The sequence below is a fragment of the Sinorhizobium medicae genome (assembly GCF_007827695.1).
GTDB classification, from domain to species: Bacteria; Pseudomonadota; Alphaproteobacteria; order Rhizobiales; family Rhizobiaceae; genus Sinorhizobium; species Sinorhizobium medicae.
The window spans coordinates 114,677-171,279 of the sequence record NZ_VITA01000003.1; the positions used below are offsets into that span (position 1 = coordinate 114,677).

General features: G+C 61.1%; 55 protein-coding genes and 1 pseudogene (2 of these 56 running past the window's edge). 19 read left to right on the forward strand and 37 right to left on the reverse strand.

The features are described from left to right. A protein-coding gene (locus tag FB009_RS06075; RefSeq protein WP_024324414.1) for a hybrid sensor histidine kinase/response regulator crosses the window boundary here: on the forward strand, positions 1–452 show its 3' end. It extends 1,672 nt beyond the left edge of the window; 452 of the gene's 2,124 nt are visible here — the last part of the coding sequence; its start codon lies off the left edge, out of view; it ends in the stop codon at positions 450–452. A gap of 9 nt (positions 453–461) precedes the next feature. Then, the gene (locus tag FB009_RS06080; protein ID WP_024311388.1) at positions 462–1,493 is read left to right on the forward strand and encodes a chemotaxis protein CheB; all 1,032 of its coding nucleotides are present in this window, start codon (positions 462–464) and stop codon (positions 1,491–1,493) included. Positions 1,494–1,725: 232 nt separating this feature from the next. Here the strand turns inward: FB009_RS06080 and FB009_RS06085 are convergent, their stop codons facing one another. The 8 genes from FB009_RS06085 to FB009_RS06120 form a co-directional block, all read right to left on the reverse strand. Further along, positions 1,726–2,691, reverse strand: a complete 966-nt coding sequence (locus FB009_RS06085) for a type II secretion system F family protein (protein WP_024324415.1) — start codon at positions 2,689–2,691, stop codon at positions 1,726–1,728. Positions 2,692–2,699: 8 nt separating this feature from the next. Next, on the reverse strand, positions 2,700–3,698 hold the full coding sequence (locus FB009_RS06090; protein ID WP_018010005.1) for a type II secretion system F family protein: 999 nt from the start codon (positions 3,696–3,698) through the stop codon (positions 2,700–2,702). Positions 3,699–3,726: 28 nt separating this feature from the next. Beyond that, positions 3,727–5,157, reverse strand: coding sequence for a CpaF family protein (locus FB009_RS06095; RefSeq protein WP_024324416.1), 1,431 nt, complete (start codon positions 5,155–5,157; stop codon positions 3,727–3,729). A 103-nt stretch (positions 5,158–5,260) separates the two neighbouring features. Continuing rightward, positions 5,261–5,428 carry a Flp family type IVb pilin gene (locus FB009_RS06100; protein WP_011970010.1) on the reverse strand — a complete coding sequence of 56 codons (168 nt, stop codon included), beginning with the start codon at positions 5,426–5,428 and terminating at the stop codon, positions 5,261–5,263. A gap of 291 nt (positions 5,429–5,719) precedes the next feature. After that, entirely contained in the window at positions 5,720–6,145 is a 426-nt protein-coding gene (locus FB009_RS06105) for a TadE/TadG family type IV pilus assembly protein (RefSeq protein WP_011970011.1), read from the reverse strand. Then, entirely contained in the window at positions 6,142–7,887 is a 1,746-nt protein-coding gene (locus FB009_RS06110) for an AAA family ATPase (protein ID WP_029723095.1), read from the reverse strand. Before FB009_RS06110 ends, FB009_RS06105 begins: the two co-directional genes overlap by 4 nt. A gap of 22 nt (positions 7,888–7,909) precedes the next feature. Further along, positions 7,910–8,701 carry a Flp pilus assembly protein CpaB gene (gene cpaB, locus FB009_RS06115; RefSeq protein WP_011970013.1) on the reverse strand — a complete coding sequence of 264 codons (792 nt, stop codon included), beginning with the start codon at positions 8,699–8,701 and terminating at the stop codon, positions 7,910–7,912. A 44-nt stretch (positions 8,702–8,745) separates the two neighbouring features. Next, positions 8,746–9,258: an A24 family peptidase gene (locus tag FB009_RS06120; RefSeq protein WP_011970014.1), complete on the reverse strand. Its 513-nt coding sequence runs from the start codon at positions 9,256–9,258 to the stop codon at positions 8,746–8,748. A gap of 216 nt (positions 9,259–9,474) precedes the next feature. On the opposite strand from FB009_RS06120, the gene FB009_RS06125 reads away from it, so the two are divergent. Together FB009_RS06125 and FB009_RS06130 are read left to right on the forward strand one after the other, a co-directional pair. Then, positions 9,475–10,785 (forward strand): pilus assembly protein TadG-related protein, encoded by a 1,311-nt coding sequence (locus FB009_RS06125; protein ID WP_011970015.1) that lies wholly within the window; start codon positions 9,475–9,477, stop codon positions 10,783–10,785. An 84-nt stretch (positions 10,786–10,869) separates the two neighbouring features. Continuing rightward, positions 10,870–11,382, forward strand: a complete 513-nt coding sequence (locus FB009_RS06130) for a pilus assembly protein N-terminal domain-containing protein (RefSeq protein ID WP_011970016.1) — start codon at positions 10,870–10,872, stop codon at positions 11,380–11,382. A 44-nt stretch (positions 11,383–11,426) separates the two neighbouring features. Here FB009_RS06130 and FB009_RS06135 read toward each other — a convergent pair whose 3' ends face one another. The 4 genes from FB009_RS06135 to FB009_RS06150 all read right to left on the reverse strand — a co-directional run bounded on the left by FB009_RS06135 (position 11,427) and on the right by FB009_RS06150 (position 14,592). Beyond that, entirely contained in the window at positions 11,427–11,954 is a 528-nt protein-coding gene (locus tag FB009_RS06135) for a tetratricopeptide repeat protein (protein WP_011970017.1), read from the reverse strand. A 21-nt stretch (positions 11,955–11,975) separates the two neighbouring features. Then, the gene (locus tag FB009_RS33080) at positions 11,976–12,287 is read right to left on the reverse strand and encodes a hypothetical protein (RefSeq protein ID WP_011970018.1); all 312 of its coding nucleotides are present in this window, start codon (positions 12,285–12,287) and stop codon (positions 11,976–11,978) included. Beyond that, positions 12,284–13,684, reverse strand: a complete 1,401-nt coding sequence (locus FB009_RS06145) for a type II and III secretion system protein family protein (protein ID WP_011970019.1) — start codon at positions 13,682–13,684, stop codon at positions 12,284–12,286. Before FB009_RS06145 ends, FB009_RS33080 begins: the two co-directional genes overlap by 4 nt. Positions 13,685–13,917: 233 nt before the next feature. Continuing rightward, positions 13,918–14,592: a GntR family transcriptional regulator gene (locus tag FB009_RS06150; protein WP_011970020.1), complete on the reverse strand. Its 675-nt coding sequence runs from the start codon at positions 14,590–14,592 to the stop codon at positions 13,918–13,920. 126 nt (positions 14,593–14,718) lie between these two features. Between FB009_RS06150 and FB009_RS06155 the strand changes: the two genes are divergently transcribed. The 5 genes from FB009_RS06155 (at position 14,719) to FB009_RS06175 (ending at position 20,641) form a co-directional block, all read left to right on the forward strand. Further along, positions 14,719–15,723, forward strand: a complete 1,005-nt coding sequence (locus FB009_RS06155) for a TRAP transporter substrate-binding protein (RefSeq protein ID WP_011970021.1) — start codon at positions 14,719–14,721, stop codon at positions 15,721–15,723. A gap of 70 nt (positions 15,724–15,793) precedes the next feature. Continuing rightward, a complete protein-coding gene (locus FB009_RS06160; protein ID WP_011970022.1) occupies positions 15,794–16,363 on the forward strand; it encodes a TRAP transporter small permease subunit in 570 nt (189 codons plus the stop codon). Then, positions 16,360–17,676 carry a TRAP transporter large permease gene (locus FB009_RS06165; protein ID WP_011970023.1) on the forward strand — a complete coding sequence of 439 codons (1,317 nt, stop codon included), beginning with the start codon at positions 16,360–16,362 and terminating at the stop codon, positions 17,674–17,676. The genes FB009_RS06160 and FB009_RS06165 overlap by 4 nt, the downstream gene beginning before the upstream one ends. Then, entirely contained in the window at positions 17,673–19,112 is a 1,440-nt protein-coding gene (locus FB009_RS06170) for a malonyl-CoA decarboxylase (protein WP_011970024.1), read from the forward strand. Before FB009_RS06165 ends, FB009_RS06170 begins: the two co-directional genes overlap by 4 nt. Continuing rightward, a complete protein-coding gene (locus FB009_RS06175) occupies positions 19,109–20,641 on the forward strand; it encodes a malonate--CoA ligase (RefSeq protein WP_011970025.1) in 1,533 nt (510 codons plus the stop codon). Before FB009_RS06170 ends, FB009_RS06175 begins: the two co-directional genes overlap by 4 nt. A 21-nt stretch (positions 20,642–20,662) precedes the next feature. Here the strand turns inward: FB009_RS06175 and greA are convergent, their stop codons facing one another. Beyond that, positions 20,663–21,145: a transcription elongation factor GreA gene (gene greA / locus FB009_RS06180; protein ID WP_011970026.1), complete on the reverse strand. Its 483-nt coding sequence runs from the start codon at positions 21,143–21,145 to the stop codon at positions 20,663–20,665. Positions 21,146–21,362: 217 nt separating this feature from the next. On the opposite strand from greA, the gene FB009_RS06185 reads away from it, so the two are divergent. Both FB009_RS06185 and FB009_RS32645 read left to right on the forward strand, forming a co-directional pair. Beyond that, entirely contained in the window at positions 21,363–22,079 is a 717-nt protein-coding gene (locus FB009_RS06185) for a DUF6065 family protein (protein ID WP_127580561.1), read from the forward strand. 141 nt (positions 22,080–22,220) lie between these two features. Further along, positions 22,221–22,574 (forward strand): hypothetical protein, encoded by a 354-nt coding sequence (locus FB009_RS32645; protein WP_018210275.1) that lies wholly within the window; start codon positions 22,221–22,223, stop codon positions 22,572–22,574. Positions 22,575–22,619: 45 nt separating this feature from the next. Here the strand turns inward: FB009_RS32645 and FB009_RS06195 are convergent, their stop codons facing one another. Continuing rightward, a complete protein-coding gene (locus FB009_RS06195) occupies positions 22,620–23,402 on the reverse strand; it encodes an anti-sigma factor family protein (RefSeq protein WP_018010713.1) in 783 nt (260 codons plus the stop codon). Then, positions 23,399–23,941, reverse strand: a complete 543-nt coding sequence (locus FB009_RS06200) for an RNA polymerase sigma factor (protein WP_011970030.1) — start codon at positions 23,939–23,941, stop codon at positions 23,399–23,401. The genes FB009_RS06195 and FB009_RS06200 overlap by 4 nt, the downstream gene beginning before the upstream one ends. Before the next feature lie 192 nt (positions 23,942–24,133). Here FB009_RS06200 and FB009_RS06205 point away from each other — a divergent pair, with 192 nt between their 5' ends. Continuing rightward, positions 24,134–25,528 (forward strand): S8 family serine peptidase, encoded by a 1,395-nt coding sequence (locus FB009_RS06205; RefSeq protein WP_101793654.1) that lies wholly within the window; start codon positions 24,134–24,136, stop codon positions 25,526–25,528. Between the two features lie 146 nt (positions 25,529–25,674). Here the strand turns inward: FB009_RS06205 and FB009_RS06210 are convergent, their stop codons facing one another. The 5 genes from FB009_RS06210 to FB009_RS06225 form a co-directional block, all read right to left on the reverse strand. Beyond that, positions 25,675–26,013 carry a chaperone modulator CbpM gene (locus tag FB009_RS06210; protein ID WP_127580563.1) on the reverse strand — a complete coding sequence of 113 codons (339 nt, stop codon included), beginning with the start codon at positions 26,011–26,013 and terminating at the stop codon, positions 25,675–25,677. Further along, entirely contained in the window at positions 26,010–26,924 is a 915-nt protein-coding gene (locus tag FB009_RS06215) for a DnaJ C-terminal domain-containing protein (RefSeq protein ID WP_101778793.1), read from the reverse strand. Before FB009_RS06215 ends, FB009_RS06210 begins: the two co-directional genes overlap by 4 nt. 59 nt (positions 26,925–26,983) lie before the next feature. Next, entirely contained in the window at positions 26,984–27,151 is a 168-nt protein-coding gene (locus FB009_RS32650) for a hypothetical protein (protein ID WP_153423592.1), read from the reverse strand. Positions 27,152–27,229: 78 nt separating this feature from the next. Further along, a complete protein-coding gene (locus FB009_RS06220; RefSeq protein WP_127580565.1) occupies positions 27,230–28,036 on the reverse strand; it encodes an endonuclease/exonuclease/phosphatase family protein in 807 nt (268 codons plus the stop codon). Between the two features lie 76 nt (positions 28,037–28,112). Further along, entirely contained in the window at positions 28,113–29,657 is a 1,545-nt protein-coding gene (locus tag FB009_RS06225; RefSeq protein WP_024311372.1) for an MFS transporter, read from the reverse strand. A 203-nt stretch (positions 29,658–29,860) separates the two neighbouring features. On the opposite strand from FB009_RS06225, the gene FB009_RS06230 reads away from it, so the two are divergent. Further along, positions 29,861–30,211 carry a DUF2200 domain-containing protein gene (locus FB009_RS06230; RefSeq protein ID WP_011970036.1) on the forward strand — a complete coding sequence of 117 codons (351 nt, stop codon included), beginning with the start codon at positions 29,861–29,863 and terminating at the stop codon, positions 30,209–30,211. Positions 30,212–30,319: 108 nt separating this feature from the next. On the opposite strand, the gene FB009_RS06235 is transcribed toward FB009_RS06230, so the two are convergent. The 4 genes from FB009_RS06235 to FB009_RS06250 form a co-directional block, all read right to left on the reverse strand. Next, positions 30,320–30,763, reverse strand: a complete 444-nt coding sequence (locus FB009_RS06235; protein WP_011970037.1) for an SRPBCC family protein — start codon at positions 30,761–30,763, stop codon at positions 30,320–30,322. Between the two features lie 139 nt (positions 30,764–30,902). Beyond that, positions 30,903–31,571 carry a DUF2161 domain-containing phosphodiesterase gene (locus tag FB009_RS06240; protein ID WP_011970038.1) on the reverse strand — a complete coding sequence of 223 codons (669 nt, stop codon included), beginning with the start codon at positions 31,569–31,571 and terminating at the stop codon, positions 30,903–30,905. 67 nt (positions 31,572–31,638) lie between these two features. Next, positions 31,639–33,828, reverse strand: coding sequence for a putative bifunctional diguanylate cyclase/phosphodiesterase (locus tag FB009_RS06245; RefSeq protein ID WP_011970039.1), 2,190 nt, complete (start codon positions 33,826–33,828; stop codon positions 31,639–31,641). A 162-nt stretch (positions 33,829–33,990) separates the two neighbouring features. Continuing rightward, positions 33,991–35,982 carry an AI-2E family transporter gene (locus FB009_RS06250; protein WP_127580568.1) on the reverse strand — a complete coding sequence of 664 codons (1,992 nt, stop codon included), beginning with the start codon at positions 35,980–35,982 and terminating at the stop codon, positions 33,991–33,993. A gap of 284 nt (positions 35,983–36,266) precedes the next feature. On the opposite strand from FB009_RS06250, the gene FB009_RS06255 reads away from it, so the two are divergent. Both FB009_RS06255 and FB009_RS06260 read left to right on the forward strand, forming a co-directional pair. Then, positions 36,267–36,581 carry a PepSY domain-containing protein gene (locus FB009_RS06255; RefSeq protein ID WP_011970041.1) on the forward strand — a complete coding sequence of 105 codons (315 nt, stop codon included), beginning with the start codon at positions 36,267–36,269 and terminating at the stop codon, positions 36,579–36,581. A 146-nt stretch (positions 36,582–36,727) separates the two neighbouring features. Further along, entirely contained in the window at positions 36,728–37,333 is a 606-nt protein-coding gene (locus FB009_RS06260; RefSeq protein WP_011970042.1) for a general stress protein, read from the forward strand. A gap of 72 nt (positions 37,334–37,405) precedes the next feature. Here FB009_RS06260 and FB009_RS06265 read toward each other — a convergent pair whose 3' ends face one another. From FB009_RS06265 to FB009_RS06320, 11 genes are all read right to left on the reverse strand, one after another. Next, entirely contained in the window at positions 37,406–38,782 is a 1,377-nt protein-coding gene (locus tag FB009_RS06265) for an alanine/glycine:cation symporter family protein (RefSeq protein WP_011970043.1), read from the reverse strand. A gap of 356 nt (positions 38,783–39,138) precedes the next feature. After that, entirely contained in the window at positions 39,139–39,426 is a 288-nt protein-coding gene (locus FB009_RS06275) for a hypothetical protein (RefSeq protein ID WP_011970045.1), read from the reverse strand. 20 nt (positions 39,427–39,446) lie between these two features. After that, positions 39,447–40,493, reverse strand: a complete 1,047-nt coding sequence (locus FB009_RS06280; RefSeq protein WP_011970046.1) for a fatty acid desaturase — start codon at positions 40,491–40,493, stop codon at positions 39,447–39,449. Between the two features lie 85 nt (positions 40,494–40,578). After that, positions 40,579–40,959 (reverse strand): DUF6481 family protein, encoded by a 381-nt coding sequence (locus tag FB009_RS06285; RefSeq protein WP_024311368.1) that lies wholly within the window; start codon positions 40,957–40,959, stop codon positions 40,579–40,581. Positions 40,960–41,173: 214 nt separating this feature from the next. Beyond that, positions 41,174–41,383 (reverse strand): cold-shock protein, encoded by a 210-nt coding sequence (locus FB009_RS06290; protein WP_011970048.1) that lies wholly within the window; start codon positions 41,381–41,383, stop codon positions 41,174–41,176. Between the two features lie 267 nt (positions 41,384–41,650). Next, positions 41,651–42,616, reverse strand: a complete 966-nt coding sequence (locus FB009_RS06295; RefSeq protein WP_011970049.1) for an ATP-binding cassette domain-containing protein — start codon at positions 42,614–42,616, stop codon at positions 41,651–41,653. Beyond that, complete coding sequence (locus FB009_RS06300; protein ID WP_011970050.1) at positions 42,613–43,527, reverse strand: ABC transporter ATP-binding protein; 915 nt, start codon at positions 43,525–43,527, stop codon at positions 42,613–42,615. Before FB009_RS06300 ends, FB009_RS06295 begins: the two co-directional genes overlap by 4 nt. Next, positions 43,524–44,345 (reverse strand): ABC transporter permease, encoded by an 822-nt coding sequence (locus tag FB009_RS06305; protein WP_011970051.1) that lies wholly within the window; start codon positions 44,343–44,345, stop codon positions 43,524–43,526. Before FB009_RS06305 ends, FB009_RS06300 begins: the two co-directional genes overlap by 4 nt. Before the next feature lie 4 nt (positions 44,346–44,349). Continuing rightward, a complete protein-coding gene (locus tag FB009_RS06310; RefSeq protein ID WP_011970052.1) occupies positions 44,350–45,285 on the reverse strand; it encodes an ABC transporter permease in 936 nt (311 codons plus the stop codon). An 80-nt stretch (positions 45,286–45,365) separates the two neighbouring features. Beyond that, positions 45,366–46,958: an ABC transporter substrate-binding protein gene (locus FB009_RS06315; RefSeq protein WP_011970053.1), complete on the reverse strand. Its 1,593-nt coding sequence runs from the start codon at positions 46,956–46,958 to the stop codon at positions 45,366–45,368. 56 nt (positions 46,959–47,014) lie between these two features. Next, positions 47,015–48,640, reverse strand: a complete 1,626-nt coding sequence (locus FB009_RS06320) for an amidohydrolase (protein WP_011970054.1) — start codon at positions 48,638–48,640, stop codon at positions 47,015–47,017. 184 nt (positions 48,641–48,824) lie between these two features. Here FB009_RS06320 and FB009_RS06325 point away from each other — a divergent pair, with 184 nt between their 5' ends. After that, positions 48,825–49,766 (forward strand): LysR family transcriptional regulator, encoded by a 942-nt coding sequence (locus FB009_RS06325; RefSeq protein ID WP_011970055.1) that lies wholly within the window; start codon positions 48,825–48,827, stop codon positions 49,764–49,766. A gap of 7 nt (positions 49,767–49,773) precedes the next feature. Here the strand turns inward: FB009_RS06325 and FB009_RS06330 are convergent, their stop codons facing one another. Both FB009_RS06330 and FB009_RS06335 read right to left on the reverse strand, forming a co-directional pair. Next, positions 49,774–50,811, reverse strand: a complete 1,038-nt coding sequence (locus tag FB009_RS06330; RefSeq protein ID WP_024324422.1) for a DmpA family aminopeptidase — start codon at positions 50,809–50,811, stop codon at positions 49,774–49,776. Positions 50,812–50,876: 65 nt separating this feature from the next. Then, on the reverse strand, positions 50,877–51,728 hold the full coding sequence (locus FB009_RS06335; RefSeq protein ID WP_011970057.1) for a D-amino-acid transaminase: 852 nt from the start codon (positions 51,726–51,728) through the stop codon (positions 50,877–50,879). A gap of 245 nt (positions 51,729–51,973) precedes the next feature. On the opposite strand from FB009_RS06335, the pseudogene FB009_RS06340 reads away from it, so the two are divergent. The 3 genes and pseudogenes from FB009_RS06340 to repB all read left to right on the forward strand — a co-directional run. Beyond that, positions 51,974–53,523: pseudogene (locus FB009_RS06340) on the forward strand (calcium-binding protein). A 1,326-nt stretch (positions 53,524–54,849) separates the two neighbouring features. Beyond that, entirely contained in the window at positions 54,850–56,025 is a 1,176-nt protein-coding gene (gene repA / locus FB009_RS06345) for a plasmid partitioning protein RepA (RefSeq protein WP_011970059.1), read from the forward strand. Next, positions 56,022–56,603 carry the 5' portion of a plasmid partitioning protein RepB gene (gene repB, locus FB009_RS06350; protein ID WP_011970060.1) on the forward strand. 423 nt of this gene lie beyond the right edge of the window, so 582 of the gene's 1,005 nt are visible here — the first part of the coding sequence; its start codon is at positions 56,022–56,024; its stop codon lies off the right edge, out of view. Before repA ends, repB begins: the two co-directional genes overlap by 4 nt.

Genomic DNA, 56,603 nt, shown 5'->3' on the forward strand with positions numbered 1-56,603 from the left:
CCCTTCTTTTGAACGTCGCAGCGCTCGCCGAGGCTGCGGCCAAGCCCCAGCCTCGCGATGACATCGCCGGCCGAAGCGCCAAGGCTGCGCGGCGGAAGGTGCTCGTCGTCGATGATTCCAAATATGTACGAACGTTGGTGAAGCTCATATTGGAAGGAGCCGGTTACGAAGTGACGATGGCGAGCGACGGTACGGAGGCACTGGAGCAGCTTCGCGAATGCGGGGCCGACGTGGTCGTCGCCGACGTCGACATGCCGTCGATGGATGGGTTCGAGCTCACGCGGGCCATTCGCCAGTCGGACCACCTGACCCGCACGCCCGTCGTACTGGTAACCGGCCGGGAATCCGTTGAAGACAAGGTGAAAGGACTGCGTGCCGGGGCGAACGCATATCTGAGGAAGGATCAGTTCGATGCGCACCACTTCCTCGAAACGATGCGGCAGGTCGTTTGAGGGAAGAGCATGGTCCGTATTCTTCTCGTCGCATCCACACACGAAGTCGAAGAGCTCGTAAAGAAGGCGATCGAGAGCGACGCCTCCGCAGAGCTCTTGCTGACCGCGAGAAGCGGGAAAGACGCCGTGAGAATGACCGGCGAACTCTTGCCGGACATCGTCGCCGTGGAACTCTGCCCCTCCGGCGATGATAGCGCTAAAACGGTCAGGGAAATAATGATCTCCGCACCTACGCCAGTCGTGATGCTCGCCTCCCGGGACGGCTCGCAACTCGGAACCGCTTCGGCACAAGCGCTCGAAGCGGGCGCTCTCGCGGTCATACCCGCGCCGGGGGCCCACGGCACGGCTCTCGATGCCCCAGCGATCGAAAAGTTTCTCTCCACGGTCAAGGCCATGTCCCAGGTCAAAATCGTGCGGCAATGGCGCCGGAAGGATCACGGATCCAAAGACCGAACCGTGCCCGCGGCCAACGCGGCGATCGGAATCGTGGCAATCGCGGCCTCTACCGGCGGCCCGGCTGCGCTCCGTTCGATACTGAAGGAAATTTCAGCCGATTTCCCGGTTCCCATTCTCATCGTCCAGCACATGTCGAACGGCTTTATCGATGGCGTTGCCGCCTCTCTTGACGCGACCGTTCCACCTACAGTGAAGGTCGCCAGGAATGGAGAGCTTCTTAGACCTGGCACGGTCTACTTCGCGCCGGACAATTATCAGCTCGGCGTCTCCGGCAGATCGCGCCTACGCATCTCGGACGATGCTCCGGTCAACGGCTTCAAACCCTCTGGATCCTACCTCTTCGGCTCGATTGCACGTGTTTTCAAAGGAGAATCCCTTGCGGTCATCCTGACGGGAATGGGCGATGACGGAACCGAGGGGCTTCGGTCACTGCGTGTGGCGGGCGGCAAGGCGATCGCCCAGGACGAGAAGAGCTCGGTCGTCTTCGGCATGCCGAAGTCGGCGATCGGCGCCGGCCTCGTAGACCTTGTGCTGCCACTGGAAAGCATCGCCGAGAACATTACGGCCATCGCCCGGGGTCGCTAGATCCGATTTTTTCAGGTCGGGTGGACCTGAAAACATGACCATGATCGATTCCGATGACAGAGAGAGAGAGAGAGAGAGAGAGAGAGAGAGAGAGATGCGGGCGGAAAGCCGCGCACACTTTTTTCTCATCGCGCTTTAGCCGGAACGGAAACGGAAAAAAGGTGTGGCGCCCGCGCGCACTCGACGCGCGAGGCGCCACACCGCCCCGCCCATGCTGGACACTGTTCCCGCTCTACATATTCATGATCTGAATGACCGCCGGCGTAATGATGACCGCAAAGAGGACGGGCAGGAAGAACAGGATCATCGGGACGGTGAGCTTGGGCGGAAGGGCGGCGGCCTTTTTCTCGGCCTCGCTCATGCGCATGTCGCGGTTCTCCTGCGCCATCACGCGCAATGCCTGGCCGAGCGGCGTGCCGTATTTCTCCGCCTGGATGAGGCTCGTGACGACGGCGCGCACGCCCTCCACGCCCGTTCTCTGCCCCAGGTTCTCGAAGGCCTGTCGCCGATCCTGCAGGTAGGAAAGCTCCGCGGTCGTCAGCAGGATCTCCTCGGCAGTCTCCGGCGATTGCGTGCCGATCTCCTCGCCAACCTTCCGGAAAGCGCTTTCGATCCCCATTCCGGATTCGACGGTGATCAGCAGAAGGTCCAGTGCCTCGGGCCAGGAACGCCGGATCGACTGCTGCCGTTTGGTGATCCTGTTGCTGACGAAGATCCCCGGGGCAAAATATCCAAGCGCGCCCGTGGCGATAGCCATCGCCACCACCAGAAGCAGCGGTGCCTCCGGTCGTACCGCCAACAGGATGTAAAGCAAGCAGGCCATGAAGATGACGACCGGCGCTATCAGCCGGAAAGCGAGAAATGCCGTCACGGCGGCGTGGCCACGATAGCCCGCCATGCTCAGCTTGCGGACGATCTCGCCGTCATCCGCCTGCTTAGCAAGACGGAAGCGGTCGACGATCGCCTGAAAGAGGCGCTTCGGCTCTACGCGCAGGGACGTCTTGCTCTTTTGCTCCAGCCGGGCGCGTTCGCGACGGCGGATACGCTCGCGCTCGCCCTCCACCTTCCGCATGCGCTCCGACAGAGTGTCCCGAAAAACGTAAGGCCAGGAAATGACGACGACTGCCGAAAATGCGGAAAAGCCGGCCATTATCGCCGCCAATTGTTCCGCATCGGGGATATGGATGCCAATGTTCATCTGGACTCTCAGAAGTCGAAGTTGATCATTTTGCGCATGACGAGGATACCGATGCCCATCCACAGGCCGCAGCCGACAAGGACGATCTTGCCCGTCACGGTCGCGAACAGGAGTGCCATGTAGTCCGGGCTCGCGAAGTAAACGGCACCCGCGACGAGGAACGGCAAAGCACCGATGATGCCTGCGGAGGATTTCGCTTCCGAGCTCATCGCCTTGATCTTGGCTTTCATCTTCTTCCGCTCGCGCAGGACCTTGGAAAGGTTCCCTAGCGCTTCCGAAAGGCTGCCGCCGGTGCGGCTCTGAATGGCGATGACGATGGCAAAGAAATGCGCTTCGGCCAGCGGCATGCGTTCGCTCATGCGTTTCACGGCCTCGTCCACGGGGATACCCAGCGTCTGGTCCTGGACGATCGCGAGGAACTCGCCTTTGACCGGCTCCTGCGCTTCGGTGGCGATCACCCTCAGGCAGTCCGGCATCGGCAGACCTGCCTTGAGCCCCCTGACGATCACGTCGACGGCATTCGGGAATTCGGCAGTGAACTTGGCAAAGCGGGCATTGCGCTTGATGTTCACATAGACGTGCGGCAGAAGCAGCCCGCCTGAAATGGCGAATCCTGCCGACACCAGCGCGCCCGTATCCAGCAGCAGCATCGCGCACCAGCTGGCCAATGCGGCGCAGGCACAGACCACGAAATAGGTCTTGGGGGACCAATGGAGGCCGGACTGACGGAGTCTGGCCGTCAGCGTCGTCTTTCCTTTGCGCGCATTCGCCTGGCGCTTTTCCTCTATCTCGCGCAACGTCTTTTCAACCGAGCGACGGCGGTCGCGGCCATCAGCCTCCGTAGGCTCGCTTCGCTTATTTTCCGCCGGTGCCGACATGCGCGCGAGCCTCTGGCGATAGGCGCTTGCCTTGGAGACACGCGGATAGAACGCCGCCACCATCACGCCGCCGATGCTGGTGGAAGCCAGGAGAAATACGAAAACAGGAAAAAGCAAAGAGGTCGCCATCTGTTTTGGCCCTATTTCAGCTTCTGGTTCAAGCGGCCGCCTTCATCTCGGCCGCATCGAGGGCCGCGGCAAGGCGGCCCTCTTCGCCGTAATAACGGGCGCGGTCCCAGAATGCCGGGCGACCAATGCCGGTCGAACGATGTCTTCCAATGATGTTCCCCTTCTCGTCTTCGCCAAGGATGTCGTAGATGAAGAGGTCCTGTGTCGTGATCACGTCCCCCTCCATGCCGAGCACTTCGGTGATATGGGTGATCCGGCGCGAACCGTCGCGAAGACGGGCCGCCTGCACGATGACGTCGACCGATGAGACGAGCATCTCCCGGATCGTCCTGGCCGGCAGCGAACTGCCGCCCATGGTGATCATCGCCTCGACGCGAGCCATTGCTTCGCGCGGGGAGTTTGCGTGCAGCGTTCCCATCGAGCCGTCGTGGCCGGTGTTCATCGCCTGCAATAGATCGAAGGCCTCGGGTCCGCGCACCTCGCCGACGATGATCCGCTCGGGCCGCATACGCAGGCAGTTCTTCACCAGGCTGCGCATGGTGATCTCGCCCTGCCCCTCGATGTTCGGCGGCCGAGTTTCGAGACGAACCACATGCGGCTGCTGCAATTGAAGCTCCGCCGCGTCCTCGCAGGTGATGACGCGCTCTCCGTGATCGATATAGCCGGTCAGGCAGTTCAGAAGCGTGGTCTTGCCGGAGCCCGTACCGCCGGAAATAAGGACATTGCAGCGCACGCGACCAATGATCTTGAGAACCTCAGCGCCTTCCTGCGAAATCGAGCCGAATCGAACCAGCTGGTCGAGTGTCAGCTTTTCCTTCTTGAACTTGCGGATCGTCAGGGTGGGGCCATCGATTGCCAGGGGAGGCGCGATCACGTTCACACGGGATCCATCGGCAAGACGCGCGTCGCAGATCGGGCTTGATTCATCGACGCGGCGGCCAACCTGGCTAACGATGCGCTGGCAGATGTTGAGGAGCTGTTCGTTGTCGCGAAAACGAACCCCCGTCTCCTGCACTCGGCCATTGACCTCGATGAAGACCTGGTTTGCGCCATTGACCATGATGTCGGCTATGTCGTCGCGAGCAAGCAGCGGCTCGAGCGGCCCATAGCCCAGAATGTCGTTGCAGATGTCGCTGAGAAGGTTGTTCTGCTCCGCCATCGAAATGCCGGCCTTCTTGGCGGCAACGATGTCGTTGATAATTGCGCCGATCTCCCCGCGCGCCTGCTCCACGTCCATATTGGAGAGTGCAGCGACATCGATCGTAGCGATGAGGGCGCTGAAGATTTCCTTCTTCAGGCTGTAATACTGTTCGGCCTTGTCAAATCTCGCCGTTGCGGCAACCTGGGTTGGCTTTAGAACCTGGACAAGGGCAGGCGCGGCCTGCGGTTCATTTTCGATCACGGACTGGACCGCTGCCTCGGATATCTGTTTTTCCGAAATGGATTTCTTGCCGAACATCATTGTCGCTCCGTTGCCGAGAGTGAGATGTCTGAGGTCTTTGAATGCGAAAGCGGAAGGCTATGCCTCCCGCTTTGCTTTGGAACCCGCGCTGCCGGGAGCGTCAGCCGGTGAGAGCCGTTCCGATAGCCGTGAATCTGGTGGTCAGGCCGGTGCCGACGGTCGCCATCACGGCAATGATCACGACAGAAATCAGGCCGGCGATCAGGCCGTATTCAATGGCGGTGGCGCCGGATTCATTGCGAGCAAAACGGACGAGAAGATTTTTCATGGTTCGGTCCTTCATGAGTTGGAAAAAGTGCCGAAGCCAGGTTCGGCATCACAGGGCCGGGCCGGGTTCTGCCTCGTGTCCCGCTTGCTGTGTGGCCCTTATATAGACTTTGTTAACCCTCTTGATCCATTCAGCCTGATGGCCGACCCTGCGGCGCAAATGGCTCGTCCTGTTGGTCTAGTCCGATCGCCGCACACGCGATTTGCGGGTGCCTGGAGGTGCACACGCGGCGGCTCACGGCTACCGGATGCAATGCGCGCGCTCCCGCATCAGATTGAACGGTGAAATCGGTCACCCGATCGGGATGCGCCGAGACAGATTGAGGCTGATCCTGCTCTGGGCGAGACCGGGGAGGACAAAGGTGAACGGGTAACGGATCGACAGCACCCGGAAAGCTATTCCGTCCACCGTTTCCTTGCTGACGGCGATCGTGAGCAGCGTCGGATCGCCGCTGCGAAAGCTCTCGCGCACTGCGCTGTCCAGCTTGGCCTGTGCTTCGCTGTCGGAGGCGTTGTGTGCGATCTGGCCGATAAGCACGCGCCGGGCGGCGACGTCGGCGGCGTGCGACAGCTCATTGCGCACATAAAAGGCGCGGCCGAACTCGATGACGCCGATGACGAGCAGCAGCAAAGGCAGGCACACGAGCGCAAACTCCACCGCCGTTGCGCCGGATTGATTGCGCCGCAGGCTGCGAATTCTGCCGCCCGATGCCGTCATTGGACTTGCACCTGCATGGAGGACCCCAGGTCGAATGTCGGAAGCACCGCTGGTAAAGACATGGGGCGATAGGACTTTGACGCCTCCAGGCGATAGTAAACGAATTGCGGCTTCGCGTTCGCGCAGGGCACCGTCCCGCATTGCGGCGCCGCTTCCGGTGCGACATCGGCATTTTCCGGGCAGGCGCAGTACCGCTTTACCTCCGGCAGGGTGGTGCTCGCCAGCCCCGGGCTTTGCGCCAGGGTGGAAACAAGAACCTTTTGAACCTGCACCGCACCGGGATCGGCCATGGCGGCCTGTGCACCGGCGCGCAGAACGTGGTCGATCGTCATCCGCTCATGGATCGCAAGGCCGATATCGGCCGTTGCGACGAGACCGAGAGCGAGCACCGGAGCGATCAGTGCAAATTCGACCGCCGAAGCACCAGCCTCGGAAGTTTTCAATTCGCCCGCCTTCTTGCGCAGGACCGATGGAGCCTTCGGCTTGCCGCGCTTGAAAACCTGCTGCAGCAAGGCCTTCATTCCTTTTACCCGGGTTCGTCTCTCCCGCGTTCCGCCAACCCGCCAGGCAAGCGAAACAATGGCCTTCCCCGCCTTCGAATCCGGTGCCGACTCGATGACCAGCCGGCCGTTATTGGCCGCCGCGCCGAAGAGCGAGGGGTCAAAGGCAAAAGAGACGCTCTCCTCGAGTCCGACGGCCGCGAGGAAATCCTTCGGCTTGATTTCCTGAAGCTTCGGAGTCCCCACTTTGTTGAGCACGAGCCGCGGCGGCGGATCGTTCGGCCGCGCCTTCCTGAGGAAGTCGACCAAGCTCCTGGCGTTGCGCATCCCGGCCAGATCGGGCGTGGCCGTTATCACGATTTCGTCGGCCTCAAGCAGGATCTTTCGAGTCCACTGCGTCAAGGCGTAGGGCAAGTCGACGACCACATGCCACGAACTCGAGCGCGCGACGTCGAGGAGATGGTCGACGTCCTCCTCCCGCAGATTAATGAACTTGTCGAGGTCCGTTGTTGCCGGAAGCAGGTGCAGGCGATCCGTATAGCTCACAGCCAGACGCCGCAGCAGCACGTCGTCCAGGCGGTCGGGACTCTGAAGCACATCCACCATGCCGTGCTTTGCTTCGATATCGAAGTTCAGGCCGAGAGTCCCGGACTGAAGGTCGAGATCCGCCAGGAGGACATCGGCATCCACCCGCTTCGACATGGCATATGCAACGTTGTGTGCCAGCGTCGAGGATCCGGTTCCGCCCTTGGCACCGACAAATGCGACGATGCGCCCCAACTTTTCCTCGGTCGAGTGACGAAAGCAGCGGTGGACCGCCGCGACGAAATCCATCGGCTCGAGCGGGGTAACGAGATAATCGCTGACACCGGCGTCCAGCAGCTTCTTGTAGAGGCCCACATCGTTGGAGCGACCGATGACGATGACTTTGGTCCCCGTGACGCACTCCATTGCGAGCGTCTCCAGCGCGGCCATCAGCCGAGCTTCGCCTTCATCGCTCTCCACGACGACGAGATTAGGCGAGGTGACGCCGCCGTAAAGCGCAGCCGCCTCTTTGATGCCTCCAGCCTTCACCGCTACGGTAGCACGCGCCATGCGGCGGTCGATTGCCGCGGTGCCAATGGCCTCCCTCACCTCTTCCGACTGGCAGAAGACGGCGATGTCCACCTTCGGTATCGGCAGCAGTGGTGCAGCGGCCGCCGTCTGCGGAGCTTGACGGGCTTCTTCATCCAACTTTGTCATCATCGGGATTTCCGTCATTTGTTCAGCTGCCGTCGGCACGGGAGGGAACCTCCACCATCGACATGCGTCCGCCGTTGAAAAAGCGGACCACGCCGCGTCGGGTTCCCTCGGCTTCGACGACTGAAGCTTCGTGATTGTCGCTGATCGCACGGAGTGCGAGCGAAACCGTGCCGGAGGCTTCCGCCGCCGCGACGGCTGCGATCTGTTCGGGATTCACCTCGAGCGTCGCGGTCTTGCCGATGACCGATGTTCCATCGGCCGCCTGCGAAACGGTCTGATCCACTGCAAGCACCCGAATGTTGGACAGAATCGCGCGACTGACGACCTTGCCGGCGTCGCCCGCGGCGTCGGGCCGGACGGCTGTGTGAACGACATCGACATGATCGTTCGGCAGGATGAAGCCGCCGGCCGTGCTTTCCGCCGTGACGCGAACGGCAATCGCCCGCTTTCCCGAGGGCAACAAGCTCGAGAGGTAACCCGTACCACGTTGTGCGAGCTTGTCCTCGCGAATGGGTTCTCCCGCCACGAAATCACTCAGGGCAAGCGAACCCTTGAGCTCTGTGGTCGCATCCGCTCGGGAGCTGCGACTGATGAAGACGGGAGGAATTTCGCCTTCCCATGGTTGCCAGCGCAGGTGGTTTTCTTCGATCGCCGCGCCGCGCTTGAGCTCCGCAGCGGCGACGAGCACCTCCTGCGCCGGCGCTTCTTCAACCTCGGCCACCTCGACCGAAGGCTCGTCGCCCATGCCGAGCGCCAGCCAGGAGGCGGCTCCACCGGATGCCAGTGCGAGCAGGAGTATGACGATGCGGATCATGGATTAAACCTCGTCTTTTGCCAGTGGGAGCGTGGCGCGATCGTTCAAAGGAAGGCGGAGCACCAGTGGCTTTCGGGCAGCAGCAGAAGGGCAGCCGGCGCCATCGCCGCGCCATAGGGAATGCCGGTCTCGCGGTCGAGCAGACGCTTCGACCAGGCATTCTTCTTCAGGACGAGCGGCAGAGGGGCCCGCCGCAGCTGGAGAAGTCCAAGCGTCAGGGCCGCGCCGATAACCGACGTGTAGAGAACGAAAGGGAGGGCGAGGTCGGCGCCGAGCCAGAGCACGGCGACAGGCAGGAGTTTTGCGTCGCCGCCGCCGATCCAGCCGGCAGCAAAGAGCACGAAAGTGCAAGCGAGCACGACGGAGGCAACGACAATGCTCGACGTGATCGTGTCGAAAGACAGACCGACAGCGGGCGCAAGAACGGCGAAGGCAATCACCAGGAAGACCACCAGGCGATTGGATATGGTCATCGTCGCCACGTCCCTGATGCCGGCGTAAGTCATCACTCCGGCGAAGAGGAAAAACGCAAGCCACGCTGCGGATGTCGAGATCATCGTCGATCCTCATACGAAAGGGCCAAACGGCCGGTTGGAATGTCCGGGAATGTGCCTCTTGAGCTAAGGAATTTCTATTCGACCTCATGGACTAAGCGCTTTCGAGCGGGCTGTGACCCGGACTAGGCCGACTGGCTGAATCGCCGGGAAGCGCCAGGCGGGATATAGGGTCCACCGGCAACGACATGCAAACGCCTTCGGCTTCGGGTAACGTGGATGAGCAAGAGAACTGACGCTATCGATGAAGCGAGCCGTTCGTCTCGGTGGCAGAAGCCTCTGCGCCGGTTTCTGAAAGCCGAAGGCGGCGCCGTCGCCGTCATCGCCGCGGTTGCATTTCCCGTACTCGTCGGTGCAATGGGTTTGGGCGCCGAGACGGGGTACTGGTATCTGGAAAAGCGCAAGCTGCAGCATGCTGCCGACGTTTCGGCCTATGCCGCAGCGGTCCGCCATCGCGCGGGTGATCAGCAGTCCGCGCTTGAAGCCGCCGCACGCAGGGTCGCAGGCGGTTCGGGCTTTTCGCCGGGGGACCTCACCTTGTCCACGGCTTCGGCCGCTGCCGGCGGCTCGAACAATGTGACGGTCGAGCTGACCGAGACCCATCCGCGCCTGTTTTCTTCCGTCTTCGGCACCGGAACCATCACGATAAAGGCACGCGCAGTCGCCCAGGTCACAGGTGGTTCGAAGGCTTGCGTCCTCGCCCTGTCGAACTCCGCGTCGGGCGCCGTGACCGTCACCGGCTCGACGGAAGTCCAATTGTCCGGCTGCAGCGTGGTTTCCAATTCCAGCGCCTCCGACGCCTTTCTGATGAGGAACGGCAGCGCGCTCATGTCGACCGATTGCGTCTATACCGTCGGCGAAGCCGTGACGACGACCGGTCTGACGCTCACCGGTTGCAGCAAGCCCGTCCAGCAGGTCCCGCCGACGCCGGATCCGTTTGCCTCCGTCCTCGAACCGGATCCGCTGCAGATTCAGCAACTTCCTTGCCGTTCACTGAGTTATGTGTCGAATCTGCTCTATGTTTTCGACAGGCTTGCAAGCCCGCTGTATCCAGGCGGCGTCGAGGCGATCAGGTTCTGCGGCGGACTCGACATCAAGGGAACGGTCAAACTGAAGCCCGGCCTTTATATCATAGACGGCGGCGAATTGACGGTGACGGCCGGGGCAAAACTCTCCGGCGATGGCGTTACCTTTCTTTTCACCAATTCTGCAGCCGCCAACCTGCTGGGCAACGGCGACATCGATCTGTCCGCTCCGACGAGCGGTCCCTTTGCGGGCCTGTTATTCTTTTCCAGTCGGCTCAATACCGGGGTCGTCCATCAGATAACGGGCAATTCCGAATCTACCCTGGTCGGAAACCTCTACGCTCCGACGGGCCGCATCGACTTCACCGGAAACTCGACCGTTTCGGGCGGATGTACGCAGATCGTAGCCGATCAGGTCACTTTTACAGGCAATTCCAGAATGGAGACCTGCGCTTCGCCGACAGAGGAGATCCTGGTCGGTCTGTCGGTATCGCTCATAGAGTGAAAGCGGCAAGTTCTTCGTAGCTGGCTGGAACGGAAGGGACATCGAGCCGTTCACCTCGGATGTCATCAATACAGGAGTTCTCCCATGCCCAGGCGCTCAACAGGGGCTGTCTTGTTGCTGGCGATGTCAGCTCTGGTAAGTCCCGCAACAGCGGACGAGCAGAAATCTCCGGTCGTTCCCGTTCAGCAAAAAAGCGTGGGAGCCGACGGCGTGGAACGGCTTGTCGTCGACTTCGCCAAGACCGTGACGCTCCCTCGGCCGGCAAGCACAGTGATCATCGGCAACACGGGAATAGCGCAGGCAAGTCTAAGCGACGACAGAACGGTGATCCTCACGGGCAAGACGCCCGGGTCTACGAACCTGATCGTGATAGACAGGGACGGCGCCGAAGTGGCGAACCTCATTCTGGATGTCGTCGCCGGCAGCGGTCGTCTGGTGACGGTTCATCAGGGCCTGCGGCGGGCCACCTTTACCTGCGGTAGGCGCTGCGACCCGGTTCTTCTCGTCGGTGACGACGCCGACCATTTTAACGCGACCGCGTCACAGATCGCCGCACGCAATGGCTTTTCTGCGCCCGCACCGAATAATCAGCAGTGACAAATTTTTTCGGCAAGAGAGATGCCGCTGCCACTAGCCTAAGACTAGCTCCGGTCCAATAAAGCGAGATTGGCTTCAATCGTATTGTCCCCGGGCAATGCCGCACGCGCTTCGAGCAGCAGCGTACGGGCCTTTGCCTTCTCGCCTCGAAGATAATGGGAGTATCCCATGTTGTTGACGATGCGTGGCTGGCGGCCTGCCACCTTGAGCAACTGGCTATAGGTTCTGTCCGCCAGATCGAACCGGCCGAGCCGGTCGTAGCACGCCGCCAGTCCCATCAGCGCCTCAGCATTGTCTCGCCGCAGCTCAACCGCCTCCCGAAAGTGCTTCTCGGCCAGACCGTAATTGCCGTTCATGAATTGAAGCTTGCCCTGATCAAGATCGGACCTGCTCACGTCCCCTCCGGTGACAGCGGAGGTCGGATCAACATCGGCGCTCGACAACACCTCTGATGTCTGACAGCTCGAAAGAAGGACAGCCGAAACGATCGCCAATGCCAATTCCGTGGTCCGGCGTGTTCCTCTCGGACGGCACAGCACCATCCGGCCGGACTCGCCTGTTATCATCTTCATTCGCTGATCGCTGCCCTCTTGCTACTGTGTCGCGGTCTCGCTCGGATAAGGCTCACTAATCCCCCCATTGGTCCCGTCTTGCTCCGCGTTCTGCGGTTGCGGCTTATACTGTTCCAGGTCGGCTGGCGTGGCCAAATCGGTTTGTTTGACCCTTAGCGGCCACGGATCGACCATCTGCATTACGCTGTTGGCTGCGATAGCATCGCCTGCCGAAAGAGCTATCGTCTCGCTGCGAACGAGCTCCTGGCTCTGGCAACCGGAAAGCAGGATCGACGCCAGAGGAGGAAGAAAAAGAACGGGAAAGCCCCTAGGCCGACTGGTTCTCCAGATCATTGGAGCTCCAGAAAATGGCCCGAGCTCGGTGCGCGGACGGCGCGCGCCTGTGTCGACGCTGTTCGGGTCCTGTCGTCGGCGTTTACTTCATCGATATTGCCGAGGAAGAATTCCGCTTCGGTCGGCCGCTTCGTACGATCCGAGGGGCTGGCGACTTTCTTCAGCGGATCCATCGGTTTGACGAGATGAGGCGTGACGATGATCACGAGATCGGTTTCGCGCCGCTGGTAGGCCTTGGAGGAAAACAACGCCCCCAGAATTGGAAGTTGGCCAAGCCCCGGCACACGCTGGGTGATCAGATTGTTCTCGCTTTGCAACAGACCGGCAATCATGAAGCTCTGGCCACTCTTGAGATCGACCGATGTCCGTGCTCGACGAACGGAGAAACCCGGAATCGAAATATTGCGCACGCGATAGGACGCTGTGTTGTCGATCGCCGACACTTCCGGCTCGATGTCGAGGGCAATGAGGCCGTCGCTGAGTACGGTCGGCGTAAAATCCAGACCGACTCCGAACTTTTTGTAGCTGACGGCAATCTGTCCGTCATCTTCGGAAACTGGAATGGGGAATTCCCCACCCGCTAGAAAGCTCGATGTCTCCCCGGAACGCGCTATTAGATTAGGTTCGGCCAGACGCCTGGCCATGCCCCGGTCTTCGAGCGCATCAATGGCCACGTCGACGGAGTAGCCCTCTCCAATAAGGCTGCCGATGAGGGACCCCGCCGGCGTATTGGACGTCGCTCGCGGGCGGGAGTTGAACTCGACGCTCCCGTTCGACCAGGCATAAGCGGCACTGATCCGGGTCCCGAGCTCCTTGCCGACGTCGCGGTTGATCTCCACGAATCTGACATTCAGCTGGACCTGTTGAGACGAGGTGATCTTGACGGAATTGATGATCTCCTCGTCACCGGCAAAACGCGATGCGATCTGCTCGGCCTGCGTGGCCGCAACTGCGTCCGTGGCAGAGCCGGAAAGAACGATCCTTCCATTTGCCGAAGTTACCTTTACGTTCGAGCCGGGCACCGACTGCCGGATCGTCGACGACAGCAACTTCGTGTCGAGCGTCACCTCTATGTCGATTATGCCGACGGGATTCTTTTCCGCATCGAAAATGGTGACGCTCGTCGAACCCAGTTCATTGCCGAGAATATAGAAGGAGCGATCGGTCAGCGGCGTTACGGTCGCGATTTCGGGATCTCCGATGACGATCTCATCGAATCGCTGCACGGCTCGGATCGTTACCGTCTTGCCCTTCGCGACCCTGATCGACCGCGAAAAATTGGAAGAGATTTCAACGGAATCGCCGTTTGCCGATGCGCTCGAACCGACGCCAATACCCATAAACACAGCCAATACGAGGCAAAAGAACGCAAAAAGAGAGCCTCTCGACCTTGTCATGGTTTCTGCATTCCTCCACGACACCCGGCACAATGCCGCACTTTCGTGACGCTACCGTTTCTCCCCGCCCTGTGAGAATGTTTCGACAAACCTGGTACAGGGTCAACCAGGAATCCCCCAAACACACAATAATCAATGAGGAATTCGAAATAAAACCGGCAATTTTCAGTGGTCTTCACGGGCCCAAATTCTTGAATACCGTGTTGGCGCGAAAGCCTTAAACTATTGACTTCCTATCCGAGCCGGCCGCTGCGCCGCTCGCGATTCGAAAGGTTCGCCACAAGATCGCCGAAGCGGTCGCCTTGGACCGCCACATGGCTGCGCAGCCCCTCTCGCGCACGATCCGCATCGCCGGAAAGAACGGCCTCCACGATTTCACCGTGCTCCTTGAAAGAGACCTTCATCCGGTTGCGAACCCTGAGCTGAAGGCGACGATAAGGTCGAAGGCGGCGATGCAGGGTAGTGCATTGCTCCTCAAGGAAGCCGCTCCGGCTCGCCGCATATATCGCGCGGTGGAATATCTCGTTCTCGTAATAGTAGCGATCCGTGTCCTCGCTGACGGCCGCCTCCCTGCATTTCTCATGTGCTGCCAACAAAGCCGCGCTGTCCTCCTCCGTATGCCGGCGCGCGGCAAGCGCGCCCGCCATACCTTCAAGTTCAGCCATTACCTCGAACATCTCGTAGACGCGCTGCGGTGCCGGATCCACGACGATCGCGCCGCGTCGCGGCCTGATCTCGACAAGCCCGATCGCGCTTAGCTGCATCAAAGCTTCACGGATTGGAGTGCGGGACACGCCGAAACGCGTGGCAAGTTGCGTTTCGTCCAGGCGTTCGCCCGGCTCGAACGCGCCCGTGACGATGCCGTTTTCGATATCGTCGCGCAGTTTGTAGAAAATATTCTCGCTCATCCTTCCCCGCGATCATTCCGTATGCGGCATCCGCCGTCTTGTATACAAAAATCTTGACATGGTACGCAAGAAGGATCCACTCTTATGCCAAGCCGGCGGGAGGGCCGGCATATCAGGGAGGAAGATATGAGCAGTTTTCGACGGAAGTTGACGACTTCCGCAGTCGCGGCGACCTGGAGCTTGATCGCATCGACGGCGGGCGCCCAGACCGTGCTCAAGGCATCGCACCAGTTTCCCGGCGGGAAGGGTGACATTCGCGACGAGATGGTGCAGTTGATCGCCCGCGAGGTCGCCGCCGCCAATGTCGGCCTCGAGATCCAGGTTTTCCCAGGTTCATCGCTGTACAAGCCGAATGATCAGTGGAATGCGGTCACACGTGGCCTGCTTGATATGACTTCGTTTCCGCTGGACTACGCTTCGGGCCGCCATCCGGAATTCTCCGCAACGCTCATGCCCGGCCTTGTTGGCAATTTCGATCGCGCGATGCGGCTGAACGATTCGGAGTTCATGGGAGACATAAAGAAGGTCATCGAAGATGCCGGCGCTTTGGTGATCGCCGATGCGTGGCTCTCCGGTGCATTCGCTTCGAAGAAGAGTTGCATCACATCTCCCGACACCATCAAGGGACAGGTGATCCGCGCCGCCGGGCCGGCCTTCGAGGAGATGCTTGTGGAAGCCGGCGCCTCGATTTCATCCATGCCTTCGTCGGAAATCTACACCGGCATGCAAACGGGCGTTTTGGATGCCGCGAATACATCGTCGGCGAGTTTCGTGTCCTATCGACTGTTCGAACAGGCAAAGTGCCTGACGGCTCCGGGAGAAAATGCCCTCTGGTTCATGTACGAACCGGTGCTGGTCTCCAAGCGCGTCTTCGACGGCCTGACGGAAGAGCAGCAAAAGGCGATGCTCGCTGCAGGCGAGAAAGCAGAGGCCTACTTCAACGAAGAGGTCCGCAAGGGCGATCAGGTCATGATCGATACCTACAAGAAGGCAGGCGTCGAAGTCGTCGAGATGTCGAAGGAGGATTACGATGCCTGGCTCGCGCTTGCCAAGAAGTCTTCCTACAAGAACTTTGCCGCCAACGTCACCGACGGCGACAAGCTGATCGAAAAGGCGTTGGCCGTGAAGTAAGCCGGGCCGGTGGATCGGCGCGCTCCGGCACGCCGGTCATTCCCCCGCCCAAGGTGTGAGGACAAGCCAGATGCTCAAGGCCTATTCACAGGCTGTCGGCAATGCTTCGCGAGGCCTCGCGGTCGTTGCGACGGCTCTGCTCATCGCGGCAATGCTCGTCGTCTGCCAGATGATCATGCAGCGCTATATATTTCGCCAGGCGACGATCTGGCAGACGGACTTCGTCGTATTTTCCGCCACGGCAGCCATGTTCCTCGGCGCGCCATACGTATTGCTCAAGGGCGGCCATGTGGGCATCGACGTCGTGGAGATGGTGGTCGGCGACCGGGTGCGCTACGTTCTGCGCATCATCGGAAGCCTGCTCGGTCTCCTGTTCTGCTTCGTCATGCTGATCGCAACATGGATTCAGTTCCATGACGCTTGGGCGGGCAACTGGAAGCACGCAAGCGTTTGGGCGCCGCCACTTTGGGTGCCGCTGTCCGCCCTGCCCGTCAGCTTTGCCATGCTCTGCCTGCAATATGTCGCGCAGATTCTGACGCTTTTAACCGCCCCCACAGCGCCGGCGGCCACTGGTCATGGCGCGGCCCAAGCTGGTTCGGCTCCTGAAGCCGGCCTTCCTCCACAGGAGATCATCCAGTGAGCCCGACCGTCTCTGGACTGATGATCGTCGCCTGCCTTTTCGTGTTGCTGGCAACGGGAATGCCCATCGCTTTTGCCTTGGGGCTTGCCGCCTTCGCAGCGCTCTACATGCAAAGCGGCGCCGGCATTTTCTATGTGCTTGGCGATACCATGTTTTCCGGCATCGCCAATCTGGCCTATGTGTCGATCCCGATGTTCGTCCTTATGGGCGCGGCGGTCGCCTCTTCTCCGGCGGGATCCGATCTCTACACCTCGCTCGACCGGTGGCTGAACCGCATTCCGGGCGGGCTCATTCTGTCCAATATTGGGGCCTGCGCCATCTTCTCCGGCATGACGGGCTCTTCACCCGCGACCTGCGCGGCGATCGGCAAGATGGGTATCCCGGAAATGATGCGGCGCGGCTATCCCCCATCGGTCGCGAGCGGCTCGATCGCCGCGGGCGGCACGCTGGGCATACTCATTCCCCCCTCAGTGACGCTGATCGTCTACGGAATAGCGACCGAGACCTCCATCGGGCGGCTGTTCATGGCGGGCATCCTGCCCGGCATCATGCTGACGATCATGTTCATGGCCTGGGCGGTCATCGACTGCAAGCGCAAGGGCTACGAGTTCGATGCACGCCTCGTTCGCTACTCGATGAAGGAACGCCTGTCCGGTCTTCCGCGCATCCTGCCGTTCCTGCTGATCATTGCCGGCACGCTCTACGTGCTTTACGGCGGGATTGCCACGCCGTCGGAAGCAGCCGGTGCGGGTGCTTTCCTGACACTAGTCGTGGTGATCGTCGCCTATCGCCTGTTCCGCTTTCGGCCCGTCGCCGGCATTTTTGGATCGGCGATGAAGGAAAGCGTCATGATCATGATGATCATGGCGGCCGCAGAGCTCTTTGCCTTCGCGCTGTCCTCGCTGTTCATCACGCAAACGGTTGCGGCGGCGATTGCCGACATGGAGGTCAATCGCTGGGTGCTGATGGCGATCATCAACGTCTTTCTTCTGGTCTGCGGCATGTTCCTGCCGCCCGTCGCCGTCATCGTGATGACTTCACCGATGCTCTTCCCGATCGTCACCCAGGCCGGTTTCGATCCCTACTGGTTCGCGATCGTACTGACGATCAACATGGAGGTCGGACTGATCACGCCTCCGGTCGGCCTTAATCTGTTCGTCATCAATGCCATCGCGCCGCAGATCCCGACGAAGGAGATCCTCTGGGGCTCGCTGCCCTACGTGCTCGTCATGTTCCTGGCGATCGTTCTCCTCTGCATCTTTCCAGACATTGCGACGTGGCTGCCGAACCAGATGCTGGGGACGGTTCAATGAGCACGGCATCATTCTTTAGCGACATGCTGCAGGGCATTGCCGACCGCGGCCGGCGCTTTTTATCGCTCGGTCCCGCCCGTAATGGCGAAGCCGATGCGGTCGGCACCATGCAGGCGCTATGCGAGACCCTGCTGTCGAGCCGCGGCGAAGCTTCAGGCATGGCGTTGGCCAAGAATATTCTGGATCGCTGGCAAGGCTTCGATCCGGAAAAGCGGCGCGATTTCATGATCGCGCTGCTCTCGCACTTCGGGCCTGATATCGAACGGTTGGAGCGGGCGATCGACTCCTACCGCGCCGATCCGACGCCGAAGGCGCTGCATGAAATGAGCATGGCGGCAGAACCGCGTCGCCAGGAGCTGATCCGCAGACTGAATCTTGCCCCTAACGGCATCGCGACGCTCGTCCGCATGCGGGAGGACCTCCTCGAACTCAAAGCCCGCAACCCCGATCTGGAGGCGGTCGACACAGACTTCGCTCATCTCTTCGGATCCTGGTTCAATCGGGGCTTTCTCGTGCTGCGGCCGATCAGCTGGTCGACGCCGGCCGATATACTGGAGAAGATCATTCGATACGAAGCCGTCCACTATATCGGCGGCTGGGACGAGCTGCGCCGCCGGCTTGCCCCGGAGGACCGCCGTTGCTTCGCCTTTTTCCACCCACAGCTCGCCGATGACCCGTTGATCTTCGTTGAAGTGGCGCTGACACGCGAAATGCCTTCGAACATAGCGGACCTTTTGAAGGAGGATCGCGCCCCGATCCGCGCGGCCGACGCGACGACGGCGGTCTTCTACTCCATTTCGAACTGCCAGGAGGGCCTCAGGGGCATTTCCTTCGGCAATTTCCTGATCAAACAAGTGGTTGAGGATCTGCGGCGCGATCTTCCCCGCCTCGACACTTTCGCGACGCTGTCGCCGGTGCCGGGATTTGCCGATTGGTTGTCGCGTGAACGGCGGGCAGAAGCGTCCGACGCCCTCTCGCAGGCCGACCGGGGCAAGCTCGCTCTGCTCGACGAACCGGATTGGGCCGATCAACCCGAGATCGTGGCAAGCATTCAGCCAAACCTGTCGGCTGCGGCTGGCTGGTATTTCCTCAGAGCCCGCAACAGCTCCGGCAAGGTTGCGGATCCTGTAGCGCGGTTCCACCTCGGCAACGGCGCGCGGCTCGAACGCATAAATTTCCTGGGCGACCGTTCCGAACGGGCGATGCGCCAGGCCCACGGGCTCATGGTCAACTATCTCTACAAGCTCGATGACATCGAGACCAACCACGAAGCCTTTGCCACGCGCGGCGAGGTGGTCGCCGCACCCGCCATTCGCCGCCTGGTTCCCGCAGATAGGAGTCCACGCAGCCTCGTTCCGGTTCCCGACATCCTTTCCCCGGATGCCCGGTCGAGTGATGCACCGGGGCGGAAAGGCAATAAGGAGTTCACTTCATGAGCAATCATCTGTTCGATGCCATACGCCGGGCATCCCGCCCCGACTCCGTCTTCATCCTGGCGGCTGACGAGCGCGTTTGGACCTATGGTGACATGCTGGAACATTCCGGCCGCCTCGCCTCCGCGCTCGTCTCCCTTGGCGTGCAGCCGGGCGACCGGGTGGCGGTGCAGGTGGAGAAGAGTCCTGAGGCGTTGATGCTTTACCTTGCCTGCCTTCGCGCAGGCGCCGTCTATCTTCCCCTAAACACGGCCTACACGCTGACGGAGCTCGACTATTTCTTCGGTGACGCCGAGCCGCGGCTCATCGTCTGCGCCCCCGCCGCCAAGGAAGGAATCTCGAAAATTGCCGCATATCGCAGCGCCGGTGTCGAGACGCTCGATGACAAGGGGGGCGGATCGCTGATCGAGCTTGCTCTTGGTGAAACGCCGGATTTTTCGGACCTTGACCGCCGCGCGGATGACCTTGCCGCAATCCTTTACACTTCTGGCACGACCGGACGGTCCAAAGGCGCGATGCTGACGCATGACAACCTCCTGTCGAATGCCGTCACGCTCCGCGACCACTGGCGCTTCACCGCCGACGACCGGCTGATCCATGCGCTGCCGATCTTTCACACGCACGGCCTTTTCGTCGCGTCCAACGTCATTCTTCTGGCCGGGGCTTCGATGTTTTTCCTGCCGAAATTCGACGCGAACGAAGTCCTGAGCCTGATGCCCCGGTCGACGACGATGATGGGTGTTCCGACCTTCTACGTCCGCCTCGTCCAAAATCCGGGGTTGACGCGCGAGGTGACGGCCGGGATGCGGCTTTTCGTGTCGGGCTCGGCGCCCCTGCTTGCCGAGACTCACAGGACGTTTGCGCATATGACAGGACACGCCATTCTCGAGCGATACGGCATGACCGAAACCAATATGAACACCTCGAACCCGTATGACGGGGAGCGAATCGCCGGAACGGTGGGCTTTCCGTTACCCGGCATCTCCCTTCGTGTCGCCGATCCGGAGAGCGGCAAGCCTCTCCCGAACGGTGACACCGGCATGATCGAGGTCAAAGGCCCGAACGTGTTCAAGGGCTATTGGCGCATGCCGGAAAAGACGCAGGCCGAGTTTCGCGCCGACGGTTTTTTCATCACCGGCGATCTCGGCAAGATCGACGACCGCGGTTACGTCCACATCGTGGGGCGAGGCAAGGATCTCGTGATTTCCGGTGGGTACAATATCTATCCGAAGGAAGTCGAAACGGAGATCGACCAGATGCCGGGCGTCGTGGAAACGGCAGTCATCGGCGTGCCGCACCCGGATTTCGGCGAAGGCGTCACGGCCGTGGTCGTCCGGAAGCCCGGTGCGACGATCGACGAGCGCGCCATCCTCGGGGGGCTGGAAGGCCGCCTCGCGCGCTACAAGCAGCCGAAGCGGGTGATCTTCGTGGAGGACCTGCCACGCAACACGATGGGCAAGGTTCAGAAAAATGTGCTTCGCGAAGCCTATGCCGATCTTTATGCCGAAGCGGGAGCCGGCGCGCGCATATAGGCTTCTGCCCGGATCCTTCCTCTACGCGATCGCGAGCACTTCGAGTTCCTGATCGCCTACGCTCACGACGTCGCCGACGGCCTTGCCCATGAGAGCCCTTGCTACCGGGGAAGCATAGGAGATCGACCCCGACCTGGGATCGGCTTCGTCCTCGCCCACGATCCGATAGCTTTGCACGCGTCCGTCATCGCGGCTGAACGTCACCGTGCTGCCGAAGGCTACGGCGTCGAACGAAACCGGCCCAGGAACGAGCTGAGCCGTTCGAACCCTTTCGGCGAAGTAGCGCATATCACGCAACGGGTTTGCAGCTTGCCGCCGCCGTTCATTCACGTCCTCGATGGTGCTCGTGGCATCGTAAGCCTCGCGCGCCTGCTTAAGCTGCGATTCCAGAGCCTTCAGCCCCTCTTCCGTGACAAGGTTCGGATGAGGTGAAATCGGCCGGTCAGGCAGCAATGTTTCCGAGGCAGCCTCAGCACTTTCTTCCTTGACGAAGGCAACACTCACCGCCGAACTCCGTTTGTAAGTGGCGCTCTCGCTCTGCGAACGAGGCGATCGCGCACCATTTTCTCCAAACTATATACGTCGACGATGGACGCCGACAGTGCTGGATCGAAAATCACGACTGCTCGATACAGCGGGATGTGAAACGGTGTGTGCGGTCCCCGACGGAATAAACCTCCCGCGGGCCCGTTACTCCCGGGCCTTCAACAGGAGACCCGGGATGTTACACTTCCTAAAGAAAGAACCGCCGCAGATGATTCGCTTTGTCTGCCATCCGGAGGACAATGGCGTCATTGCACCGCCGGTACGCGCCAAGTCGGTCTTGCCGGATTGGTTCCGCCGGCTGCCGCCGGTCGACAAAAGGCACCTGTCGACCACCAATAATGGACTGACCGTCAAACGCTGCATGCCATTTCTCGACGCGATGTCCGCCGGCTGGATCCTGCCGATCGCCGCCACGGTGCGGCTGGACATCAAGGATGGCGGCCGCTGCGTCGAGGCAGGGTGGGAGTTCGACCGTGTCATGGTCAGCAATCACGGTGCCCACCAGGTGGCGGGGAATCCGAAAGAGCCCTCCCCACCCTGCAAGTTTCACAACTACTGGTCGATCCGCACGCCTCCCGGCTGGAGCTGCCTGTTTCTGCCGCCGCTCAACCGCCAGGGACAGGCTTTCGAATGCGTCTCCGGGGTCGTCGATACGGACACCTATACCGCTCACATCCATTTTCCGTTCTTCGCCACGGCACCCGATGGTCTTTACGTCATCGAGAAGGGAACGCCGCTGGTGCAGGTGATCCCTTTCCGTCGTGCCGATGCGGCAGTCACGGCAGAAATCCGTGCCGAGACCCGTGCGGAGGCTGCCGAGCGCGAGGCTGTCCACCGGAACACCACGGCCGGCGAGGGCTGGTATCGCAAGACGGCGCGCGCGGACCGCTGAACGATCCGCCACTCATGAAAGCGGGGACCGAAGCTTCGGTCCCCGCTTCCTTTTTCCCCTTCAACTCTTTCGCGGCGTCAGCGCCCCGTGTGCCATAGCTTGCCTGGACGGTAATCGCGGTCGGACCGGTTCGAGCTCGAATTGGACGAACGGTTCGAACTCGAGTTCGAAGAGCTGTTCGAGGACGAGTTGGAGCTCGAGTTCGAGGAACTGTTTGAGGACGAGTTGGAACTCGAATTGCTCGACGAATTCGAACTCGAGTTGGACGAACTGTTGCCGGCGACGATGATCTCGCCGTCCGTCCGGCCGGAGGTCTGGGCGGTTTGCGTGGGAGCGCGCCCGATCTCAGCAAATGCCGAGGCGTGTTCCCTCGCCTCAGCGGCAGAGCCCACGAATGCAGCGAGGCCGGTAGCTATTGCCGTACTCATCCAGTTCTTGGTCATGCCATTTACTCCTTGTTTGAAAACGGACCGGTACTTCGATCCGGTGGAGTAACGGGCGATACCTGCCTCTATTCCATGTCCGAAAATATTTGACGCATTACCTTTGCCCGCCTTGGAGCTCTTTGAGGGCCTTGGCCTCTTCCGCTGCTTCAAGGGGCGCTCCGGCATCGATCGCCGCCAGATAGGCATCTAGCGTTTCGGTGGAAGATGCAGGGGCATAGCCGCCACTGCTACCCGGGGCGACGACGGCAAAGGTCACCCGCCATTCGGTCCCATTTCGGCAAGCTACCGAGACGACGGTCGAGCGGTCGGCCGAGTCCAACTCGAACTCACGGCAGAGCGCCTGGGCGTTGTCGCGGAATGTGGCAATCGCCCGGAAACGCTGATCGGACCCTGGCAATTGCCTCTCCTCCCCTGCCGCAACCGTGGCGAGCGCCTCGCCAAGCGCCGGGCTGCCGATCGCTGCAACGCGCAAGCCACCTTCGGGCGCCGGCTCGGCACTTCCACGCAGCCAATATCCGCCGAACCCGGCAATGACGGCGGCCAGAGACGCGGCGACGGGTGTTAGCCAGCGGTTCGCACGGCGGTCGTTGGCAGCGCGCAGCGGAAACGGCAGCACGGTAGCGGACGCAGCCTGTGCGGAGGTCTTCTCCGCCACCATGCTTTCGACGGCAGCCTTGAGCTCGGCTGGCAGCGGTTCATCCAGAAGCGGCTTCATGGCCGTTCTGGCTGCTTGGCGTGTTTCGATGAAGAGTGCCACCCGCGCGACCAGTTCGTCATCCGTTTCCATCGCCCGCTCGACTTGCGCAGCCGTGTCGGCGTCGAGCTCGCCATCGGCAAAGCGCATCAGTATTTCGTCGGAAAAGTCCGTTCTGGTCATTCTTTTACGCCCTTCATCACATGCGAACGTGCGGCGGTCATCGTTATTCCGGCGGCCTCGGCCAAACTTTTCCGCGCTCTGGCCAGGCGGCTCATCACCGTTCCGATCGGAATGCCCATTACTTCGGCGGCTTCGCGGTAGGATAGCTCCTCGACGCAGACCAGAAGCAGCACCTCCCGCTGCTCTTGCGGCAATTCGGTGATCGCCTCCGCAACGGTCTTGAGGGTCAGCCGCGCTTCGGCCTCCCGCTCGCCGGATGAACCGGCAATGTCATGGCGTTCGGAAATATCGTCCTGCACGCCTGCGGTCCTCTGCCGGCGCACCTGATCGACCCAAAGGTTGCGTAGAATCCGGAACATCCACGCGTCGAAACGCGTACCCGGCTCGAAGCGCTCGGCACTCGCAAGTGCCCGCTCGCAAGCTGCCTGCACAAGATCATCGGCCACATCACGCGAGCCGCAGAGCGAGATGGCGAAGCGGCGCAGATTGGGCAGGAACGCCATGAGGCGTTCACCGATATCCTTCACCGCATTGCTCATGTCCCGCAACTCCGTCATTTGAGCTGGAAAGGGAATAGACCGGCGACTCGGCCGTTTGACATAATCTACAGTTAGCGTTCCCGTCGTCCAAGGAATGCGGCTATCCTGCCGCTGATAAATTGAGGAATACGGAAAATCGCGCGTGCTTTCATCATCCGGCTCAGGCACGGGCAAGCCGATCGAGGTTCTCTGATGCTGACGACGTGCAAACTTGCGCTGATCGCTTCCCTTGCGGCAATCGCTCTCGTTTCGGGCGGCATCGTTGCTCCCGGCAATATGCTTGTGCGTGAAACGCTCGGAGCCGGCGTGGCCCTGGCCGACGATGATGACGACGACGGGGGCGGCAACCGGGGCTCGGGCGGCTCCGGCCGTTCCGGCTCATACGGCGCCGGCGCCGGATGGAGCGGCGGCAAGAGCCTTTTTCCGTTCCGAGGGTTCCTGCCACGTCGGAGCACTCCGCGGCGCCCGCGAGCAGCCGCACCCGCTCCGCCGACACGAGCCCCCGAAGAGATTGTCGGGCTGGGGATCAGTCCGTCTGAACTCGGGCAGCTGGCGGCCGCCGGCTTCGAGGTCCTCGAACGCGACCCAATGGCGACCTTTGGCACCGAAGTGATCAAACTTCGCATCCCCCCGGGCGTGACACTTGAAAGCGCGCGGCAACAGGCGCGCAGCGTGGCTCCACAAGCGGCCGTCGACTTCAACCACTATTTCCGGCCGGAGCAGCATCCCGATGCTCCCTGCGTCACGAGCGACTGCCTGGCACGCGAGGTGATCGGCTGGCCCGAAGCGCAAAGCTGGCCCGGCACTTGCCCGGCCGGCGTTCGTATCGGTCTGGTCGATACGGCGATCAACCCGGATCACATCGCATTCGAAGCCCGGAACATCGAGATTGTCCGTCTTGCCAGCGACGCGCTGCCGGAGTCCGGCAAGCAGCACGGAACCGCTGTGGCGGCCTTGCTCGTCGGCTCAGCCACCAGCCGCACACCGGGCCTGATACCCGGCGGCAAGCTCATCGCCGTGGACGCATTTCACCGCGCAGGGCGGCAGGATGACGTCTCCGCCGCCTTCGATCTTGCGCGCGCGCTCGACCTTCTCGCCGGACGTCAGGTAAAGGTCATCAATCTCAGCCTTGCCGGCCCGCCCAATCTCCTGCTTGAACAGGCGGTCAAGGAGGTGGGGGAGCGCGGCATCATCATGGTTGCCGCCGCCGGCAATGATGGTCCGAGAGCAAAGCCGGTTTATCCCGGCGCCTACGAAAATGTCATCGCCGTCACTGCAACCGACAGGCAGAAGCGGCCTTACAGGCGCGCCGGACGCGGGGAACATATCGACTTCGCTGCGCCGGGCGTGGCCGTCTGGACAGCGGCCTCGGTCCGAGGCGCGCGTCCGAAGACGGGGACGTCTTTCGCCGCACCTTTCGTGACCGCGGCCGTGGCGATGATGATGGCATCCGAACCGGACCTTGCGCCCGAGCGGCTCCGCGACAGGCTGACCGGACACGCGGAAGATCTCGGAGATCCGGGAAAGGATCCCGTCTTCGGCTGGGGCCTTTTGAACGCACGGGCGATTTGCGACACCAAAACGTAAAGTCGTGAAACCTGGCTCGATTTTTCTGCAGCGATGGCTGAGACGCGGAAGGCTCTTCTATGACGTCTCGACAGAGCATCAGAGCTAACCTACCGGCCGGGGTCCTGGTTTCAGAAAAAAATCCGTCCCACGTCGCTCGAAGCGCTCTATCGACGCCGCTGTATCGTCACTGAAAAGGCCTGCCGGATCTCCTGACGAATCTCGTCGGGCTGCCCTTTGAGAGCATCGGCGACCGTTCTGAGTTCACCCCGCAAGCGGTAAAGCTGATCCAGCAGCGCAAGGATGATCGACACCGCATCGTCGTTGACGTTCATGTCGTCTCGCAGCTCGCAGACCAGTCGGATTCGGGCGATGTCAACGTCGTCGAACAACGGTCCACTCTCTCCGTGGGACGGCACAATCCAACCCCGGCCCACCCATTGCCGCAACTGCCGGGACGTTACGGTGCGGACGAGTTCGAGGACCTGTCTCTCCGTCAGTCTCATAGTGTCCTCCTCATCGCTTCGCGCGGGTCATAGGCATGTGTTCGGCGCCAGGTTTCCATGAAGCTCTCAAGATCGGAATCCATTTTTTCCGGCAACACCACCCTAAGCCTGACGTGCTGATCGCCGGGGGGACCGTTCTCTGGCTTCACCCCCTTTCCCTTCAGACGCAACACGTCGCCGGAACTTGATCCTTTCGGCACGGTCATGGCTACGCGGCCGGAGATCGTCGGCACCTCGATCTTTGCCCCGAGCACCGCCTCGTAAAGCGTAACGGGTAATTCCACGTCGATGTCATTGCCATTGCGAGAGAATGTCGGGTGAGGACGGACATTGACCGCGATCAGCGCGTCTCCGCTTTCCGCGCCGCCGATCCCGGGCGCCCCCTTTCCCTTGAGCCGCAGCGTGCTGCCGTCGCGCGTGCCCGCGGGAATGGCCAGCTCGAGCGTTTTCCCGTCGGGAAGGGTGATCCGGCGTCGGGCGCCGTTCACGGCATCGAGGAATTCGACCTCCAATTGATAGTGCAGGTCCTGTCCCCGGGCCCGGAAATTTCCCCGGCCCTGCCCCCCGAAAAGGTCCGAGAAAATGTCGGAAATATCCTCGAATTCACGCGATCCGCCCGTCGATGTGTACCGGCCCGCCTGATCTGCATCGGCATAGTGTCTGTAGAAGCGCTGGTCGGGCCGCTCCGCCCCCGAAGCGTCGACCTCGCCCCGGTCGAACCGAGCCCGCTGCTCGGGATCGTTCAACAGACGATAAGCAGCCGAAAGCTCCTTGAATTGCGTTTCCACCTGTTGGTCGCCCGGATTCAGGTCGGGATGCAATTCCTTCGCGCGCTTCCGATAAGCCTTGCGGATTTCGTTCTGCGTGGCCGTTCGCGGAACACCCAGAACCTTGTAGGGATCGTCAGTCACCGATGACCTCCAACAATTCGAGACGCTCAGGCTCGAAGTTCGAGCCACGCCTTCGTAAATTATATGGGGTCGCCGTCGGCCTTGCCCAGCCTCACCGCCGGTCCTTTCGGCAGGTGATCAGGGAGATCCCGAACCTGGAAGATGCCATTGACTTTGTCGAGGAGTGGCCGGAACAGGAGCGTGCCGTCATACATGACGCCCCCTCGAAGACTCGTTACATGGCGCATGGCAGCCTTGCCCGTTCAGGTCGCGAGGCATGCGATCCGCGCTGCTAACGCGGCCTCTCTAAAAAATTGCGTTTTCTCTTACCGCAACTTCAGAAGCAGCGGACGATGATCCGACACTTCTGGGTCGGCCACGACTTCGAAGCCGACCACGTCGACGCGATCGTTCACCAGCATGTAGTCGGCAAAGCGCCCTTCCTTCTCGTAGAAAGAAGTTCGCGTGTCGGTGTAGCCGCGGCCGGTGACGAGATCCGACAGGCCTAAGGTTGCGAGCCGCGCGAATGTCGAACTCTGCGGCAGCAGGTTGAAGTCGCCGCAAACCACGAGCCGCTCGTCGCCCGGCCAGACGCTCTCGATCAGCCTCACCAGGCGCATTGACTGCTCCGCTCGTGCAGGCGTGTCGCCCTTGCCCGCGGGATCGCGCAGTCCGTGCATCTGAGCGATTGTGGCGTAGAGCCCGCTGTCCGGATCAAAAACCCGGATGCAATGTGCATTTCGCGCGCGCGGATGCTCGCCCCAGCTGTCTGGCGTGAAGGCGCCGTGCACGAAACCGAGCGCTTCGCCGATTATCGCGTAGCTCTCCCGCACGAAGGTCGCCAAGCCGAATTCGGACCAGATCTCGCGGCCGTAATCGTCATGGAGCAGACCGCGTGCGACGGGAAAGAACTGCGCGCAGTGCGCGGGTAGCGACGCGCGGATTTCGTCGAAAAGGTTCGAGCGCTGCGGCAGGCGCAGGTCACCATCGCGATAGGTCAGCCAGCCATGCGGCTGGCCGGACGTGCGCACGACCTCCTGCAGACAGAGGATGTCGGCCTTTGTGCTGCCGAGATATTTCAACAGAGGATTATGTATTCTCCCGCCCCAGGCGTTCAACGAGAGTATTCGCATCCCATTCCTTTCCGACTTAGCTGCCGGCACATTTGCATCCGGGGCCGGTGAACAATCCACTGAGGTCGCGAGGCCCTCAATGAGGGGTCAATGTGCTCTCATTGATGTGGGCTGTGGCATATACCCGTCGTGCGACGATCGCGAGCAGAAGGAGCGTGACCGCAGCAACGACGCAGCATGTGGCAAAACCAAGCGAGAAGCCGCTCCTCGCTGCCTCCAGCCAGACAGCCGAAGCGGATGCCGGCATTGATTGCGCTGTCTCGACTGCTCCGGCAAGTGTCGCAGAAACAGCCTCGGCTTGGACGGGATCGAGGCCGCTCAGGTCGGCGCGGTCCATCGCCAGGCGATAGACGAAGGTCGCCAGGCTGCCGAGCACCGCGATTCCCAATGCGCCTCCGAATTCTGCGCTCGTCTCCGATATGGCCGAAGCCGAGCCTGCCCGTTCGGGCGGTGCAGTCCCCACGATCAGGCCGGTCGTGGTGAGAATGACGGGGACGAAGCCGAAGCCGATGATCATGCTGGAGCCAAGGATGCCGATCAGGCTCTCGGCGTAAGCGGCAACAGCCATGGCGGCGACTCCCGCTGCATTGATGACAAGCCCTCCGAGCACCGTTTTGACAGGGCCGAAGCGGTTGGTGAAACGGTAGGCCTGGAAGGACATCACGGCGAAGACGAAAGCCGATGGCGCGGACCAAATTGCAGCTTCGAGCGGTGACAGACCGAGCACTAGCTGCAGGAAGAGGTTTTGGAACAGAAACACACCGAAGACGAAGAAGACACCGGCGAGGTTTACCATCAGGGACGCCGTGAAGGCGGGCACCCGGAATAGCGCGAGGTCGATCAACGGATCGCTAAGGCGCCGCTGGCGGCGGACAAATAGAACACCGACCAAAATGCCCAGTCCGATCGGAGCGAGCTGGGCAAGCTGGAATCCGTCGGCAGCCATATGTTTAAGGCCGTAGATCACAGGCAGAACCGTCGCGAGCGAAAGCAGCACGCTCGGGAAATCCAGCCGGCCCGCATCTTCATTTCTGTATTCCGGCAGCAGAAAAGGGGCGACGATCAGAAGCAGCAGCATGACTGGTATATTGATCAGGAATACCGATCCCCAGTGGAAGTACTGCAGCAGAATGCCGCCGATGAGCGGTCCGACGAGGCCACCCAGAGCAAAGGCGGTGCCCCAGATGCCGATCGCCCTGTTTCGTTCCGCCTCGTTTTTGAAGAGGTTGACGATGAGCGAAAGCGTGGAGGGTGCGATCGTTGCGCCGGCAATGCCAAGCAGCGCCCTTGCCAGAATGAGTTGCCCCGCGCTATTCGAGAAAGCAGCGAAGGCGGATGCGATGCCGAAAGCAAAGGCCCCCATCAGCAATACACGCCGGCGGCCGATCCTATCTCCCAGCGTCCCCATGGTCACGAGAAAGCCTGCGACCATGAAGCCGTAGATATCGTTGATCCATAGCAGTTGCGATGCGGACGGATCGAGGTCCGCGACGATCGCCGGTACAGCGAGGAACAGCACCGACAGGTCCATCGAGTAGACCAGGCAAGCGATCGACAGAACGCAAAGTCCAATCCACTCGCGGCGGCTTGCCTGCTCAGGAATGTGAAGAGTTTCGGCCATGGTCATACTCCCGGAAGCGGCGGAGATTTCTCCGAATTGTATCGGTTGACAAGTATCAATTTTCAAAGACGGCTATGCTGCCCGTCCTTTCGCACAAGGCAAACTTCGTCAGGTCCTGCGGTCGGCGGGCCATCCGCAGACGGCAATGCTCAAGAATCGAACCGTTCCAACCGGCTAGAAGCTAGAACACTCAAGGAGAAAGCATGGCGGAGCATCGCATTTATTCGGTTAGTGTCGCGAGCGTCTATCCCCACTATGTCGCCAAGGCGGAGAAGAAGGGACGCACGAAGGCAGAGGTCGACGAAATCATCCGTTGGCTGACGGGGCACAGTCAGCAGACATTGGACGATCAGTTGGCGAAGAACACCTGCTTCCGGGACTTCTTTGCACAAGCGCCTCGGATGAATCCCTCCCGCACGTTGATTACTGGTTTGATCTGCGGCGTTCGCGTCGAAGAAATTCAGGAAACGACAATGCGCGAGATCCGCTACCTGGACAAACTGATCGACGAACTCGCGAGGGGAAAGGCGATGGAAAAAATTCTTCGAAAGTAGCCATGCTTACCGACCGTGGTTTGCGTCGATGCCGTCCAAGAGCGGATCTCCGGCGCCGGCTACTTCCTCCGAAGCGGCCGGCGCCGGTCTTTGACCGGTCCTTAGGCGCTATTGGTTGATCTCGGGTTCGACGAGCCTTGCCAGATTTCGCAGAGATTCCTGCCAACCAAGATAGCAGGCCTCGAGTGGAATGACGTCGGGTACGCCTTCCTGCACGATCTCGAGTTCGGTACCGACCGATACTTTCTTCAACGTCACGGTCACCTGCATCTCGCCGGGCAGGTTGGGGTCGTCGAATTTGTCCGTGTAGCGCAGACGTTCGCCGGGGAATAGTTCGACATATTCACCACCAAAGGCGTGGCTTTCACCCGTCGTGAAGTTCCGGAAGGACATTTTGAAGGTGCCGCCGGCTTTTGGCTCCAGATGATGCACGGTGCAGGCAAAGCCATTCGGCGGAAGCCATTTCGCGAGCGCGTCGGCCTCGAGGAACGCGCGATAGAGTTTCTCCGGGCTGGTCGCCAGAACGCGGTGCAATCGTACAGTGTTGGGCATGATCGTTTATCCTTAAGAACGGCGGACGGCTCCGATGAATTGCCGATCCATGCGCCAAGGACGAACGGGTATCCGACAACCCGACACCGGACCACCGATTTTTTCTAAGGCGCCAACCTCACAAACATCGACCGACGCTTTACTCAGCCGCCTGCATGTGTTCCTGCGGCCAACGCCGCAGCGCTTCCCGGCCTGCATCCGTCAAGCCGTACACGCCTCGATCGAGCCGCTCGAACCAGCCATATACATTCGACAGCAATATCTTACCGGCCTCCGGCATCCCCATTCTGAGGTCGCGCACACGCAGCGGGCCTGCCTCGAGAGCTGCCGCACAGGCGAGCGCCTGCTGGCGGTATGCCGTCATGACGGGCGCGCGCGTGCTGCCGCCGAGCGCCGGATCGCCGCGGCGTTTCTGGTGTTCACGCATGAGCCTCGAGCGCCGTTTCGGATTGTTCCGCGGCATTGGCGACACGGAACCGACGATGACGCTGACCTCGCCTGTGTCGGAAATGCCAAGCATGCCGATGCCGAGCCTGCGACACAGATCTCGGTAGCGTTTGTCGCTTTCCCGTCCTTTGCCCTTGACCGACATTCTGGCGGCGATCCAGACCTCGTCCGAAATCGTGGCCCGGTCGATAGCCTGGAGGATGAGCTCCAGGTTGAAGCTCAATTTCAGTTCGCAGATCACGACAACAGGCGGATCCTCATCACTGAGGCCGACAAGGTCGCAACCTCCAACTTCGCCTTTGACGAGGTAGCCGGCCTTTTCGAGAAAGCCTTTGACGGGCAGATAAAGTGACGTTTCCATTTCCCTGCAGATCCCGATCGCACTCTTCCTTTGCGGGCAGCTGAAAGTGCTCGATTTCCAGATTGGCTTAGGAAGAGGTCCTTTTAGCCGTTTCTGCGCCAAGAAGCTGGCGGAGGGAACTCTTTGGCACCGGCTTGGAGAGGTGGAAACCCTGCAGTTCGTCACAGCCGAGGTTTCGGAGTATCTCGCTCTGCTCTTCCGTTTCCACCCCTTCTGCCGTGATGCGCAGGCCTTTGGCATGTGCTACGCCTACGATGGACTGGACGACCGCGACGCCACCACCTGGCCGGTCGAAGGCATGAACGAAAGACCGGTCGATCTTGATCCGATCGACCTCCAGCCGCTGCAAACGGCCGAATGAAGAGAAGCCGGTTCCGAAATCGTCCAGTGCGAACTTGACGCCGAAGTCGCGCAACGCCGTGATGTTTTTTTCGCAGACGCCAGCCTCGTCCAGCAGAGCCGTTTCGGTGATCTCGAGCTCCAATCTCCAGGGCTCGACGCTGAACTGCCGCAGCAATGAGAATACCTGAGCCGCATAATGCCGTTGTCCCAGCTCTATCGCGGAGACGTTCACTGCAATGTCGAGGCTCGGGAACTCGCGCGCAGTAGAACAGGCTTCCTTCAGCACGAAAGCGCCGAGCCGATCGATAAGGCCTGCGGTCTCCGCCAGCGGAACGAAGACATCCGGTGCTATGGCGCCCTTGCTCGGATGCCGCCAGCGAACAAGAGCCTCAAGCGAGCTTATTTCGCGCGACTGTGCTGAATATACGGGCTGGTAGAAGACTTCGAGCTGATTGCCCGCGTGAAGCGCCGCCCGCAGATCCTGCTCGAGATCCCGCTTCGTCCTGATCAGTTCGTCCATATGAGGGCCAAAGACGGCGTAGCGGTTCCGGCCGGCCGATTTGGCGTGGTATAGCGCGATATCGGCCTTCCGGGTGATCTCGACGGGATCGGCGTCATTCCCGGTTGCGACCGCCACACCAATCGAAAGCCCGATAAGAATGGGTTGGCCGTCGATCTCGAAAGGCTGGCGGATCGCAGCAATCAGCGAGTCACAGAGTTTTTCCACCTCTTCCTGGCGGGTGCGCTCGACGACGATGGTAAACTCATCGCCACCAATTCTGGAAATGACGCCAGCAGACGCTGTTTCCATAAGCCGCTTTGCCACCGCGACCATCAGACGATCGCCAACGGGATGGCCGAGCGTATCGTTCACTTGTTTGAAGCGATCGAGGTCGAGGTACAAAAGAGCGTTGGCTTGATCGGCCGCCGAGCTGGCGACGGCTTGGGCAAGCGACTGATTGAAAGAGGCACGGTTTGCGAGCCCGGTCAAGGGATCGTGTCGCGCCAGGTGATTGAGCTCCGCTTGACTTTCCTGAAGGCGTCTCGACCGCCTCCGCAAGACGACGCTCAGTCCGCTCGTAAGCGTGAAAAGCAGAAGGCCGGATATCAGAAGCACCGGCGCAGTGGCCTTCATCACGGCGGCACCGGGTCTAAATGGCAGCCAGGAAAAATATCCGATTGGTTCTCCGGAGGACCGTACGATCGGCGCATAGGACCGGTTCCGACCGAGATCCGGCGAAACGGAAAAGCGCAGATCTTCGAAGCCGTAATCCGCACCAAGACCGGTGAGAAAATCGTCGTCGAGGAAACGGATCGCCAAGTGCAGAAACTCCCGGCCGGGCTCCTGAACGATGTCACCGGTGTCCGACACGATCGGTTTAGCGCTGACTATTGCCGGGCGGCCTTCGATCCGGACCAGATCGCTCTCGCCGATCGACAGCACCTGATCACTGGTGCCTGCCTCGTCGCCGGCTGCGAGCCTTTCCTGCAGCTTGGCGACAAGCGGCATTGCCGCAGGCGCTATGTTCCTGAAAATCCCCCCGTCGTCGGTTCGTCCGTCGAGATAGGCGAAGACCGGCTTGCGGTCCGGGCTGATCACGAAGGCGCCGTCATGTCGGAAATAGCTGTGCATCCAGCTGCCCAGGTTGGAATCGACCCACCCCGCATCCCATTCCAGAGACACTTTTCTGACTGCGTCATCCCAGACTGTGACACTCTCCTGATCGTGGGCGATACTGCCTTGCATCTTGGAGATGACGAGCTCGACGAGTTGTTGCTGCCGTTCTATTGCTACAGCATCGGATTGGTGAGCTGACCAGCGGACGGCAAGGTATATGCCCCCGATTAAGGCCATTGCGATGGCCAGGGGCATTAGCCACCTGAAAACCGCGACTCTGCCAGACACAAAACTCATCCGCTCCTCCTGGTAGGCCGGCTCACATTGAGCTGAACGTCTTAAAACGCCGTAAGCTCCGTACCCCTCTCATCCACTTTGTCTACCATCTCTAGCGCGAAATGAGGAAAGCTGTGTCCGGCTTTCCGCCGGCGCCCCCGCGTCTCAATTCTTTAGAACCGATTATGATCTCTCGACGCGCTTGCTTCGCCGCATGGCGTATCCAGGTGCGATCTTTGGATGGGCGAGTTTCAACGGACGAGGAGCGGCGTCGGAGAGCGCCTCGCGGACGGCGTCCCCCATCCCGAATACGACGAAATCCGCCTGCATCGATTCAATAAGTTGGTCTCGCTCGGTTGCTCCTGGCCGGCCGTTCTCCTGCCACAGGACGATCCCGATACGCGCCGCAGGCGCCATACGTTTCAGCCGGCGCACGGTAAATTTGGCATGCCGCATAAAATCCTGATCGAGAACGCTTAGGACGACTGCGTTGCGTCCTTCAAGCTTCAGACCTTTTATATTGCCCGCCTTGAGAACTTCGTGGCCGGCCTGCGCAGCATCCGCGCCCTGGATCCAAAGGGTCTGGGCGAGCATTGAAGCGGCAACATCGTCGAGGTCACCACGCCCCCCGACGCAAAGGACAGATTTCCCGTCTCCCGTGGGAAGATCATATTCATCCATTTCCCCGTCCCCGTCACTTTCCTGATCTTCCGTGCTCGTTTCCTCCTCCCCCTCCTCTTCGCCGGCAATCTCCTCGAGATTGGCAATAAGTGTGTTCGCACTCTGGGCAATCTGAGCTGCCTGGGCGCTCGTCAAGGCGCCCCGTGCGCGGTCCCGCTCGGCCAGGAGCAATGCGGGGATCGCAACGGTGTCGTAGAACTCGACGAGATATTTCTCCTCAAGCATATCTTCGGCGTTGTCCGTCGCCTCATCCGGATCACCGGCGAGCAGGCGCTGGTAGAGGCGCTCCTTCGGATCGAGAACGGGCTCGTTGCCCAGCAGAATCTCCAGGAACTCGAACTGTGGGACGTGCCGTCCGAGGACTACGAGGCACACGGTCAGAGGTGTCGACAGCACCAATCCCACCGGCCCCCAGAGCCATGCCCAGAAGATCGCCGAGACGATGATCGCAAGCGGAGACAGACCGGTGCGTGAACCATACAGCCAAGGCTCGACCACATTATTGCTGAGAAGTTCGAGAACGATGAAAAGGGCAGCCGTCCAAATGAGCAAGCTCCATCCCGGTGCCGCGGCAAAAGCGAGGAACAATGGCAGCGCCGCGGCGATCACCGGTCCGATATAGGGGACGAAGCGCAGTAGGATGGCCAGCATCCCCCAGAGAACGGCATTGGGAATGCCTAGCAGCGAGAGGCCTATCGCCAGCGGAATGCCGTAGGTGATGTTCACGACCAGTTGCATGAGCAGATAGCGGCCAACCCGGGCACCCGCGTCCTGAAGTGCCTCGGTCGTTCGATGCAGATCGCCGTAGCCGACCAACCGAATGAAACGGTCCCGCAAGTCCTCCCTCTCGAAGAGCATGAAGATAACCACGACGAGGACCAGGCCAGTCGTTGCCAAGGGGCCAAGCAGCGGGTTAATGATATTCTTCAATGTCTCGACGGGTCGCTGTGGAGAAAAAATCTCCACAAGAACGGGCTTTCTCTCAGGTTCGGCTTCGGGTGAGGCGCGAAGCTCGGGTTCGGGCCGGCTGATTTCTATGTTGATCCTCTCCATCACGCGACCAAGGCGGTCGAGGATCTGGCTCTCCGACCCTGTCTCCTTCAAACTCCTGACCTTCTCGACAATGTTGTATTGATAGGTCGGCAGATTTTGCGCGACCTCGCTGACTTGCATTGCGACAACGCCACTGAATGCGAACAGGAACAGAAAGGCGATTGTTACCGTGCCGACAACCGCCACTGAGCGGGGACAACCGACCCTGCGCAGTTTCGAAACCAGCGGCGCGAGAGCGAAGGTGAGCAAAATGGCGATCGCCAGAGGCAGAAACACATCACGGGCGAAATAGAGCACTGCAACCGTGGCTGCGGTTGCGACGAAGGTTGGCAGACGTGACCGCTGTGCTGCCGCTGCCGTGCCGCGCGCAAGCGCGATCTGCTGCATTCCGCTGGCGGCTGCGGCACGATCCGGAGCATTGGCACGCGAGAACTTCAGCACCGTACCCTCCACCATTACTCAAACGACCGCGCTGACTGCCACCAGCAGGCTGGAGGTCATCACCAGCTTCGCACTTTAGGAGCTTGCTCAAGAAAATAGGGCAGTGATTGACGCCGCCCAGCACCTGCTCCGTGCAAACGCACAGCACTCCGATGACGTTCCTTCTCGCGAAAGCCGTCGCCGATCAAGTTCCGCGAGCGAGAGATGGTGCGGGCGGAACCATTTTCCGTCCGGCGTGTTTCTGGAAGGGGAAAAAACTCGCGGTCTTCTGAAGAGGTAACCACATGAAAAATATGATCATTGTCGCGGCAGCACTGATGGGCGCCGTGGCCACGTCATCGCTCGCGCAAACGGCACCTTCATCGGAAGGAGACACGCCCGCGGTGGCAACGCCCGACTCGCAGAATCCGACGGCCCCCGTCGAAGGCGCGAACAGCTTCACTGAAGCGCAGGCCAAGGATCGGATTGAAGAGGCAGGATACACCGACGTCAACGGATTGAAACTGGATGACCAGGGCGTGTGGCAGGCAACTGCGATGAAAGACGGCAAATCCGTGTCGGTCGCTCTCGATTACCAGGGCAACGTAACGGCGCAGTAGAGGGGATGAGAAAAGTGTGCGCGATTTTTCGCCCGCAACCCAGCGTCTCAACCTATTGGACACGATCGTTCGTTTTTGGTCGATGCGACCTGAAAAGATCGTGACCCACGCTACCAGGATACCTCCGAACGGAAAGGGAGAAAAATATGAGAACCGTAACTGGGCTCTTTGACGATTATGAAGACGCTCGCGAAGCTGTAACCGACCTGGAAACGGCAGGCGTGCCTTCGGACGATATCAGCATTGTCGCGAACAACACGGGCGACCGATACGCTACCGACAGCTCCAACGCGGCCGAAGGCGCCGGGGCGGGAGCTGGCCTTGGTGCTGCCGGAGGCGGCGTGGTCGGTCTCCTGACGGGGCTCGGGCTCATGGCAATTCCCGGCGTTGGCCCCGTCGTTGCTGCTGGCTGGCTCGCCTCCACCGCGGCCGGTGCGGCGGCCGGCGCAGTCGCGGGAGGCGCGGCCGGAGGCCTGATCGGCGCACTGACGGATTCCGGCGTGGATGAAGACGACGCCCATGTTTACGCCGAAGGCGTTCGCCGCGGGGGCACTTTGGTGACGGCAAGGGTAGAGGACGATCTCGCACCTCAGGCAGAAGCGATCCTGAGGCAGCGGAGAATCGTGGATCCTACCGCTCGCAGGAGCCTCTATGCACAGGAAGGATGGTCGCGGTTTGACGAAAATTCCGACCCGTACACGGTAGATCAGGTCGAGCGGGAGCGTGAGCGCTATCGCAGCATGATGCCCTGACGCGCGCCGTGCAGCGGATTTAAGGTCGTGAATGCGGGACGCAGGCGTTGCGTCCCGTTGGAACCTTTTTCGTCACCGGCGGTGCGAGGCCATTCCCGAAGCGGTCCGTTCCTCGGCGAAGTGTTCGCGCGTCAGTTTTGTGATTATGGGGGACAGAAGCAGCAATGAGATCAGGTTGGGAATGGCCATCAGTGCGTTCAATGTGTCGGCCACAAGCCAGGCAAAGTCGAGGCTGAGCGTGGCTCCGAAGAACGCTGCGACGGTCCACAGGATGCGGAACGGTATCGCGCTTACGGTTCCGATCAGGAATTCCCAGCACTTCTCCGCATAGTAGGCCCAACCGAGAATCGTTGTGAAGGCGAAGAGTGCCAGCGAGATCGTTACGAGGTAATTCCCGTAGCCGGGCAGCGCCGCCTCAAATGCCGCGGAGCTCAGCACCGCGCCGGTTTCGCCGGACGTCCAGACGCCTGACACCATGATCGCAAGGCCCGTCAGGGTGCAGACGATGACCGTGTCGATGAACGTCCCCATCATGCCGACGACGCCGGAGAAAACAGGATCGGCCGTCGAGCCGGCGGCCTGCGCGATGCCGGCAGTGCCGAGGCCTGCCTCGTTCGAAAAGATTCCGCGGGCCACACCCATCCGTATCGCCATCAGCACAGTGGAGCCGAGAAATCCGCCGGTGGCAGCCGTAGGGCTAAGCGCCTGGGTGAAGATGGTGGCGACGGCATGCGGGATGTTGCCGGCAAAGACAATCAGGACAGCAGCGACGCAGACAAGATAGAAGAGCGCCATGAACGGCACGACTTTCTCGGCAACCGCGCCGATTCTCTGGATGCCGCCCAGAATCACCGCACCCGTCAAAACAGCAATGACGATCCCGCTGATCCAGGTCTCGATGCCGAAGGCATTCTGGACGGCACTGGCGATACCATTAGCCTGCACCATGTTGCCGATCCCGAAACCCGCCAGTCCGCCAAAGATGGCGAAGGCGGTCCCCAGCCACTGCCAATGCTTGCCGAGGCCGTTCTTGATCGCAAACATCGGTCCTCCGGCATGTTCGCCTTTGTCGTCGATTTCGCGGTATTTCACTGCAACGACAACTTCGGCATATTTTGTTGCCATGCCGACGAAAGCAGTGACCCACATCCAGAAAAGCGCTCCCGGCCCGCCGACCGCGATCGCGGTAGCGACACCGGCGATATTGCCGGTGCCGATAGTGGCGGACAGTGCCGTCATCAGCGCCGCGTAGGGCGTAATCTCGCCCTCCGCAGCCCTGCCGGGCGTGCGGCTTTTCAGGATCATGCGGAAGCCGTAGGTCACTTTGCGGATTGGCATGAAGGCCAGGCGAATCTGTAGGTACAGACCGGTGCCGATGATCAGAACGATCATAGGCACGCCCCAAACAATGCTGTTGAGCCAGTTGAAAAATTGATCAAGTGCTTCCACGAACTGCTCTCCTCCTTGATGGCGTGCTTAGGGCTGCTGACAGCAAGCTTTCAAGGGTCGCGAATATACATAGAAGTTGGCACCGGTGAATTTCATAGTGCGAATGGTTCTATTTATGAAATTGATGATGACCGGCCTTGCAAGCTCTTCCGTAAGGCCGGACCGTCGTCAACGCTGCCCGTGGCGTCAGTCGCCGGGCCGGAGCGGCAGTAGCGATCGAAATTTTACAGGACGCGTGCTTCGCCATTCTGCGGAAGAACGAGATGCGGGTGCAAAATCGCATGCGCATTTCCTCATCCCGCCGGGCAAAATCGGCAGAGACCTGAGCCCCCCGTTTGAGGCCGCGCGGCAATATACTACTTGATCTTCAAAAGCAGCATTTTGCCGGCCATGGTGATACCGTGGGCCGATTCCTCGGGTATGACATTCGTATCAAGCGCTTTCACCAGACCATGCTCGCGCAGCTCGTTGAGGGTTGCTGTACTCAGGAACTTGATCTTCTGCGGGCGCTCTTTGAACCGGTCGTTCCTTGCATAGGTGACCTGGGCATTGAGGTGCGTCCACCTCTTTCCGTCCTGAGGATAGACATCACCGTCCTTGGCGAGCTTGAGGCCCCGGATCTGGGTTGGCGTCAATTCAATCATGTCTTCGTCTTTCGTCGATCTTATGTAAGGGAGCGGCGTAGCGATCCAGCGGCGTCGCGGAATGAAACCAGCCGCCGGCGCCGGTCGTCCCAAAGTACGAGCCGTACGCATTTGAGGCTGTCCCAAAGCGTGATACGGCCGATGCCGGCGAGTTGCGGATGATCGCGCAGCACTTCCGGCAGGCGGTAGTAAGGAATCCGGCTGGACAGGTGATGCACGTGGTGGATGCCGATATTGCCGGTAAGCCAGCGCAGCACCGGCGGAAGATCGTAATGCGAGGCGCCATGCAGCGCCGCCTGCGGAAACCGCCAGTCCTGACCCGCCGACCAGTGGGTTTCCTCGAACTGGTGTTGCACATAGAAGAGCCAAACGCCGGCGGCGCCGGCGAGCAGCACGACCGGGAGATGGATCAGGAGAAAGGCGCCCCACCCGACGGTCCACACCATCAAGGCGACCAGCATGACAATCGCTGCGTTCGTCGCCATGGTCGAAATCCATGGCAGAGCACCCGACTTCATCATGCCGAAGGGCAGGCGCTGCTTGAATAGAAAGAGCCAGGCCGGCCCGATCCCGAACATGACGAGCGGGTGCCGGTAAAGCCGGTAAGCGAGGCGCTTCATCGGCGAGCGGGCACGATATTCGGCAATCGTCAGCGTGGTGATGTCACCAACGCCACGTTCGTCGAGATTGCCCGCACTCGCATGATGGGCTGCGTGTGCACGCCTCCAGTAGTCATAGGGGGTCAGGGTCAGCACTCCGAGAAGGCGACCGGTCCAGTCATCAAGTCCGCGGCGCGCGAAAAACGAGCCGTGGCCGCAGTCGTGCTGGATCATGAACAGCCTGAGCAGGAAGGCGCTGGCGGGAAGGATCGCCACGAGCCCTGGCCAGAAGCTGTTGGCCAGGGAAATACAGGCGACAGCCCAGAAGATGGCAAATGGGACAAGCGTGACAACCAGTTCGAAGGCGCTACGCCCCAAACGGGGCTGCCGGTATTTCGCCAGCGTCTTCAACCACGCTCCAGCATTGTCTTCAACAAGTGAAGCGGGTGGATAGACATGTGAACTCATTATGACCGGTCCGATTTTCGCTCGCCCCGCATCGAATGTCAGGGCAGTAGCAGCACCCGTCGATCGGGGCTGCGGATGTTGAGTTTTACGCCCGACGGGCCTTGCGGGCGGCGTAACGGCGGTCGCGTTCGGCCTTGCGGGCCGCCTCGTCCGCCACGACGCGTGAAACCCGATTGGCAATTTCCGCCTGGCGGGCTTCGGCTTCCGCCCTTTCCTCAGCCTCGGCGGCGGCCGCCAAGGCCGCGGCTTCCGCCAAAACACGCTCATGCTCGGCTGCTTTCAACGCTTCGCGCTCGGCGCGACGGGCCTCCCTGGCACGGCCGGCGGCTTCACGAGCAGCCAGTTTTTCCTGCATTTCAGGGTCCGTCGGCTTGGGGGCGGACGCAAATTTCGCCAGAAGCTGCCGCTTTGCATCTGCCGCGGCATTGCGTCGTTCGGTAAAGCCGTTGTCGCTCGGGTGTCTCAATCGTCGTTCCTTTTGTAATCGCTTGTTGTAATCGCTTGGACGCACGCGCGTCCTATGTCCCGCATGCCCTTCGATCGCGTATGATCAAAGGAAACGTGCACAGCGTGAGATTTTACCTCCCGCTGTGAACGGAAAAAGGCCAGACATACGCCTGGCCCTTTCGAACGTTTTGCCGCCATGCCAGTACATCCGTGGTCATTAGCGGCCAAAAGCGTCAGGCAGCGCGGAGCTGGCCTGCGGACATCTTGCCCGACTTGTTGTCACGCTCGAGCTCGAAGCCGAGCTTCTGACCTTCGACGATCGAATTCATGCCGGCGCGCTCAACAGCAGAGATGTGAACGAACACATCGGCGCTGCCGTCGTCAGGCTGAATGAAGCCAAAGCCCTTGGTTGAATTGAACCATTTTACTGTGCCAGTGGTCATAACGAACCCTTTCTTAGCAACATTGATCACCGCTGGGCGACGCACAGCGGGGTTTCGACTTTTGAGAGAGGGAAGTTCGTCAAGAGACGCGCAACGCGCAGCAAAACAAATATCGGCAAACAAAGTATCGATGACCCTTCATAGACGAGAGACGCGACCACGTCAACTTTTTGTTTTTTGGAGGAGCCGAATACAATTTTTGGTAGCATAACTTGAAAGGTCGCTTCTCTCCGCAGGTCGCCGCCGAGATATTGTGCGTGCCCGGAGTCAATCGGCAGGTACCAATCTGACCCGATGGCCGAGCGCGATCTCGACCAGTTCAGAGCGCGCGGGCGCCGAAAAGACGTCCGGCGCCGTGCTGCAGTCGGAAGCGAAGCCGCGGCCGTCAAGAGGCGGCACTCCGGGCAAGCGGTCCTGCTGCCGCAGCGGATTCTGCTCGGCATATGGATCGGGAATGGCTGCGATCAGCCGTCGCGTGTAGGGATGTGCGGGCTTCTCGAAAATATCCCGCCAGCCGCCCTCTTCCACGACCTGACCGAAAAACATCACGAGCACCCGGTCGCTCATATGTTCCACCACGCTGAGGTCATGGCTGATCATCAGATAGGCGAGGCCGAGCTTTTCCTGAAGGTCCAGCAGCAGGTTGATGATCTGCGCGCGGATCGACACGTCGAGGGCGGACACCGGCTCGTCAAGCACGACGATCTCCGGCTCCAGGATAAGCGCGCGAGCTATGCCGATGCGCTGGCGCTGGCCGCCGGAAAACTCGTGCGGATAACGGAGCGCCTGCTCGGGCGTCAGCCCCACATTGCCAAGCATGACCTCGATTCGGTCGGCGATCTCTGACGCCGCGGTGATGCCGTGCAGCCGCAGTGGCGCAGCCAGCGAAGCGCGTACGGTTTGGCGCGGATTGAGCGAGGCATAAGGGTCCTGGAAAACCATCTGCACCGCCTTGGCGCGCTGCATGCGCCCCGGCGCGCCCGTTCCGGTGAGCGGCTGGCCGCGGTAGCGGATCGTGCCTTCTGTCGGTTCCTGAAGACCGAGGATCGCGAGCGCAGTCGTGGATTTGCCGCAGCCGGATTCGCCCACGATCGACAGGCACTCGCCCTTGGCAAGTTTGAAGCTGATGCCGTTGACGGCATGCAGCATGCGCCGCCCGCTTCCGAGCAGGCCACCGCCTGAAACAGAAAAGCGGACGTGCAGGTCATCGACCTCCAGCAGAGAGGCCGTCATGACCGGCTCCCTTCTTCCGCACAGCGCGGGGCGATAAAGCGCGTCTCGACCAGCTTCGAGCGATCGGCGATGATGCTGTCGATGTCCACCAGCCGCTGGCGGCCATGCTGGCTGCGGCTGCCGAAGCGCGGCAGGGCGCCGAGAAGCCCGCGGGTATATTCGTGCCGCGGATCCGTGAAGAGCGCCCGCGTCTCGTTCTCCTCGACGAGGCATCCGGCATACATGACGCCGACGCGCTGGCAGATGCTGGCGATCACGCCGAGGTCGTGACTGATGAAGAGAACCGCCGTGCCGCGCTCGGCGCAGAGTTCCTTGATCAGGCGCAGCACCTCAGCCTGCACGGTGACGTCGAGCGCTGTGGTCGGTTCGTCGGCGATCAGGAGGTCCGGATTGCAGGCGAGCGCCATGGCGATCATCACCCGCTGGCGCAGGCCACCCGACATCTGGTGCGGATAGTTGCGCGCCCGCCTGTCGGGGTTCGGCACGCGCACGCTCATGAGGGCTTCCACCGCGAGTTCCTGCGCCTCGTCCCAGTTCTTTCCCTGATGCAGGACGAACATTTCGGCTATCTGCCGGCCGATCGTGGAGAGCGGGTTCAGCGCGGTCATCGGCTCTTGAAAGATCATGGCGATGCGGTTGCCGCGCAGGCGCCGCATCGCGCGCTTGGGGAGTGCCAGCAGGTTCTCGCCTTTGAACAGGATCTCGCCGCCGGAAACGGCGAGCGGCTTCTTGAGGAGTCCCATGACGGCGAGTGAAGTCACGGACTTGCCGGAGCCGGACTCACCGACAAGACCATAGGCCTCCCCCGGCATGATCTGGAAGGAGACGTCCTTGAGCAGTGGGCGAACGACGGAACGGCCGACCGCGAGGCCCAAGCAAAGCTCCCTGATGTCGAGAAGCGGCACCGTCATGGGTTGCGTGTCCTCATATGCGGATCGAGGCTGTCGCGCAGGCCGTCGCCGAGAAGGTTGAAGCCGAGCACGGAGAGGAAAATGGCAAGGCCGGGAAAGATCGCCACCCAGGGCGCAAGCTGAATGAGCTGACGCGCGTCCGTCAGCATCGAGCCCCAGCTCGGGAATGGCGGCTGGATACCGAGGCCAAGGAAGGACAGAGCGGCTTCCGAAAGAACCGCCGAACCCATGCCGAGCGTCGCCATCACAAGGATCGGCCCCATTATATTGGGCAGGATCTGCGTGAACATGATCCGCAGGTCCCCGTAACCCAGCGTCTGCGCCGCCTGCACATAGCTCAACGATTTCAGGGAGAGCGTGGAAGAGCGTGCAATTCGGCAGGTCCAGCTCCAGTTGGTGAGGCCAAGCGCGACAAGCAGCGAAGGAAGGCCCGGACCCAGCACCGCCATTACGGCAAGCGCGAAGATCAGCGATGGAATTGCGAGCATGACGTTCGTGACGCCATTGACCAGGTCGTCCCACCAACCGCCCCAATAGCCCGCCGTCATGCCCAGCGTCACGCCGATGATCGAATTTATGAGCTGCGAGACGACGCCGACCGTGAGCGAAATTTGCGCACCATACAGAATACGGGTATAGACGTCCCTCCCCTGCCCGTCCGTGCCGAACCAGAAGGTGGCATCCGGTGGCAGCTCCGAGTTCATCAGGTCCGCGTCGAGCACCGGGTCGAAGGGGGCGATCCACGGGGCGAGAATGCCGGCAAGAACCACCAGTGCGGTCAGGCCGGCACCGAGCCAGAAGTTGAAGCCCAGTCGCATCCCGTCACTCCTGCTTGATACGCGGATCGATCGCGGCATAGATCAGATCGACCGCCGTGTTGATGACGAGGAACCAGAGCACGATAATGAGGATGGTCCCCTGCACCACGGGAATGTCGCGGCTTGCGACGCTGTCCACCAGAAGCGAGCCGATACCGGGCCAGGCGAAGAGTTTTTCTATGACGACCGCCTGGCCGATCAGCGAGCCGAATTGCAGGCCGAGTGTCGTGACGATCAGCACCAGCGCGTTGCGCGCCACGTGCCAACGAACCACCTTGGCCTCGCTCATGCCTTTTGAATGGGCGGTGCGGATGAAGTCGGCGTTCAGCACATCGAGAACACCGGCCCGCGTGGTGCGGGCGAGAAGCGCAAGCGGCGTGACGCCGAGTGTGACGGCGGGCAGGATCAGGTTCCGGAAGGACCCGTCGCCATAGCCGAAGCTCGGCAGCCAGTTCAGCTGCAGGGCGAAGATATACATCATCAGGAGACCCAGCCAGAACTGCGGCATTGAGAGGCCCGACACGGCTCCGATCATCGTCACCGTGTCGAGCACCGACCCCGGCCTCAGCGCTGCAAGGAAACCGAGGGGCACACCGACGACGAGGGCAAAGGCCATGGCGGCGATCGCCAGCTGCAGCGACGCCCATATGCGGTCGTTGATGAGGTCTATTACCGGTTGACGGGTGCGGAAGCTGGTGCCGAGATCAAATTGCGCAAGGTCCGTGACATAGGTCGCGAAGCGCTCCATCAGCGGCTTGTTCAGCCCGAATTCCTCGTTGAGGCGGGCGATCATCTGCGGGTCGGCGGCACGCTTGCCGTCAGCGAAGAGGCTTGCGGCGAAGGTGCCGGGCACGACGCTGAAGATAACGAAGATGAGCATCGCCACGACGACGACCGTGGGTATGATCTGCAAGGTGCGGCGCAGGGTGAAGCGAAGCATGAGCCGTTCCGTTTTGGCCGCCCGAACGGGCGCGACAATCGAGGCGGGGGACAGCGGCCGCCGCCCCCGCCCCCTCAGGCTTACTGGCGCGAGGCCGGTGCCTTATCGTCGATCCAGATCTCGTCATAGGGCTGGATCGCCAGTTCCGTCGCGTTCGGAACGAGGCCGTGGACCCACGGCTGGTAGGCGATCACCGCCTTGTTGTAGTTGAAGAACCAGACCGGCGCGTCGTCCTGCACGATATTGTTGGCCTGGCGCAGGAGATCGTTCTGCTTGGCCGGGTCACGCTCCTGTTTGGCCGCCTCATAGAGCTTGTCGAATTCCGGGCTCGCATAGCTCGTGTAGTTGCAGGCGGATTGCGGCGTCTTTGAATAGTAGCAGCGCAGCGCGTTCAGCGGATCCGGGCCGGAAAGGTTCGACCAGATGAAGGCCTGGAAGTTGTTGGTCGTCACCGCCTCGCCGAGTGCCGAGCTTTCGACCGGCTTCGGCTTCACGGTGATGCCGACCTTCTTCAGCATGGGCAGGATGGCTTCGACGATCGGCACGCCCCAGCTTTCGTTCGGGCTGGCCGTCACCTCGAATTCGAAGCCGTCCGCGTAGCCGGCCTCGGCGAGCAGCGCCTGCGCCTTGTCCGGATCGTAGGCGTAGGGCGCCTTGTCGTTGTCGAAGGCCGGCGAGGAAATCGGCACCCATCCCGAGGCGGGATAGGCTTTGCTCTTGACCAGGCGCTCGATGATCAGCGGCGCGTTGATGGCATGGTTGATCGCCTGGCGCACCCGCCTGTCCTTGAAGGGTTCGAAGGCGGGATTGAAGCCTATATTACGGGTATAGACCTCTGCGACCTCCAGGAGGTGATCCTTCAATCCGTCCTCGCCCTGATAGGCCTGGTACTGGGTGGGCCCGAGAATCGAAACATCGATCTCCTTGTTGCGGAAGGCGATGTCGCGCGCGGCGTCCTCGGCCATCAACACGATATTGATGCGGTCGAGATAGGGTTTGCCCTCCTCATAATATTTGTCGAACTTTTCCACGACGAGCCGGGAGCCGGGTACGTGCTCCTTGAAGACGAAAGCGCCGAGGCCGACGGGGTTTTTGCCGAACTCCGCTTCGTCCTCGACATCGGACGGATAGATGACAGTCGTGTTCTGCATCAGCGGGAAGCCGGGATTGATCGTGCTGGCATAGGTGATCTCCAGCGTGTGATCGTCGATCTTCTTCAGACCCGAAATCTCGTCTGCCTTGCCGGCGGTATAGTCCTCCGCCCCCTTGATGACCGCAATGAAGCTCGCGCCGGGAAAGGCGTTCTTCGGATTGGCAATTCGTTTGTAGCTGTAGATGATGTCGTCGGCTGTCAGCGGCTTGCCGTTGTGGAATACGGCGTTTTCACGCAGGTGATAGGTGTGGACCGTGCCGTCCTCGGAAACGTCTTCCGAGGTCGCCAGTTCCAGCACCGGCTTGTTCTGGACCGCGTCCCAGCTGTAGAGCGCGCGGTGGATGGCCTGGGTGATGAATTCTTCCTGCGTGTTGGGGCTCGACTGCACGTCGAGCGTGGCGAAGCTCGAACCGTAGGGGGCGGTGAAGACAAGGGTCCCGCCGTGGCGTTCGCCCGCCGCAAGCGCCCCGCCAGCCACGCCGAGGCTGAGCATTGCCGCCAGTGTAAGTCTTTTCAGCATATCGTTCTCCCTCTCGTGCCGTTCCCGGCATCGTTTAAATACAGTCCGGCGGGCCGTCAGCGTGCATCGTGCACGACGCGGCCCGCAAGCAGGGTGAGCAAACAGCGGGTATCTGAGAGAATTGTTTCGGCCGGGGCGGCCAGAAGGTCGTTGTCGAAGACGGCGATGTCCGCCCATTGACCGGGCACAAGCCGTCCCTTGACCGCCTCGGCTTTCTGCGAATAGGCGCCGAATTCGGTATAGGCCTGCAACGCCTCTTCGCGGCTCAGCCGTTCGGATGCCTGCATCACCGTGCCCTTGCCGGTCTCGCGTGTGATCATCGCATGCAGGTTCGGGAACGGGTCGGGCGAGCACACGGGCGAATCGGAGCCGGTCGAAGGTTTTAATCCCATGCGCATCCAGGTGCCGATCGGATATGACGGCAAGCCTCGCTCTTCCCCGAGAACGGAAATGTAGCTGTCGCCGAAATCGTGGATGAAGGCCATCTGCGGTGCTGGCAAGATGCCGGCCGCCTTCATGCGCGCATTCTGTTCCGGCGCGGGAAAGCCGCAATGCTCGATACGATGGCGACGATCTGGATCGGGGTTTGCGGCAAGCGCCTTCTCATAGGCCGTGATGAGCTGTTCGATCGCGCCGTCGCCGATGGCGTGGCAGACCATCTGATACCCTCGGTCGTGACAGGCCTTGACGACCGCCTCGACCTCCGCGTCCGGCAGCATCTGCACGCCGATATTGTCCGGTTCGCCCTGATAGGGCTTCGTCATCCAGGCAGTGCGACCGCCCGCCGAACCGTCGAGAAAGACCTTTACACCCCCGACGCGCAGCATGTCGTCGCCGGCGCCGGAGAGAAGACCGGCTCGCCAGCAATCCTCGACGATGGAAACGCCGGGGTCGCCGAGCAGGGTCAGCCACACGCGGACCGGCAGACGGCCGGAAAGTTTAGCCATCTCGTAAGCCTGGATTTCGGCGAAACCGGAAACCTGGCCGACTGCCGCATCCATGCAGCTCGTGATTCCGGACGAAAGCAGGTGCTTTCCGGCCCGCTCGATCCCGTCGATAAGCTCTTCGGTGGCTGCGGGCGGCATGGCGGCCCTGACCAGGTTCTGGGCGTTTTCCGCCAGGAAGCCGTTCAGACACCCATTGGTGAGCCCGATCACGCCCCCTTCGGGCACCGCCGTCGTCTCTGTGATGCCGGCGAGCTCCAGCGCGCGGGTATTGGCGATTGAAACGTGGCCGCAGGCGCGCGTCAGCAGGACGGGGTGATCGGGCGCGGCGCGATCGAGATCGTCGCGCGTTGGGTGCCGGCCGGTGTCCAACTTGACCTGGTCATAGCCCCGGGCGCGGATCCAGCCGCCCTTTTGCGTCGTGGCTGCGCGGTCGGAAACCTGCTTCATCAGCGCCGCGAGCGTCGGCGCGGCCGCGGGCGACGCGTCGACCCAGCCCATGGCCATGCCGGTCGCGATGAGATGCAGGTGGTTGTCGATGAGGCCAGGGGTGGCAAAGCGGCCTTCGAGATCGATGACTTCGGTGCGCGGGCCCTTCAGGTTGGATATGTCCGCACTGCTGCCGGTTGCAAGAACCTTGCCCTGCCAAACGGCAAGGGCCTCGCTGACGCCCTCCTCCCGGCCGCGCCAGATGCGGCCATTGGTAAGGATAAGCTCGGCTTCGATTCCGATTGCCATCTGCAACTCCCCCTTGTGGCCCCGACGCTGCCGGCCGGCCCGCTTCCTCCGATTCCAACTTGGAAGGTCGCGACCGGCTTGGCCAATTCGCTTTTAGCAACAACCCATGCAGAATCGACATATCTGTCTTGATTGAATACCTATGAGCCGCCGCAGCACGCGCGCGTCGAAGGGGAAAGCAGACATGGAGATCAAGTGGCTGGAGGATTTCGTGACGCTTGCCGACACGTCCAGCTTCTCGCGTGCGGCTGAGCTGCGCAACGTGACTCAACCGGCCTTCAGCCGCCGGATCAAGCAATTGGAGAACTGGCTCGGCGCGACGCTGATCAGCCGCGCGACCATGCCGGCCGAACTCACGCCTGCCGGGCGCAATTTCCTGCCCGTCGCCCAGGAATCGATCCGTACCTTCTATGCGGCGCGCGAAGTTCTGCGTCTTCCGAATGAGCCGGGCCTCATCCGCTTCGCCGCGCTGCATACGCTGACTGTCACCTTCTTTCCGCGCTGGCTGAAAAAACTAGAGGCTGCGGGCGGGACATTCAGCACCTCGCTCATTCCGGACCGAGGTGGCATCGAGGCCAACCTCGACGCACTCATTGGCGACGAGGCGGATTTCTTCCTCACCTATGCCCATGCGGAAGTGCCGTTCCATCTCGCCCGGGGACAGTTCGCCTCGCTGACCGTGGCCCATGACCGTTTGATCCCGCTGGTCGCAACGGAGATCGTGCTGTCCGGCCATGCACAACCCGGTCGCAACCTCCTTGACCGTGCCGTCGCCCAGCCGCGGCTTGCCATCCCTTATCTCAGCTATGGCTTGAATTCTTTCTTTGGCGTTGCCCTTTCGCGCCTGCTGCTGCGCCGTCCGCCATTCCGGCGCCGCACGACACACGAAAACACCATCAGCGCCGGCTTGATGAACATGGCATTGACGGGCGCAGGCCTGTGCTGGCTTCCGGAAAGTCTCGCGCGTGAGGAGATGGAGGCAGGCCGCCTCGTGCCCGCCTCTGCGGATGAAGGCTGGAACCTCGACCTCGAGATCCGGCTCTACCGCCACGCGGCGGGCCGCAACCGCAAGGTCGAGGATCTATGGCAGACGGCGCAGCAGCTCCTGGAGCGCTCGCCCGCTTGATCACACTTCATGAAACGCTGTTCTTCCTCAGCCAGTCGGCAAGAGAAGGAATGATCCGGCCGCTGCGGCCCGCCATGGCGGGCGCCATGCAGAGCGCGTTCAGGACCGCCTCCTGCGTCGTCTCGGCGGCGGCGCGGAAAGCGATGTCGATGTGAGCGTCAGCGATCCGCTCCTGCGTGGCGAAGGATGCGGGCGGCTCGTGCTCCACCGGATCGGCAGTGGTGAAACAGAGGGCGACATCGCCGCTGCCATGGCCCCAGAAGGCGCCGAGGCGGGCAAGACCCGCGCCGGCCCGCCGCGTGATCCGCTGCAACTGGCGATCGGCCAAAGGAAGGTCCGTCGCCGTGACGACGATAACGGAGCCACATTCGGGCTTGGCCGGCACTTTCGGATCGGGTCGGCGCCCGTCCGGCAGGACGAGATCGCCGGCCGCCCCGAAATTTGCGAGAACTAGCGTGCCCAGCGTGAAGTCGCGCTTGCCTATCCGCATGCGCCGCGACGCCGTGCCGATACCCGCCTTGAAGCCGAAAGCCGTCATGCCGGAGCCGGCACCCACCGCCCCCTGCTCCACTGGCCCCATGCGGGCGGCGTCAAGCGCCGCCTCGGCATCGGCTGGCGTTACCGCCAGCGCCTGAATGTCGTTGATGCTGCCGTCGTTGCATTCGCAGACCACTGCATTGACGGTCGAGGTCTGTCGCCCGATTGCCGGATTGGCGGCGACGGCGCGGCGGATAAGCGCCTCCGTACAGGCGGATACGGAAAAGGTGTTGGTGAGCAGGATCGGCGTCTCGAGCGTGCCGAGTTCGGCCACCTGCATCAGCCCCGCCGATTTGCCGAAGCCGTTGATGACCTCCACCGCCGCCCGCGGCTTGACGCGGAAGATATCGCCCGGATGCGGGACGATGGCAGTGATCCCTGTGTACACGCCCTCGCCGCGCAACGACCGGTGGCCGATCGAAACGCCCGCAACGTCGGTTATTTCATTGCCCGGCCCCGGCGCCAGCCGGCCCTGCGGTATCAGTCCCAGTTCCCGTGCCGTCTTCATGTCGCCCTACCAACCCTCTGAACCCATCCGTTTGCGGAGGGAACCGCGCTTTTCCTGTCATTGCTTTAGTGCGCAATGCCGGCCGCTTCCAGATATAGAGCCTGGAGTTTCCGGGTCATCGGTCCGGGCCTGCCGTTGCCGACAAGCCGCACGCCGATCCGCACGACCGGGGTCACCAGGCTGGACGCGGAGGTCTGAAACGCCTCCGCGGCAGCCTGCGCCTCGCCGGGCGCGAAGGCACGCTCCACGATTTGTAGCCCCTCGGCCGCGCAGAGCTTGGCAAGAGCACGCTGCGTACAGCCCGGCAGCGTCACATGCGAAGCGGCGCGCGTGAGGATGTGCCCCTCGGCCGTTATGACATGGGCCGTGGAGCTGGCGCCCTCGGTCACCAGCCCGTTCTCCACCAGCCAGACATCGTCAAAACCGCGGGCGCGTGCCGCTTGTTTGGCCATGACCTGGCCGAGAAGCATGGCGGTTTTGATGTCACGCCGTTTCCAGCGCGGATCGTCCGCCAGATCGACCGCGATGCCGTCCCGCTGGGCCCTCGTGCCGCTCAGCATCTTCGCCTGGGTGAAGCCGACAAGCTTCGGCGCCAGTGCCTCGGAATAGAGAAAGTCGCGATCCGCCTCGCCGCGCGAGACCTGCAGATAGACCGTGCCGTCCCGCAAGTCGTTGCGGGCGATCAGTTCCGCTTGAATGCCTGCAATTTGCTCCAGGGAGAGCGCGAGCGGGATGGCGAGCTCCTTCAGCGAACGGCAGAGCCGACCGAGATGCAGATCGTTATCGATCATCCGCCCGCCGATCACCGCCGTTACCTCGTAGACGGCATCGCCGAACAGAAAACCCCGGTCAAAAAGCCCGATCCGGGCTTCCTCCTCGGGTATGAATTGACCATGGACGTAGACGATCCTGCCCATCTGTTCCTCCCGTTGCGGACAGAACATAGGAAGGACTCGCTGCGGCTGACCAATTCAATTTGGGCAGCATCTCATGCAAATTTCGCCTGAGCTCTGACTTATCCCTTGCTGCCTCGCAGCATGCGTGTACAGAGATTATACTTTAAAATATTAAGTATTTTCACGATTTTCCAGTAGATATTAAGAGCTTATTCTTGGCGCAGCTTCTCATTATGCTCACCGCTTCACCCCCAAGGAGCGCTGCTATGGCAAAGTTTATTGGAACGCGTGCGGGCGATATTCTGAGTGGTACAAGCGAAGGCGACCGGATCTGGAGTCTCGACGGCAATGATGTCGTGGATGGCGGCAAAGGCGATGACTTCGTCGATGGTAGGGCCGGCGACGATGCGCTGACAAGTTCAAGCGGCTTTGACGAGTTTACCGGCGGCGAAGGCAATGATCGGCTGTCGTTCATCGGCGTCGGCGGCGCGGCACGGGGTGGCACGGGGGTCGACACGCTTGTGGGCGATTACGCCGCAATAACCGATGCCTTCCTGTTCGATGGCATGAATGGCCACGCAGCCTTCGGCGATCTTTCGGTTAAAGCAAACCACCTTTATTTCCTCGATATCGAGCGACTCAATCTGACGACCGGGATCGGCGATGACAGAATCATTGCCACGGGCTTCAGCTTCGTCAACATCCATACCGGTGCGGGTGACGACCGTATCGAAACCGGCATCGGCGATGACCAGATCTATGCCGGCGACGGTCGGGATCTACTGTTTGGCGGCGCAGGCGACGATTTTATTAGCGGCGGTCAGGGCGACGACTACGTTAACGGCGGCAACGACGACGACAGGCTCGAGGGGGAGGACGGCAATGACAGTCTTGTGGGCGGTCGTGGCAACGACCGGCTCGATGGCGGCAGCGGCGATGACGACGTCAATGGCGGGGACGGCAACGACTCTCTGACCGGAGGCCTTGGATCGGATACGGTTACGGGCGGTGCCGGGGATGATTACCTGAGCAACGGTTTTGCCGCCGGAGACATACTGCTCGGCGGCGACGGCAATGACACTCTCTCGGCGGGTGGGGAAGACACCGCCTATGGCGGATGGAGTGAGCTCTATGGCGGCGCCGGCGATGACAGACTTCACGTCTATACGGATGGTATAATCGGCGCATTGGACGGCGGCGATGGTTTCGACAGAGCGAGCATCGCACTCGATGATGTGCCCGCCGGCTTCGTTCTCGATGCATCGCGTTTTGGCTCGATCGAGGAGTTCAACATCACCGTTAAATCGGCCTATCTTGGCGTCCACCTCTCCGGCGGGAATGGCAACGATAGGCTCTTCTGTTTCGACACCTACAGGGAAGGCCCCAGCGGAAACGATGTTTTGAACGGGCGCAGCGGCGATGACATACTCGTCGGCGGCAGTGGAGCGGATAGTCTGCTTGGCGGGGATGGCAACGATTCGCTGAGTGGCGAATATCACTCGGACAGGCTGCTCGGCGGTGCTGGCGCCGATCTTTTGACAGGTGGATCCGACGCCGACACTTTCATTTGGGACGAAGCCTCTGTCCGCAATGACAGCAGCATCGATCGGATCATCGACTTTCGCAGCGGGGACGGTGATGTGCTTCTATTCCGCGGCTTTGGCGGTACCGAGTTTCGCGACTTCGAAAGCTTCCTCGCCGCCTCCCGTGATACGCCCGAAGGGGTTTACGTCAGTTTCGATGGCGACGCCCACGGGATATTGATCCAGAATACCTGCTCGCTGGTTTTTCGGCCGCAGACGTCCTCTTCGCCTGAGCACACGGTCGCCCTTCCCAATGGGCTGGCGGCCTTCGATTTGAATCAATTGCAGTGTTCCCCGCGGGGAACTTTGCGGTAAGGCGCAATGCAAAGCCGTGCGTCCGAGAGACGGAAGCGAACGGCCCTCTACGTTCCGTTTGGAAGAAAATGGCTTGTGGAACAATGACTTACCGCTGAGCAGAAATGAGCTCTGCAACTCGGTGTACGCCCAAGCGCCTCCACTATAATGTCCTTTTTTGACGGCCTATGCAATGGCGGATCGCCCCCGCCACTGGCACGACAGCAATTCCGAAGCCGCCGCCCTGCCCCGTGCCGCCGCTCCCCTGCCGGAACGAAAATAAGTCAATCTACCCCCCCCCTTCTCGAGACGCTGGCGCTTGATGGTCACGGCCCCCAGCCAAAGTTCCCCTCGGGGAACATCTCGGACCGACGAATGAGAAGGCTTCCAGACGAGGCTAAGCCTCATTTTTAAGCTGACCAGGCTTGGCTGTCCGCCGGTAATGCTTACCCTGCGAGAACCGGCCATCGGCACCAGGCTCTGTGAATGGCACCACGCTTGCTCACATTCTGCAGGTCAACTCGTCGATGCCGTTGCCCTGTGCGCCGGACGAGCCGGACCGGCTGGTACACGGATTCGCGCCGAAGCTCTTGCGAGCCCGGCACCGCTCATCACCCAGCCGCCGGTGATCGCCAAACAGCGCCAAGGCCCCCCCGTCAGCAAGTTCCCCGCGGGGAACACCGGGCGCGTGTATTATTCACCTAGCAAGGACGAGACACGAGCCGGTCGGCGCCAGAATTGCGCCGGCACCCAAGCGGAAGGGCCGTTGCAAGCCGTCGTGGCCGCGCCGTCATCGTCGCGGCCCCGATCCGCTGCAAAGACATCCGAGACCGAGCCGGCCGGGAAACGTTCCCCGCGGGGAACCAACAGGACTGCACTTCACCCCATGTATAAGAGCGAGCTCGTCCGCTTTTGCCTGTCTGCGAGATCCATGAAGCAGGGGAGGTGCACAGGCGCTCGACCACGCCCGAGGTCTTTCCAAGTCGGCGTCTTCTGCCGAGGCACAAACGCGCGCCGCACAGCAGTGCTCCGGTGGCATCCCATCTGGGAAGCACAGAGGACCTCGATGCGAACATGGGATAGCCCTTTTTCTGGCCTGGAGCACCATCCACAGCGCACATTGATGGGCATGGCCGAATCGGGGTACGTCTTTAGTTGCGGAAATTTTTCGAATTTGCGTGTTTTCGAGTAGCTACGTGGTGATTAGCAAACGGTTAACCACTTCATTGCTTAAGTGACGGAAACGATCACCAGGGATTTTTGCAATGACTCGACATCTAAGCAGCCTCGCTTTCATGGAGAATTTCTCCAGCAAGCTTGAAATGGCGCTGAACAATTTGACCATGGCGCAGTTTCCTCCAGATGCGCGCCGCACGATGCGCAAATTCACCTCGACCGAAGTCGCGGCTCTGCTCGGCGTAACTGAGGCATATATTCGCCAGGTTGCCGCCAAGGATCAGGGACCTGAGCCAGAGATCGCCAATGGCCGGCGCCTCTACACGCTCGAACAGGTTCTTGAATTGCGCATGGCGCTTGCGGCCAACGGCCGGAAGAAATGGATGAATCCCCGCAGGACGGGTAACGAGCAATGCCAGATCGTTGCCGTCACCAACTTCAAGGGCGGTTCGAGCAAAACGTCGACGACAATCCATCTCGGCCATTATCTGGCGCTCCGAGGCTACCGCGTGCTGGCCGTCGACCTCGACCCCCAGGCATCGCTCACCGCTCTTCACGGCAGCTTGCCGGAATTTGACTATCGCGGTGGAGACACCCTTTACTCGGCCATTCGCTTCGACGATCCGGTCCCGACGAAGTCCATTATCCACCGGACTCACATCGTCGGCTTCGATGTCATCTGCGCCGGGCTCGAGCTGACCGAGTTCGAGACCGCAGTCGCGCTCGAGATGCGGCGCTCCGCGGGTACGGGCTTCCTGCTTCGCGTCTCCCAGGCTCTGGAGCAGGTTGTCGACGATTACGACTTCGTCCTCATGGACTCCGCCCCGTCCTTGAACTTCCTGACGCTTTCGTCCCTGACGGCTGCGACCGGCGTGATCATCCCGGTTCCGGCACATATGTTGGATGTGGATTCGACGGCGAAGTTTCTCGAATTGGCCGGGTCTTACATGCAGATACTGAACGAGGTGGGCACAGCCGCCCAGTGGGATTTCGCCAAGTTCCTGATCACGAAGTTCGAGCCAAACGATCACCCGCAGGCCAACATGTCCGCGCTGATGAGGCAGGTTTTCGGCGAGGACCTGCTGCTCAACTCGGTCAGCAAATCGACGGCCGTCGCAGATGCACTGACGTGGAAGCAGAGCCTTTACGAGGTTCAGCGATCCCGCTTCTCGGCGCCAAAGACCTACGATCGCGCCATAGAGTCGATCAACGCCGCCAATGCTGAACTCGAAGGCCTCTTCTGGAAGGCATGGGGGAGAGAATGAGCCGCAAGGATTCCAAAGGCCTTTTTGCCAATGTCCTCGGACAGCTGGAGAATTCAGCCGAGAAGGGCGGTATGCAGCGGTCCTCGTCGCCGCATCTTCTTAAAGTCGCCGCCGGCGTTCGCCAGATGCAGGAGCGCAGCGAACTTGCCGAACGCCTTCTAAAGGATGGTGGTCAGATCGTCGACATCGATCCGGACGAGATCATGGAATCTGCCATCCGGGATCGCTTCGACTCAGGCTACAGCGGCGCCAGCATCGCCGATCTGGTCGAGTCGATGCGCGAGCATGGACAAAGCACACCCGGTCTGGTCCGCCCGGTGCGCGGAGCAGCAAAACCGTTTCAGATCGTGTTCGGCCGGCGGCGTCTTGCCGCCGCCAAGCTCCTCGGCATCAAGTTCAAGACGATCGCACGGGAGCTCAGCGACGAAGACGCCATCGTTCTTCAAGGGGAGGAGAACAGCAACCGAAAGGACCTGTCCTTTATCGAGCGATGCTTTTTCGCGCAGTCACAGGAAACGGCCGGCTATCGCCGCGACGTTATCTGCAAATCGCTGAGCACCGGCAGATCGCATATTTCC

Coding starts and splice junctions, on each gene's coding strand:
- FB009_RS06290 (WP_011970048.1), bottom strand. CDS start 41,383: ATGACCACTGGCACAGTAAAATGGTTCAATTCAACCAAGGGCTTTGGC.
- FB009_RS06230 (WP_011970036.1), top strand. CDS start 29,861: ATGGCGGAGCATCGCATTTATTCGGTTAGTGTCGCGAGCGTCTATCCC.
- FB009_RS06210 (WP_127580563.1), bottom strand. CDS start 26,013: ATGAGACTGACGGAGAGACAGGTCCTCGAACTCGTCCGCACCGTAACG.
- FB009_RS06125 (WP_011970015.1), top strand. CDS start 9,475: ATGAGCAAGAGAACTGACGCTATCGATGAAGCGAGCCGTTCGTCTCGG.
- FB009_RS06155 (WP_011970021.1), top strand. CDS start 14,719: ATGAGCAGTTTTCGACGGAAGTTGACGACTTCCGCAGTCGCGGCGACC.
- FB009_RS06095 (WP_024324416.1), bottom strand. CDS start 5,157: ATGTTCGGCAAGAAATCCATTTCGGAAAAACAGATATCCGAGGCAGCG.
- FB009_RS06205 (WP_101793654.1), top strand. CDS start 24,134: ATGCTGACGACGTGCAAACTTGCGCTGATCGCTTCCCTTGCGGCAATC.
- FB009_RS32650 (WP_153423592.1), bottom strand. CDS start 27,151: ATGCGCCATGTAACGAGTCTTCGAGGGGGCGTCATGTATGACGGCACG.
- FB009_RS06090 (WP_018010005.1), bottom strand. CDS start 3,698: ATGGCGACCTCTTTGCTTTTTCCTGTTTTCGTATTTCTCCTGGCTTCC.
- FB009_RS06220 (WP_127580565.1), bottom strand. CDS start 28,036: ATGCGAATACTCTCGTTGAACGCCTGGGGCGGGAGAATACATAATCCT.
- FB009_RS06325 (WP_011970055.1), top strand. CDS start 48,825: ATGGAGATCAAGTGGCTGGAGGATTTCGTGACGCTTGCCGACACGTCC.
- FB009_RS06225 (WP_024311372.1), bottom strand. CDS start 29,657: ATGGCCGAAACTCTTCACATTCCTGAGCAGGCAAGCCGCCGCGAGTGG.
- FB009_RS06240 (WP_011970038.1), bottom strand. CDS start 31,571: ATGGAAACGTCACTTTATCTGCCCGTCAAAGGCTTTCTCGAAAAGGCC.
- FB009_RS06245 (WP_011970039.1), bottom strand. CDS start 33,828: ATGAGTTTTGTGTCTGGCAGAGTCGCGGTTTTCAGGTGGCTAATGCCC.
- FB009_RS33080 (WP_011970018.1), bottom strand. CDS start 12,287: ATGATCTGGAGAACCAGTCGGCCTAGGGGCTTTCCCGTTCTTTTTCTT.
- FB009_RS06235 (WP_011970037.1), bottom strand. CDS start 30,763: ATGCCCAACACTGTACGATTGCACCGCGTTCTGGCGACCAGCCCGGAG.
- FB009_RS06120 (WP_011970014.1), bottom strand. CDS start 9,258: ATGATCTCGACATCCGCAGCGTGGCTTGCGTTTTTCCTCTTCGCCGGA.
- FB009_RS06335 (WP_011970057.1), bottom strand. CDS start 51,728: ATGGGCAGGATCGTCTACGTCCATGGTCAATTCATACCCGAGGAGGAA.
- FB009_RS06305 (WP_011970051.1), bottom strand. CDS start 44,345: ATGCGACTGGGCTTCAACTTCTGGCTCGGTGCCGGCCTGACCGCACTG.
- FB009_RS06100 (WP_011970010.1), bottom strand. CDS start 5,428: ATGAAAAATCTTCTCGTCCGTTTTGCTCGCAATGAATCCGGCGCCACC.
- FB009_RS06130 (WP_011970016.1), top strand. CDS start 10,870: ATGCCCAGGCGCTCAACAGGGGCTGTCTTGTTGCTGGCGATGTCAGCT.
- FB009_RS06315 (WP_011970053.1), bottom strand. CDS start 46,958: ATGCTGAAAAGACTTACACTGGCGGCAATGCTCAGCCTCGGCGTGGCT.
- FB009_RS06280 (WP_011970046.1), bottom strand. CDS start 40,493: ATGAGTTCACATGTCTATCCACCCGCTTCACTTGTTGAAGACAATGCT.
- FB009_RS06330 (WP_024324422.1), bottom strand. CDS start 50,811: ATGAAGACGGCACGGGAACTGGGACTGATACCGCAGGGCCGGCTGGCG.
- FB009_RS06135 (WP_011970017.1), bottom strand. CDS start 11,954: ATGAAGATGATAACAGGCGAGTCCGGCCGGATGGTGCTGTGCCGTCCG.
- FB009_RS06145 (WP_011970019.1), bottom strand. CDS start 13,684: ATGACAAGGTCGAGAGGCTCTCTTTTTGCGTTCTTTTGCCTCGTATTG.
- FB009_RS06085 (WP_024324415.1), bottom strand. CDS start 2,691: ATGAACATTGGCATCCATATCCCCGATGCGGAACAATTGGCGGCGATA.
- FB009_RS06110 (WP_029723095.1), bottom strand. CDS start 7,887: ATGACAAAGTTGGATGAAGAAGCCCGTCAAGCTCCGCAGACGGCGGCC.
- cpaB (WP_011970013.1), bottom strand. CDS start 8,701: ATGATCCGCATCGTCATACTCCTGCTCGCACTGGCATCCGGTGGAGCC.
- FB009_RS06185 (WP_127580561.1), top strand. CDS start 21,363: ATGTTACACTTCCTAAAGAAAGAACCGCCGCAGATGATTCGCTTTGTC.
- FB009_RS06170 (WP_011970024.1), top strand. CDS start 17,673: ATGAGCACGGCATCATTCTTTAGCGACATGCTGCAGGGCATTGCCGAC.
- FB009_RS06105 (WP_011970011.1), bottom strand. CDS start 6,145: ATGACGGCATCGGGCGGCAGAATTCGCAGCCTGCGGCGCAATCAATCC.
- FB009_RS06300 (WP_011970050.1), bottom strand. CDS start 43,527: ATGACGGTGCCGCTTCTCGACATCAGGGAGCTTTGCTTGGGCCTCGCG.
- FB009_RS06320 (WP_011970054.1), bottom strand. CDS start 48,640: ATGGCAATCGGAATCGAAGCCGAGCTTATCCTTACCAATGGCCGCATC.
- FB009_RS06255 (WP_011970041.1), top strand. CDS start 36,267: ATGAAAAATATGATCATTGTCGCGGCAGCACTGATGGGCGCCGTGGCC.
- FB009_RS06275 (WP_011970045.1), bottom strand. CDS start 39,426: ATGATTGAATTGACGCCAACCCAGATCCGGGGCCTCAAGCTCGCCAAG.
- FB009_RS06260 (WP_011970042.1), top strand. CDS start 36,728: ATGAGAACCGTAACTGGGCTCTTTGACGATTATGAAGACGCTCGCGAA.
- FB009_RS06200 (WP_011970030.1), bottom strand. CDS start 23,941: ATGAGCAATGCGGTGAAGGATATCGGTGAACGCCTCATGGCGTTCCTG.
- FB009_RS06310 (WP_011970052.1), bottom strand. CDS start 45,285: ATGCTTCGCTTCACCCTGCGCCGCACCTTGCAGATCATACCCACGGTC.
- FB009_RS06195 (WP_018010713.1), bottom strand. CDS start 23,402: ATGACCAGAACGGACTTTTCCGACGAAATACTGATGCGCTTTGCCGAT.
- FB009_RS06080 (WP_024311388.1), top strand. CDS start 462: ATGGTCCGTATTCTTCTCGTCGCATCCACACACGAAGTCGAAGAGCTC.
- FB009_RS06175 (WP_011970025.1), top strand. CDS start 19,109: ATGAGCAATCATCTGTTCGATGCCATACGCCGGGCATCCCGCCCCGAC.
- FB009_RS06160 (WP_011970022.1), top strand. CDS start 15,794: ATGCTCAAGGCCTATTCACAGGCTGTCGGCAATGCTTCGCGAGGCCTC.
- FB009_RS06150 (WP_011970020.1), bottom strand. CDS start 14,592: ATGAGCGAGAATATTTTCTACAAACTGCGCGACGATATCGAAAACGGC.
- FB009_RS06295 (WP_011970049.1), bottom strand. CDS start 42,616: ATGACGGCCTCTCTGCTGGAGGTCGATGACCTGCACGTCCGCTTTTCT.
- repA (WP_011970059.1), top strand. CDS start 54,850: ATGACTCGACATCTAAGCAGCCTCGCTTTCATGGAGAATTTCTCCAGC.